Origin of the sequence: Pseudomonas sp. NPDC089530 (genome assembly GCF_050280705.1) — a bacterium.
Classification (GTDB): domain Bacteria; phylum Pseudomonadota; class Gammaproteobacteria; order Pseudomonadales; family Pseudomonadaceae; genus Aquipseudomonas.
Genome location: NZ_JBNNVU010000042.1, coordinates 1 through 48,309, shown reverse-complemented (window position 1 = coordinate 48,309; position 48,309 = coordinate 1). Strand labels below are relative to the sequence as shown.

Genomic DNA, 48,309 nt, shown 5'->3' with positions numbered 1-48,309 from the left:
CACGCGGAAACCATCACGCCGAAAAACATCGAGCGGGTGCGGGCGCTGGGCGGCGGTATCGCGATCCAGGACCGCATGGCGTTCCAGGGCGAATACTTCGTCGACCGTTACGGCGCCAAGGCCGCCGAGCAGACCCCGCCGATCCAGCGCATGCTGGCCGAAGGCGTGCCGGTGGGCGCCGGTACCGACGCCACCCGGGTCTCCAGCTACAACCCCTGGACTTCCCTGTACTGGATGGTCAGCGGCAAGACCGTGGGCGGCATGGCCCTGCACGCCGAAGGCCTGCCGCGGCAGACCGCGCTGGAACTCTTCACCCATGGCAGCGCCTGGTTCTCCTCGGAGCAGGGCAAGAAAGGCCAGATCAAGGTCGGCCAGCTGGCGGACCTGGCGGCCCTGTCCGCGGATTTCTTCAGCGTCGAGGAAGAAGCCATCAAGTGGATCGAGTCGGTGCTGACCGTGGTCGACGGCAAGGTGGTGTACGCCGCCGACGATTTCTCCAAGCTCGCGCCGCCCTCGGTGCCGGTACTGCCGGACTGGTCGCCGGTGGCCAAGGTGCCGGGGCACTGGCGCCCGAGCTCGCCGTTGGTGGCCCAGGTGCACCAGTGCAGCGGTCCGTGCGCGGTGCACGCCCATAGCCACGAGCGGGCGCGCCTGTCGAATGTGCCGGTCAGCGACTTCCAGGGTTTCTGGGGCGCTTTCGGCTGTTCCTGCTTCGCCTTCTGACCCATAACCCAAAGCGCCGGCCGCTATGGCCGGCGCCCACCGCTCTACCCATCCACCAAGGAGTTCCACATGAGCAACCCAACCTACAAGCGCCTGGACATCAACGACGCCGTGGTCCTGCTGGTCGACCACCAGACCGGCCTGATCTCGCTGGTGCAGGACTTCTCGCCGAACGAGTTCAAGAACAACGTGCTGGCCCTGGCCGACTGCGCCAAGTTCTTCAAGCTGCCGACCATCCTCACCACCAGCTTCGAAGCCGGTCCGAACGGGCCGCTGGTACCCGAGCTGAAAGAAATGTTCCCGGACGCGCCCTACATCGCCCGTCCAGGCCAGATCAATGCCTGGGACAACGAAGACTTCGTCAAGGCGATCAAGGCCACCGGCCGCAAGCAACTGATCATCGCCGGCGTGGTGACCGACGTCTGCGTGGCGTTCCCGACCCTGTGCGCCCTGGAAGAAGGTTTTGACGTGTTCGTGGTGACCGACGCTTCCGGCACCTTCAACGAGGTGGTGCAGCAGGCCGCCTGGGCCCGCATGTCCGCCGCCGGCGCGCAACTGGTCAACTGGTTCTCCGTGGCCTGCGAGCTGCAGCGCGACTGGCGCAACGACATGGAAGGCCTGGCCAACCTGCTGTCCCAGCGCATCCCCAACTACCGCAACCTGATCAACAGCTACACGGCCTTCACTGCCAAGTAAGCCTGGCGCTAGCTTTGATACCAAAAATGCCCGCCGCTGTGCGGGCATTTTTTTGCCCCGCAACCCCCCGCGATTCCTGTAGCCGCTGCCGACACAGCCGTCCCTGTAGCCGCTGCCGAGCCCTGGCGAGGCTGCGATCGGCGGCGTAGCCGTCGCAAACCAGGCGACGCGTTTTTCCAGGCGGATCGCGGACTCAGGTCTTGCGGCAACTGCGTTGCCGTTCGCAGCCTCGCTGGCGCTCGACAGCGGCTACACCGACACCGCCGTTCCTGTAGCCGCTGCCGAGCCCTGGCGAGGCTGCGATCGGCGGCGCAGCCGTCGCAAACCGGGCGACACGGTTTTCCAGGCGGATCGCGGAGGCAGGTCTTGCGGCAACTGCGTTGCCGTTCGCAGCCTCGCTGGCGCTCGACAGCGGCTACACAGACACCGCCGTCCCTGTAGCCGCTGCCGAGCCCTGGCGAGGCTGCGATCGGCGGCGTAGCCGTCGCAAACCAGGCGACGCGTTTTTCCAGGCGGATCGCGGACTCAGGTCTTGCGGCAACTGCGTTGCCGTTCGCAGCCTCGCTGGCGCTCGACAGCGGCTACACCGACACCGCAATTCCTGTAGCCGCTGCCGAGCCCTGGCGAGGCTGCGATCGGCGGCGCAGCCGTCGCAAACCGGGCGACGCGTTTTTCCAGGCGGATCGCGGAGGCAGGTCTTGCGGTTCCTGCTCGGCAAACCTTTTTCCTGCGGGCATGGCAAAGCCGCGGTTCAAGGCCGCGGCTTTTTGGGGGGATGTTTCTGCCGTTCGTGGAGGGTGAGTCGATGCCGATGATTAAAGACAGGGCGGGTAGCAGAAAGCCTGCCCGGGGGCAGGCTTCCAGATGGGCCTCAGTTCAGGTGGGTCTTGAGTTCCAGCGCTGCCTGGCGCACGGCGGCCTTGACCTCGGGGATCTGGCTCAGGGGATTGAGCAGGCCGAAGTCGTGGATCATGCCGTTGTAGCGCACCGCGGTGACCGGGACGCCGGCCGCGTCCAGGTGGCGGGCATAGGCTTCGCCTTCATCGCGCAGCACATCGAACTCCGCGGTCTGCACCAGGGCGGCGGGCAAGCCGCGCAGCTGTTCGGGGCTGGCCTGCAACGGTGAGGCATGCACCTGCGCCCGCTCGGCGGCATCGGTGGTGTAGTTGTCCCAGAACCACTGCATCATGCCCCGGGTCAGGAAGTGGCCTTCGGCGAATTGCCCATAGGACCCGTTGTCGAACCGGGCATCGGTCACCGGCCACATCAGCAGCTGATAACGCAGCGCCGGGGTGCGCTGTTCCTTGGCCATCAGGGCCACCACCGCCGCCATGTTGCCGCCCACGCTGTTGCCGGCCACCGCCAGGCGCTGGCCGTCGACGCCGATCTCGCGGCCATGCTCGGCAACCCAGCGGGTGGCGGCATAGGCCTGGTTGATCGCCGTCGGGTAGTGCGCTTCCGGCGACGGGGTGTAGCCGACATACACCGCCACCGCGCCGGAACCCACCACCAGGTCGCGGATCAGCCGCTGGTGGGTCGGGTAGTCGCCCAGCACCCAGCCACCGCCGTGGAAGAACATGAACACCGGCAACTCACCCTTGACCTTGGCGGGGCGCACGATCTTCAGCGCAATGTCCTGCTGGCCGACCTTGATCGTCCTATCGCTCACCTCGACCCCGGACAGGTCGACCTTCACCGAAGACTGTGCCCCCGCCAGTACTGCCCGGGCGTCCTGGGGGCTCAGTCGTTCCAGCGGCTTGCCGCCACCGGCCTCCAGGGCCTGGAGGAAGGCCTGGGTGTTGTGCTCGACGCCTGGGCCGCCGGCGGCATGGGCGCTGCCGATGGTGAGGGCGAGGAGGCTGGCGGTCAGGGTTTTTTGGGCGATGTTCATGGCTAAATCCTTTTTTGTGTCGTTGACAATCGAATACAGGGGAAGAGTGCCGGCGGGCGGGTGAAGCCAGGCTGCGTCAGCACCATGGACACAGATTAATCAGGTGCCGGAAGGCGAAAAAGCGGCTATAAAGCGTCTGACTGTCAACCAGGAAGTGACAATGAACCCGTTCGAAGACATGCGTATTTTTTGCCAGGTCATGGACTCCGGCAGCTTCACCGCGGCGGCCGACCAGTTGGGCCTGTCCAAGCAGTTCGTCAGCCGGCGGCTGATGCAGCTGGAGGAGCGCCTGGGCGTGCGCCTGCTCAATCGCTCCACCCGGCGGTTGGACGTGACGCCCTTGGGGCAGAGCTACTACGAGTCGGCGCTGCGCCTGCTGGGCGAAGTGGAGCAGGTGGAGCAGGGCATCGCCGGGCAGACCGTCGAGCCGCGGGGCACCATTCGCCTGAGCGCGCCGCTGTCGTTCGCCATGGCCCACCTGGGGGATCTGCTGCCGGCCTTTCTGCAGCGCTATCGCGAGGTCACGGTGGAGGTCGACCTCAGCGACCGCCCGGTGGACCTGCTCGGCGAAGGCTACGACCTGGCCTTGCGCATCGGCGTGCTGGAAGACTCGACCCTGATCGCCCGTCGCATCGCCGCCATCCAGCGCGTGTACTGCGCCAGCCCGGCCTACCTGGCGGCGCGCGGCACCCCGCAGGAACCCGAGGACCTGCATGGCCACGACTGCCTGCCCTATGGCCACGGGCGCCAGGTGCAATGGCGTTTCGCCGGGCAGGGCAACAAGCCCCTGGCAATCAACGTCACCGGCCGGATGCGGGTCAACAACGGCGAGCTGCTCAAGGACGCGGCCATCGCCGGCATGGGCATCACCTACCTGCCGACCTTCATTGTCGAGGAGGCTCTACGGGACGGGCGCCTGGTGTCGGTGCTGGACGCATTCCAGACCGAGCCGTTGGCGTTGTCGGCGGTCTATCCGCAGCACCGCCAGGGCTCGCGGCCGGTGCAGGCGCTGATCGAGTTCCTGCGCGAACGGCTCGATCGCCGGGTATTGCCGACAGCCCGATAGAGCGGCGGCTCCGGGCTCTGGCTAGCGCCCCAGACGCTCGCGCAGGAACTCGATGAAGCGCTGGGTCTTCGCCGGCAGCAGGCGGGTTTCGGTCATGGCGTAGACCGGTATCGCGGTGCCCTGCCAGGCGGGCAGGATCTGGCGCAGTTTGCCGCTGGCCAGTTCGTCCGCGGCGATTTCCTCCGGCATCAGGGCGATTCCCTGGTCGAGGGCGGCCAGGCGCCGGAGCATGCCCATGCTGTTGAGCGCGTAACGCCCGCCCACCGTTACCGTTTCGCTGCGCGTGTGCTCGTGCAGGGTCCACGAACCGGCCTTCAGGATGCTGAGGCACTGGTGCCGCTCCAGCTCGGCGGGGGTGCCGGGTTCTCCCGCGCGCGCCAGGTAGCCGGGGGAGGTGTAGAGGCGTGGGGTCAGGGAGGCCAGGGCGCGGGCGACCAGTTGCGAGTCCGCGGATTCGCCGATGCGGATCGCCACGTCGAACGGCTCGCTGACCAGATCCACCCGGCGCGAGGTCAGGTCGAAGTCGAAGCTGATGCCGGGGTAGAGGGCGGCGAATTCGGCGATCAGCGGCGCCAGGTAGGTCACGGCGAAGTCCACCGGCAGCGACGCGCGCAGCACGCCGCTGGGCTGGGCCAGCATCTGGCCCAGTTGTTCGTGGGCCAGCCGCGCCTCGTCGACGATGCGCTTGCAGCGCTCGAAGTAGAGCTGCCCGGCCTCGGTCAACTCGATCTTGCGCGTGGTGCGGTGCAGCAGGCGCAGGCCGATGGATTTCTCCAGTTCGCCGATGCGCCGCGACAGGGTCGAGTTCGGCATCCCCAAGGCCTGCGCCGCGCTGCGAAAGCCCCGGGCTTTGACGACCTCCACGAACAGGGCCATGTCATTCAGGTAGTGGTCCATGGACTGCTCCAATTTCGGATCAATGTTCTCCAAATTACCATATTTATCCCGCGTGATAGGCAGGCGATGATTGCCCTCAGCCACCTTCAAGGGAGTCACCATGAACACTGTTTTCGAACCTGTGCGCCTCGGCCGCTACACCCTGTCCAACCGCCTGGTCATGGCGCCGATGACCCGTTCGCGGGCGCAGTACGACGGCACGCCGGGCGAACTGGGCGCCACCTATTACGCCCAGCGCGCCAGCGTCGGCCTGATCGTGGCCGAAGGCACCCAGCCCTCCGACGACGGCCAGGGCTACCTGACCACCCCGGGCATCTACACCGACGCCCATGTCGCCGGCTGGAAGAAGATCACCGATGCGGTGCACGCCAAGGGCGGCCATATCTTTATCCAGCTGATGCATGCCGGGCGCATGTCGCACCCGGACAACACGCCGCATCACCGCCAGGGCGTCGCGCCCTCGGCCATCGCCCCGGGCGCCGGCATGTTCACCGCCACGGGCATGCAGGACATCCCGCAGCCCCGCGCGCTGACCACCGCAGAGGTGCGCCAGACCGTGCAGGACTTCCGCCACGCCGCCCGCCGCGCGGTCGAGGCCGGCGCCGATGGCGTGGAAATCCACGGCGCCAATGCCTACCTGGTGCATCAGTTCTTCGCCCCGAGCGCCAACGCCCGTAGCGACCAATATGGCGGCTCCATCGAGAACCGCGCGCGCTTCGCCATCGAAGTCGCCCAGGCCATCGCCGAGGAAATCGGCGCGGACCGCACGGCCATCCGTCTGTCGCCGGGCATGGCCCTGTGGGGGATCGACGAAGGCGCCGAAGGCCCCGAGCTCTACCGCTACCTGGTGGCCGAACTGGACAAGCTGGGGCTGGCCTATGTGCACCTGATGCACCTGGGCGACGAGGCGCTGCTGGCCGATATCCGCAAGCTCTGGAGGAGCGCGCTGATCGTTAACCGCCCGGGCCGTGCGCGGGAGCAGAGCGGGGCGGACCTGGCCGCGGGCCTGGCGGACCTTGAGTCCTACGGCGCCATGGTCCTGGCGAACCCGGACTTCGTCGAACGGCTCAAGGCCGACGCGCCGATGAACGAGGCGCGCCGCGAAGGCTTCTTCGGCGGCAGCGAGCAGTTCTATACCGACTATCCGACCCTGAGCGAAGCGCAAGGCGCTTGAGGCCATGAGCATGCCTGTCATCGTTGCGCTGCGGCGCTTCAGTCACGGCCAGCACTTTCGCGCCATTGCCCTGCGTGGCGCGGACGGCCTGCTCGATCCCTTCATCGGTGTCGATCACGCCTGGATGGGCGCGCCGACCTTCGGCCTGCATCCCCATGCCGGCCTTTCGGCGGTGTCCTACCTGTTCCTGGATTCGGCGACGGGCGTCGACAACCGCGACAGCATCGGCACCCACAACCTGATCCGCCCCGGCGGCCTGCACTGGACCGCCGCCGGGCGCGGCATCGAGCACGAGGAAGTGCCCGTGGAAAACGGCCAGACCGTCCATTCGCTGCAGATCTTCGTCGACCTGGGGCCCGACCATCGGGAGCGCGCGCCCAGCGCCTTGAGCCTGGAGCCCGAGGACGTGCCGCAGGTGCTGCTGCCCGGTGCCAGGGTCCGGGTGCCGGCGGGGCAGTTCGGCGATGCGCGCTCGCCGCTGAACCCACCGACCGCGGTGACGCTGCTGGATATCGCCCTGGAGCCAGGCGCCGAGCTGGTGCTGCCCGTTACGGCGGGGGACTGCGCCTTCGTCATGCCGATCGCCGGAACCATCCGGGTGGACGGCCAGCACTTCGCCCCCGACGACCTCCGGCTACCGGTCTTCCCGGCGCGGGATACACCGCACCACATCACCCTGCAAGCCCCCCACGGCAGCGCCCAGGCCATGCTGTTCGCCGGCCGCCCGCTGCACGCCAACGCCACCTGAGCACAGGAGTTTCATCATGTCTTACGCACGCTTCACCGCCGAGAACGCTGCCCTGCTGCTGATCGACCATCAGCTCGGCACCATGGGCTGGGCCCGCTCCATGGCGTTCGAGGAACTCAAGCGCAACACGCTGATGCTGGCCAGGACCGCCAGGATCCTCAAGATGCCGGTGGTGCTGACCTCGAGCATGGAGGAATACGCCCAAGGGCCGCTGCTGGCCGAACTGGAAGCCATCCTGCCGGCGGAGTTCGCGGCGCGCATCAAGCGCCTAGGCATCGTCAACGCCATGGACGACGAGCGCTTCGCCGCCGCCGTCAAGGCCACCGGCCGCCAGCGCTTCATCATCGCCGGCGTGACCAACGATGTGTGCACGGTCTACCCCGCGCTGAGCCTGGCGAGCGATGGCTACGAGGTCCAGGTGGTGGCCGACGCGGGGGCCTCGCCGAGCAAGTTCGCCGACGACATCGCCCTGGGCCGGATGCAGCAGAACGGCGTGACGCTGACCAGCACCAACCAGGTGATCGCCGAACTGGTGGGCAGCTGGGCCACGCCCGAAGGCAGCCAGATCGTGCAGGAAGTGGTGATGCCGGCGTTGCAGGGTTGAGCAGGAACTGAACCACCGGGTCATGACGTTTTTTAGTCGCTGGCCGCGCCTTGACTGTGCTTTACACTGGACCTTCGTTCGTTAGGGCAAAGAGGCGAGGCGTATGGCGGTTGAACGACGGGATTTCAGTGGCGGCATGAAGGGCAAGAACCTGCGTTACCTGGACGAGGGGCGGACCACCCCTGCGACCCAGGCCCGGGCCGGTTTCCTGCTGCTCGAACACTTCTCGCTGCCGGCCTTCACCCAGGCCCTGGATACCATAGTCACCGCCAACCTGCTGCGTCCCGACCTGTTCTCGCCCCGGACCTTCGGCCTGCAGGACGGCGAGGTCACCAGCGACCTCGGGCTGGTGATCCGGCCCGATGCGCAGCTGACGCTGGCGGGGCTCAAGGACCTCGACCTGCTGGTGATCTGCGGCGGCTACCGCACCGAGCTCAAGGTCGACCACGAGCTGATCAGCCTGCTGAAAACCGCCGCCGACCGGGGCATCGCCCTGGCCGGGCTGTGGAACGGCGCGTGGTTCCTCGGCATCTCGGGGTTGCTCGAAGGCTACCGTTGCGCGATCCACCCGGAACACCGCCCGGCGCTGGCGGAAGTCTCCAAGGCTACCCAGGTCACCAGCGAGGCCTTTGTCGTCGACCGCGACCGGCTCACGGCGGCCAGCCCCGCCGGCGCTTTCCACATGGCCCTGGAGTGGATCAAGGGCTTGCACGGCAAGGCGCTGGTGGAGGGGATCGAAGACATCCTGTCGTTCGAGGAGTCGCGCTATCGGCGCATCAAACCGACCCTGCATGTGTCGCTGAGCGCACCGCTGCGGGAGGTGGTCAAGCTGATGGACGCCAACCTCGAGGAGCCGCTGCAAATGGAGCAACTGGCGGAGTACGCCGGGCGCTCTCGGCGGCAGATCGAGCGCCTGTTCAAGGAACAACTGGGCACCACCCCGCAACGCTATTACCTGGAACTGCGCATCACCGAGGCGCGGCGTCTGTTGCAGCACACCGAGCTGTCCCAGGTCGAGGTGCTGGTGGCCTGCGGCTTCGTGTCGCCGAGCCATTTCAGCAAGTGCTACAGCGCGTATTTCGGCTACCGGCCGTCCAAGGAAAAGCGCCTGGTGAAATAGCCGCGAAGCATCCACCCGGCGCTTGGTAGCGCTTGGTTGCAGGCGTTGGTTTCCACCTGAAAGCGTGCAACGAATGGTTGATTGAGGCATGGAACCAGGCGCTCCATCGACGCTGGCTGCCCGCGGTTTGTGCCTGAAGACCGAATGTGAAATCCCTTAGGCCAATACTGGCACGTCCAGGAGTCGGGCATGACCCAGATGCAATCGAAAAGTGATCGGGCCAAGACCGCCGCGCAGTTGGGCGGTGCCAGCGAGTCGCGTTACCCCGAGGTCGCGCGGCCGAAATTGGGGATTGTGCTGTGCCTGCTGTCCATGCTGATTTTTGCCAGCCAGGACGGCATCACCAAGGTTCTGGTCAAGGACCTGCCGGTGGCCCAGCTGGTGATGGTGCGTTATTGGCTGTTCCTGGTGTTCGCCTTGGTTTATGCGGCTTGCCAGGGCCGTGTCAGGGCGTCGTTTCGCAGCCGCCACCCCTGGCTGCAAATCACTCGGGCGCTGATCGGCGTGGGCGAGATAGCCCTGTTCGCGATCGGCCTGCGGTTCTTGGGCCTGGCTGAAATGCACGCCCTGTACGCGGTGTTCCCGCTGATGACCCTGGCGCTGGCGGGGGCCTTGCTGGGCGAGTTCATCGGCCTGCGCCGCTGGATCGCCGCCGCCATCGGCTTCAGCGGCACCCTGATCATCCTCCGGCCTGGTGCCGGGGTGTTCGAGCTGGCGGCGCTGATTCCCCTGGCATCCGCCTTGGGTTTCGCATTCTTCAACGTGCTGACCCGGCGCATCAGCCAGGACGATTCCTTCACCACCAACATGTTCTACATGGCGGGGCTTGGCGTCCAAGCGGGATATTGCGCAGTTGCGGGGGGAATGAGGATGGAGTAGGGCGCCCGCACCTTCTGTTTCAGGCACAGGATGGTCCGCTTTGGACCCTTGGCCGGCGGCCGCTATCGACCGGTTGCATCCACGGTCAGAAGCGGGCACTCGGAAACTCAACCCTGCAGCAGATAGGCTCCGAACGGAACCCGATAGCGCAGCTTCTTGCACTTGCCGGGTGCGGGCTGATGCCCCGGCGGGCGATCAGGAAACCAGATTCGACATTTCCCCGGCGGCGGCCGATGGCCACGGGGAATTTCAATCTCGTCGTACGTGGGGGCTGGTTCGGCGGAAACCATTGGCAATTGCCCTTCGGCGCCTGGCGTGCCACCCGCCGGCCGGTCTACCGCGCTCTGCGCCGCTTCCGGAGCGGGTTGCCGGGCAGCGACCGCTTCTGCTTCACGGCGCCTTTTAACCTCTTCTTCCAGGCCCTCCCGCACGGCGACAAGAGGCTCGTCGGCGTTGGGTGGGTTATTCGACGCCAGGGCCTTTTGCGCCGCCTGGATCAATTGGATGTTGCGATTGCGTAACGCGACATTCTGACCAACCCGCATATTGGAGCGCGTCGCCAGCGCTTGCGCCTGCTGATACTGTCCCTGCTGAAGACGCAGCACACCGAGGTAATGCAGCGTCGCAGGATTATTCGGTTGGATATGCAAGGCACGCTCCAGCGTGGCAGCGGCCTGGTCCAACTGGCCATCCGCATACTGCTGCGAGGCGGACTCGATCAGGGTTGTTGATGCGTTGTTGCTTTGCTGGGAGGCTTTTCGCTCGGCGGCAACCGAACAATGCGACGCGACCGCGCAAAGCGCCAGGATGAGACCCGGCAGAAAACTCTTGGTTGGCATCAGGGGCAGGCTCGGTTGATCATCGACGGCACGGTCATAAAACAGGCCTTCAGTGCTGCTCGGCTGAGATTCGTTCACTGTCCCGTCATGGCCGAGGAAGGGTCCCTATCGACCTGGCCAGTCACCTGAAGTTCCTGCAGGAACGGCCACAGCGACGATAGTCGACGAGTAGCCGAATCAGTACCTTCGATGATTCCTGTTGCTGACTGGAGGCTATAGATGGCGGGCATGGAGCAAGGCGTGGCTCAAGTACGATGCAAATGACGGGTCAGGTCGAATGCGGACAGATGGGCAAGTCCGTGCAATTACCGGTGGGAAAAAGGAGAAGTATCTATGCCGTCGTTCAACGTGCGCGAGCTACGCCGTACGGATACGCAAGCGCTGCTGGCGTTCGAAACCCGGAACCGTGAGTGGTTCGAATCCCATATCGAGGCGCGCGCGCCTGCTTTTTATTCGTTGCAGGGCGTCGCCGAGCATATCGAAGGCTACCTGGCCGATTTTGCCGCTGGCGCCTGGCACCCCTTGGTGATCGAGGATTCCAGCGGAGCAATCATCGGCCGGGCCAACCTGAAAAGCATCGATAGCGCGCAGGGTTCTGCCGAAGTCGGCTATCGGATTGCGCAAAGCGCTTGCGGGCAGGGGCTCGCGACCCAGGCGCTGCGGCATCTGATCCAGCAAGCGCGGACGCGTTGGCAGCTGACGCAGCTGGTGGCATATGTCTACAAGGAAAATCTCGGCTCGACTAAGGTGGTGGAACGGTGCGGGTTCTTGCGGGAGCAACCGGCAGAAGACGGCAAGGCGGGAGCCGAGTGCCGATTCGTTCTCCCGATCTAGATAAGGGGTCCAGCCGTTTACCGCACTCGCGACTCAGACTGCTGGCCTGCAACCGCTACGTTGCGCCAGCCAGTTGCAGCCCCTTACCCGCGCCGCTCGGCCACCAATAGCAACGACTGCGGCACCGGGCTTTGCGGGTGCTGCGGTTCCTGCAGGCTGGCCAGCCGGAAGCCGGCCAGGTCCAGGGCGTTGAGCCAGCTGGACAGGGTACGGAAGTACCAGGGCATGGGTTGCCACTGGCCCTGGAACCCGGCGAAGGTTTCTTCGCGCCAGCCATCCTGATAGTCGCCCGCCGCCGCGGTCCAGGGATGCAGGGTCTGGATCAGCAGCGCGCCGCCGGGGGCGAGCAGGGCGTGCAGGGCGGCGAGCAGCGGGATGATGTCCTGGTGCAACAGGGCGAAGTTGGCGCAGATCAGGTCGTAGCCGCTGCCGAGGTCCACCTCGGCCTCGGCCAGCGCCTCATAGCTGGCCAGGTGCACGGTCGGCGAGCCTGCCGCCCGCGCCGCCTCCACCAGGGTCCTGTCGCCGTCCACCCCGACCGCCTCTATGCCGCGCTTGGCCAAGGCCCGCAACAGCCAGCCCTCGCCGCAGCCCAGGTCGAGCACGTGCTTGGGCTGGCGGCCCAGCACCGCCAGCAGGATCGCCTGGTTGGTGACCTCGACGCGGCTTTCGATGGCGTCGTTGCGGATGGCTTCGATCCAGGCGTGGGCGTTGTGGTGCCAGCTTTGCAGGAGGGCGGATTCGGGGGTAGGCATGTGGGTGTCCGGGGTGGGTGGTCGGGTCTGGAGGGTTGCTGGGGCTGACGTTAGCAGGCAGGGCGCTCGCGTCCAATATGGCGTGCGCCGCTCGGCCGTTCCTGCTAGGTTCCCATCCGGTCCTCGTCAGGCGATTTGTTCCGATTCATGATCAGGCTCAACAGCACCGACGCCAGGATGATCCCGCCGACAACGGCCAGCGACCACTCCACCGGCATGTGAAACCACGGCATCAGCGTCATCTTGGCGCCGATGAACACCAGCACGATCGCCAGGCCGTATTTGAGCAGGTGGAAGCGGTCGGCCATGTCGGCCAGCAGGAAGTACAGGGCGCGCAGACCCATGATCGCGAAGATGTTCGAGGTGAACACAATGAACGGGTCGGTGGTGATGGCGAAGATCGCCGGGATGCTGTCGACCGCGAACATCAGGTCGCTGGCCTCGATCAGCACCAGCACCAGGAACATCGGCGTGGCCCAGTGCCGACCGCCTTGCTTGACGAAAAAACGCTCGCCATGAAAGCCGTTGGTGATCCGCAGATGGCCCTGTATCCAGCGCAGCAAGGGGTTGTCAGCGAGGTTGGGCTGCTGCTGGGCGAACAGCAGCATCTTGATCCCGGTGATGATCAGGAACACGCCGAACGCATACAGCAGCCACGCGAACTGCGACACCAGCCACACGCCGGCGAAAATCATCGCCGCCCGCATCACGATCGCCCCGAGCACGCCGTACAGTAGCACCCGGCGCTGCAACTCCGGCGGCACGGCAAAGTAGCCGAAGATCATCACGAAGATGAACATGTTGTCGATCGACAATGACTGCTCGATCAGATAGCCGGTGAGGAATTCCAGGGTTTTGCGTTGCGCGATCTCGGGCCCGAATTCGCCCTCCAGGTACCACCAGAGCAATCCCGCGAAGGCTAGCGCCAGCACGCACCAGGCAATTACCCAGCACGACGCCTCGCGCACCGACACGCGATGGGCCTTGCGCCCGCCGAAGACAAAGAGGTCCAGGGCCAGCATGGCAAGAACGAAGATGATGAAGGCGAACCACATCCAGGGTTCGCCGATGTGCATGGGTTGCATGCCATTCTCCTGGTCCGGGTTTGTGCTGGAGCGACGAGGTCATGCTAACGGGGAGATTGCCGTGAAGAAAAATCGGTTATTCCTGAGCAATGCTTCGCTATTTACGAAGTGTCGCCGAGGCGTTTGTGTCCGGCGGTCCGCGATCAGATGGGGGCAAGCCGATGCGGATGGTGCTGACGTCAGCAGCGCAGGGCGCCGGGGGCCAACAGGCGGATCGTGGACAGGTCTGCCCGGGCGCCGCCGGCTGATTGACTCACCGCGTCGACCTCCCCACCGCAGCCCGCGGCCCCTGCCGCTCCGCCACCACCCGCAAGGTCCTGAGCGTTTCCCACGGCGCATCCACCACAAACCGATTGGCCAGCCACGCCGGAATATCCCCCGCCGGATCGGCCTGCAATTCATAAGTCACCTCGGTCAGTGCCTCGCCCCTGGGCACCATCTTCCACACCCCCTGCAACCGGCTGACCCGGATCAGCCCCGGCGTGCGCGGCACCCAGCCTTCGCGTACCGCTTCCAACTGCCGCACCAGGCTGCCGTCCTCCCGCTGCTCGGTGTGCACCCACAGCACCATGTCCCGGGTAATGGCGGGCCACGGCAGGTCGGTGGTCAGGTAGACCCAGGTGTCGTCGCCGTCGTTTTTCAGCAGGCGCATCTGCTTGCACCCGTATAGCCAGGCGCAGGCGACCCGCAGGTTTTCCTGCAGGGCGCTGAGGGTGGGGATGTCGGCGCGGATCTTGGTCACGCCGCGAAAGCCCCGGTAGCCGGAGCCGGGCACCTGGGTGAGGTAGATCTGGATGCCGTCCTGGTCCTTGGCCAGCTGCCAGTTCTGCGGTTCGGCCGCGGCCGCGCCGGCGAACAGCGCGATGGCCAGGGCGAGGATGCCGGCGAAGATAGGCATGGTGTTGATCCGCTGGCTGCCGGGGAGGGGCGCTGCGACCGCGGCGCCTTGTCTAGCAAGAATAGGCTACCGGGCGGCGGAGGCGGGCACGGTTCATTGAACGGTCAGTCTTGCCGTCGTCTTGATCCATGCCCCGGTCTGCTCATTTTGGCTGGTCGAAGCAGGCCGCTCAGTGCGCCTTGGCCTTCCTGATCCTGACCAGGATCAGCGCCAGGATGGCGACCGCCAGGGGCGCCATGCCCAGCAGCGCCTGCCGCGGCTCGATGTCGACCCCCAGCAGATGCACGCCGGAGTACACCAGCTTCAGCAGGCTCAGCAGGTAGTAGCTGATGGCGATGATCGACAGGCCTTCCACCGCCCGCTGGATCTTGATCTGGGTGTCGGCGCGGGCGTTCAGGCTCTTGAGGATTTCCGAGTTCTGCTCCTCCATCTCCACCTGCACCCGGGCCTGCAGCAGGTCGCCCAGGTTGGCCACGCTCTTGGCCAGGTGCTCCAGGCGCTGCTCGGTGGCGGCGCAGTAGCGCACGGTGGGCTTGAAGCGCCGTTCGATGAAGACCCCCAGGCGCTGGCAATCGCCGAGATGGCTTTCCCGCAGTTCGCCCAGGCGCTCGAACACCAGTTGCGCGTAGGCCTGGATGGCGCTGAAGCGATGGCGGGTTTTCGCGGTGCTGCTGACCACCTGGGCCGAGAGGCTGGAGATAGCCGCCAGCAGGGCCCTGGCTTCGCCGCTGTTGGCCTCGGCATTGCGTTCGGACAGGCTGACCAGGGTCCTGTCGAAGGCATCCAGTTGCGCGCTCAGGGTCTTGGCCGTGGTCAGGGACAGCGAGGCCATCATCCGGTAGGTCTCGATTTCCAGCAGGCGGCGGATCATCCGCCCCTGGCGGTAGGCGTTGAGGCGGCGGTTGATGAACAGCAGGCGATTGCTGCCGTCTTCGGCGAGCCGAAAATCGCTCCAGACCGCTGCATCGCCGCCGCCCACGGAGGACCCGCAAGGGTCCTTGAAGCCATAGCCGGCAAGGTCCAGGCCGGCTTCGCCGCGCACCACGATCTGCACCGAGTTGATCAACTGCGCGCGGTGCGGTTCGATCTTCTCTGCCAGTACCGCGGGCAGCGAGGTCCAGGACGGTTCGCCGTCGGGGGCGGCGACCACCAGGGTCAGGGTGAGGAACTCGGCGTGGCGCTCCCACTTCAGCGGGTGGCCGTCCAGCCGGGTGATGCCCTGGGCGGCCTGTGGGTCGAACGGCTCGGGGCAGCAGCGTTGCAGCAGCGCATTGCACTGCGGGTCGCCGCCGAGGAAGGCCAGGTGGAACACATGGGCCGGCTCGTCGAAATACAGGGACGGGCGCGCGTGGAGCTCGTTGTGCAGGTGTTGTCGTTGCGGGTGCATGCTTTCAGGCCAGGTTGGAATTGTTGTTGGCGCTGGCGAGCGATGCCCGTGGAAGCGCTAGTGCCGGGCGCTGTCTCGGGCATCGATTCGCTGCTGTCGATGCTGGGACAGATTGCAGCGCTGGCGAGTCACCGCCATCCCGCCGGACGGGACCGGAAACCTCAGCCGATTTCCACCCATTGCCGGGCATCGCCAGCGCACAACAGCTCGTCAACCTGCTGCACGACGACCCGCCCATCCGCCGTTCCCAGCGCCAGTTGCCCGCCGTAGGCGTCCATGGCGTAGATCATCGTCGGCCAGCCATCGATACGGGCCTTGGCATTCAGTCGCAGTTGGCCGCTTTGGGCATCGATCAGCATCAGGCTGCCGTCGAGGAAGGCCGCCGCCACCAGGCCCGGTTCGGGCAGGTGGACGATCGAGCTGGGCGAGGCCGGCGTAGGGTGGCGCCACAGTTCCTGGCCGCGTTGCAGCTGCCGGCGATAGATGAAGCCCTGGTACGGCTCGCTGACCGAAGGGCTGTAGTGCCGGCCGGCGATCGCCACGCCTGCGCCCAGGCCGTCCTCCACATAGCCGCCGCGGCATTCCATGGCATGGCTGGCCGGGGTGCGGTCCGGCTTGAGCAGCGGCCACAGCCTGCGCACCTCGCCGTCGGGCTGGACGATGCACAGGTACTTGTGTTCGTGGGAGCTGGCCGGCGTGCCCTGGAGTGCGAACAGGTGCGGGGCGCCCGTGATGCCTATGTAGTGGTTGAAGCAGTCGTAGTGGCCCAGGTCGATGGGCTGGAGGCTGTCGCCGTCGGGCCCCAACAGCAGGTCGCCGGCCTTCGACTCGTGATGGCGCAGGCGGTTGCGGCGCCCCAGCAGGCAGCCATCGCGGGAGGCGGAAAAGGTGTATTCATCGTCGTAGGCCCGCACCAGGACCAGGCCCTGGTCCGTCAGCCGGTACAAACAGGAGTCGCGCGAGTACGCTTCGGGCCCGTCCAGTACCTGCACCCCATGCACATGGACGCCGGTGCCGCGCAGGATCTCGGCGCCATAACCGGCGCCGGGGTAGTGCATCACCTGGCGGCCATCGCTGCTGTAGATATCCAGCAGGCAATCGTCATGGGTGACGCCGATCCGCTCCGGGCCAAGCCAGGCGATATCGCGGATCGCGCTCCGGCACTCAAGCTCGGGCACGCCCAGCCATTGCGCGAGGCGCACCCTCGGCGGGCGCACGTCGTCCGCGGCAGGCTCTGCGGGAAGCTGCGCTGCACTGACGCTCGCGGCCGGGTCCAGCTCCAGGACCACGGGCGCCTGGTCCGCCCAGGCCGCGTCGCTGTCGTCGGCCCGCAGCGCAAACACGGTGTCCATAAGGGTCGACCAGTCGCTGTCTTCCAGCCCGTCCCATTCTTCGTTCCAGGGCCGTACCCAGGCTTCGATCCGTTCGCCGCTGGCGTCGTAGCGGCAGCGCACCACCTCGGGAATGTCGGCATAGGGGTGCCGGCTGTGGCCGGTCTGCCAGTCCCAGACCACCAGCTCGCCTTCGAACAGATAGCCGCCGTCGTAGCGGCCGGCGCCGATGACCAGACGGGGCAGGGTGGGGTGGAACCCCAGGTCGTTGATCGGCAGGCGCAGTTCATCGAAGATGGCGAACGGCACCGCATCGCCGCGCCGATACAGGCCTACCCGATAGCGCAGCGCGGCGCCGCCATAGGTTGCACGCGCAGGCGGATTGACCAGCAGGGGAAACTCCGAGACCACGGCGGCGATATCGCCTGCCGGGTTGAAGAACGCGCCGGTGATCCGGCCTGTTCCGTGCAAGGTGGGGTCCATGATGGTGGTCATTGCTGCTTCCTGGGCGTCGGGGTATCGATGGGGTGTTTCATTTCCATGGAGGAGAGTGCTAATTCAAATGGTCCGGTCTTTCGCAAGTTCCACTGCCAGGATGAGCCTGTCGCGGGCTATCGCGACCGCCATATGGCTCGTTGCCTCGGCCGTTGCGCCATTGCAGGCGGCGTCGCTGTCGTTGGAGGTCGAACTGGCCGACACCTCCGTTGCCTACCTCGATGAGTCGACGCAGGCCCGATTGTGGCCGCAAGTATGGACGGGTGCCGAGGTCGTTGCCTATTACCTGCCCTCTGTCGGTATCGAGGGCGAGACGCAGAAGACGCGACCCAGCTTGCAGCTGTTCACCTGCATGGTCGGTACCGCCTGCGTCCTGGCTCCTCGTTTCGAGATGGATAGCTCGCTGGTGATGCGCACGGTGACGGCTCGCGCACAGGTTTCGCAGGGCAGCGCGGGGCAGCCGCTGAAACTGCGCTTCGAGCTGCCCGAAACACCCGCTGCGCATTACAGCCTCAGCCATGCCGAATTGCGGGCACCGGCGGATGCGCTGTGGCGCACGCCCTTGTTCGCCAACTGGTCCCGCGATTTATCGTGGGAGGGACGGCGGTTTTTTTCCCGGCAACGCAAGCAGCCCCTGAGTATTGCACTGGTCTTCTCGACGCAGGATGCGCCCGGTTATCAGATGGTGGATCTGGGCGTCAGAACGCCAGAGGGCGATAGCCATCCCGGCGATCCCATGGCCGTGACGACCCTGCGCGCCAACCTGAGGGCGCCGGACGGCAGCGTGCGACAGATGGAGTGGCCAGGGCACTTGAGCCAGTACCTGTCGCAACGGCTTGAGGCAGCGCCGGAGTGGGCCAGAACCGGGCGGGTGCCGGCCGACGTCAAGCTCAATCAGTTTCCCCTGCGGCTGACTTCATCCAGAGCCAAACAACGCATCAGCACCGTCGTCATGTCGGACAGCAGCCCTCGCTGGTACGGCTTGAAGCACTACAACGCGCCCAAGGGTGTGCTGTTGGTGCTGATGCAAAGCGGTCCCCTCGCGCAGGTGGAGTTGACGGCGGAAGCGGGCGCCGAGCGGGCGATCGAGGGGCGCGTACCGGTCAAGACAGAAACCTGGCTGTTCTTCTCTGGCAAGCTGATGCGCTACCGCGGGCAATTGCATTACGGCAACGGTGCCGAGCACCTGCCTGGCACCGAATGGCGGGCGGACTGGGGCAACGGAGAACGGCTGGAGGCGAGCGCTGCGAATGTGTCGCCCAGCCTCCTGATCAAACAGGTGCCGGATTGCCGCTGGGATGGCTGCCGGAAAAATTTGGCCGAAGCGCAGGCTCAGTTGGCGGCGAGCGATGCGCAGCTGCAATCGGAAGGCGAACGCTATCTGCAGCTGGCGCGTGGACGCGACTGAGGCGGCGAATCATCGGCGTTGGGGCCTGTGGGTTTCTTGATCGACATCAAGCGCGCCAGCAGGCGGGCGCGCTAGTCTCGAAGCCAGCCAACGGACTGTGAGCACGGGGTCTTTCTCCTCATCCGGCCCGGTTTCGTCCTGTCTTGTGCCGTAACGATAAGGCCTCTTTACCCATGCTCTATCCGCTGCTGCTCACGCTGCATCTGTTCGCCGCGCTGGTGTTCATCGGCACGGTGTTCTTCGAGGTGCTGTTCCTGGAACACATCCGCCCGCAACTGCCGGCCAAGCTCATGGTACTGCTCGAACAGGGCATCGCCCGCCGTGCCCGGCAGCTGATGCCCTGGGTGCTGCTGGTGCTGTTCGGCGCCGGGCTGGGCATGGTCTGGTTGCGCTATCTGCCGCTGCTGGCCGCGCCGCTGGCCTCGTCCTTCGGCACCTTGCTGCTGGCGAAGATCCTGCTCGCCGCCAGCGTGCTCGGGCATTTCCTGGTGGCGATGGTGCTGTTCAGGACCGGGCGCATGAATGCCCGCTATTCGCACTTCATCCACGCCAGCCTGTTCGGCCACATGGTGCTGATCGTGCTGCTGGCCAAGGGCATGTTCTACCTGAGTTGGTGAGCCGCCGAGCCCCGGTTTGATGCAGGTCAAGGAGCCCCGGGCGCTAACGCCGGACACTGGGGCACCACTGCCAGCCCCGGAGCCCTGTCATGCCCGATCTACTCCAACACCGCAGCGAGCCGGTCGTTCGACGCGATCAAGGCGTGCTCGACCCCAACTGCCACGCCGACACCCGGCGTTTTCACGGCGGCATCGGTTCCCTGGACCTGCTGCGGGCGTTGCGCAGTAGCCGGCAGAAGCGCCGCCTGCTGTCCCTGAACGTGCAGTTCCCGGCCCGTACCGCGGCCGGCCCGGCGGACGAGCGCGATGCCGCAGCCTACCTGCGGCGCCTGGAGCGGGAGATCGAGCTGATCGGCTGCCACCTGGGGCCGGAGCAGCGCGTCGAGCAGTTCCACCTGGGCGGCGCGACCCCGGGGGCGGAACAGCTGCAACGGTTGATGCGCCAGCTGCGCCAGCGCTTCCACTTCCTCGAACACGATTGCGGCGACTACAGCATCGACGTCGACCTGCACCACACCGACTGGGCGACCATGGGCCTGCTGCGCGAGCAGGGCTTCAATCAGGTCAGCATCGGGGTGCCGGATATCGGCGCCGACAGCGCGCTGTCGGTGGCGTGCTACCAGAACCCGGCGCCCATCCATTCGCTGATCGACGCCGCGCGAACCTTCGGCTATCGCTCGGTGAACGTCGACCTGGGCTATGGCCACGCCTGGCAGACCCCGGAAAGCTTCGCCCTGAAGCTGGGCACCCTGATCGAGCTGGAGCCGGACCGCCTGCAGGTGTTCGACTATGCCCAGCCGCCGGCGCGCTACCGGCGCCAGGGGGCGGCGGGCCAAGCCTGCACCGGGGAAGCCAAGGAGGCGATGCGGCGCATCTGCTTCGAGCGCCTGCTGGCGGCGGGGTACCAGTACATCGGCCTGGGCCAGTTCGTGCGCCCCGACGACGACCTGATGATGGCCCAGGAGCGCGGCCGGCTACGCCGCAACTGCCAGGGCTTCACCTGCCATGGCTACTGTGACCATGTCGGGCTCGGGCTGGGGGCCATCAGCCAGTTCGACGAGCTGTATACCCAGAACACCGAGGTACTGGGCGACTACCTGCAGCAGCTGGACCTGGGCCAGCTGGCCACCTGTCGCGGCTGGCGCTGCGAGGCCGCCGACCAGGTGCGGCAACTGGTCATGGAGCGCCTGGCGTGCGACCTGGAGCTGGATATCCTGGCCATCGAGAGCCGCTTCGGGCTGATCTTCCGCCAGTACTTCGCCTCGGCCTGGCGGCGTCTGCAGCAGCTGAGTTGGAACGGGCAGGTGGAGCTGTCGGACCGTTTCATCAGCATCCTGCCCGCCGGCCGCCTGGAGGTGGACAGCATCTGCCAGCTGTTCCAGGAGGACCTGAACAGCCCGGGGCAGGCGTGCGGCCAGCCCTGCATCGAGCCTGACGCCGGCCTCTGATCCGGCGTTTGGCTGCGCGCTTGACGGCGATCAAGTTCGCCGCCCGGCGCGCTTGTCAGGGCCTGGCGCGGCGCCTTAGCGTGGTTCCCGAACCCCGCCGTCGAATCAGGTAGCCCATGGACCTTGGACACGCTCGCGAACCCTTCTACCAACCGCTGAACAATGAACAGGCGCTGTTCGAACAGGCCTGGCGCCACGGCCTGCCGGTGCTGATCAAGGGCCCCACGGGCTGCGGCAAGACCCGTTTCGTACAGCACATGGCGCACTGCCTGAACCTGCCGCTGCACACCGTGGCCTGCCACGACGACCTGAGCGCCGCCGACCTGATCGGCCGCCACCTGATCGGCGCCCAGGGCACCTGGTGGCAGGACGGCCCGCTGACCCGGGCGGTGCGCGAAGGCGGCATCTGCTACCTCGACGAAGTGGTCGAGGCGCGCCAGGACACGGTGGTCGTCCTGCACCCCCTGGCCGACGACCGCCGCGAGCTGTTCCTGGAACGCACCGGGGAAGTGCTGCGGGCGCCGCCGTCCTTCATGCTGGTGGCGTCCTACAACCCCGGTTACCAGAACCTGCTCAAGGGCATGAAGCCCAGCACCCGCCAGCGTTTCGTGGCGCTGCGCTTCGACTACCCGGCGCCGGCCGAGGAGGAGCGCATCGTACAGCAGGAGGCCCAGGTCGAGGCCGCCCTGGCGCGCCAGGTGGTGGCGCTGGGGCAGGCCTTGCGCCGCCTGGAGCAGCATGACCTGGAGGAGGTGGCCTCGACCCGCCTGCTGATTTTCACCGCGCGCCTGATCGGCGCCGGCATGGCCCCGCGCGAAGCCTGCCGGGCGTGCCTGGCCGAGCCCCTGAGCGACGACCCGGTGACGGTGGCGGCGCTGATGGACGTGGTCGATGTGCACTTCGGCTGACACCCCCATCGAACCTGCTGTTGCAACCGGCAGCCCCGCGCAAGGCCGCTTGCCGGGGGACCTGGCGATGTGGTTTTTCATCCTCGCCGAGCTGTCGGTGTTCGCCCTGTTGATCCTCGCGTTCGCGGTGACCCAGCAGCTCAAGCCGCACCTGTTCGCCGCCAGCCGCCAACGGCTCGATACCTCCACCGGCCTGGCCATGACCCTGAGCCTGCTCAGCGCCGGGCTGCTGGCGGCGCTGGCCCAGGAGCGGGTCCGCCGGGCCCGGCCGCGCCAGGGCGCGGCGCTGCTGCTGGCGGCCTTGCTGGTGGCCACGGTCTACCTGGCGCTCAAGCTCGGCGAGTACCGGCACCTGCTGGGCCTGGGGCTGGGTCTGGAACACAACACCTTCTTCACCCTGTACTGGATCCTCACCGGGTTTCATTTCCTGCATGTGCTGCTCGGCATGCTGATCCTTGCCTGGCTGGCCCTGGGTTGCCGGCGTGGGCGGTATGGCGCCGAGCATCGTTCGGGCCTGGAGTCCGGGGTGCTCTATTGGCACATGGTGGACCTGGTCTGGGTGCTGCTGTTTCCGCTGGTCTACGTCCTGGAGTGACGAGGTGCCCATGTCCGCTGGCCGCGTGTCGTTGATCTGTTGGGTGGCCCTGGTCGGGCTCAGCCTGGGCACGGTGTGGCTGGGCGGCTGGCTGGAACGCGGCGCGGCCCGCGAGCCGCTGGCGCTGCTGATCCTGCTGCTGGCGGTGGCCAAGGCCTGGCTGATCGCCGACGGCTTCATGGAGCTGCGCCACGGGCCTCTGCTGTGGCGTGCTCTGCTGCTCGGCTGGCCGTTGGCGCTGGCCATGCTGCTGGGCCTTTCGCTGATCCTGTAGGGGCAATACCCGAGTAAAACCATCGGCGTTTCTTGATTGCCATCAAGCGGGTTTGCGACCCGCGCTTCCTAGAATGGCCTGGCCAAGCAAAGAGGAAGCGAGCATGTCGGAAACCTTCACCAAAGGCATGGCCAGGAACATCTACTTCGGGGGAAGCGTGTTCTTCTTCCTGATCTTCCTGGCCTTGACCTATCACACGGAGCAGACCTTTCCCGTACGCAGCAACGACGCGCAGTTGAGCGCGGCGGTGGTGCGCGGCAAGACGGTCTGGGAGCAGAACAACTGCATCGGCTGCCACACGCTGCTGGGCGAGGGCGCCTACTTCGCGCCGGAGCTGGGCAACGTGTTCCAGCGCCGCGGCGGCGAGGAGGGCTTCAAGCCGTTCCTGCACGCCTGGATGAAGATGCAGCCCTTGGGCGTACCCGGGCGCCGGGCGATGCCGCAGTTCAACCTGAGCGAGCAGGAGGTCGACGACATCGCCGAATTCCTCAAGTGGAGCTCGAATATCGATACCAACGGCTGGCCGCCAAACAAGGAGGGCTGAGTGATGCGTCTTGCCAATCCCCATTTGAAATTTGCCTCGCAGGCCGTGGCCAAACCCTACTTCGTGTTCGCCCTGATGCTGTTCCTCGGCCAGGTGCTGTTCGGTTTGATCATGGGCGTGCAATACGTGATCGGCGACTTCCTGTTCCCGGTCATTCCCTTCAACGTGGCGCGCATGGTCCACACCAACCTGCTGATCGTCTGGTTGCTGTTCGGCTTCATGGGCGCGGCCTATTACCTGATCCCGGAAGAGGCCGACCGCGAACTGCACAGCCCGAAACTGGCGCTGGTGCTGTTCTGGGTGTTCGCCGCCGCTGGCGTGCTGACCATCCTCGGCTATCTGCTGGTGCCTTATGCGGGGCTGGCCCGGCTGACCCACAACGAGCTGCTGCCGACCATGGGCCGCGAGTTCCTGGAGCAGCCGACCATCACCAAGATGGGCATTGTGGTGGTGTGCCTGGGCTTTCTCTACAACATCGGCATGACCCTGCTCAAGGGGCGCAAGACCACCGTCAGCATGGTGATGATGACTGGGCTGATCGGCCTCGCGGTGTTCTTCCTGTTCTCCTTCTACAACCCGGCCAACCTGGCCCGCGACAAGTTCTACTGGTGGTGGGTGGTGCACCTGTGGGTGGAAGGCGTGTGGGAGCTGATCATGGGCGCGATGCTGGCCTTCGTGCTGATCAAGATCACCGGCGTCGACCGCGAGGTGGTGGAGAAGTGGCTGTACGTGATCATCGCCATGGCGCTGATCAGCGGGATCATCGGCACCGGTCACCACTTCTTCTGGATCGGCGCGCCCGAGGTCTGGCTGTGGGTCGGTTCGATCTTCTCGGCGCTGGAGCCGCTGCCGTTCCTGGCCATGGTGATCTTCGCCTTCAGCATGGTGAAGAACCGTCGCCGGCAACACCCGAACCGCGCCGCCACGCTGTGGGCCAAGGGCACTACCGTGACTGCGTTCCTCGGGGCCGGGGTCTGGGGTTTCCTGCATACCCTGGCGCCGGTCAACTACTACACCCACGGTACGCAACTGACCGCGGCCCACGGCCACCTGGCGTTCTACGGCGCCTACGCGATGATCGTCATGACCTTGATCAGCTACGCCATGCCGCGCCTGCGCGGGCTCGGCGAGGCGGCGGACGAGCGTTCGCAGACCCTCGAGGTCTGGGGCTTCTGGCTGATGACCCTGTCGATGCTGATGATCACCCTGTTGCTCACCGCCGCGGGGGTGGTCCAGGTGCTGCTGCAACGCTGGGCGGAAGACGGTGCGGCGATGCCCTTCATGGCCACGGTGGAGCACCTCAACGGGCTGTTCTGGGCGCGGCTGGCCAGCGGGCTGGGCTTCTTCGCCGGACTGCTGTGCTACCTGCTGAGCTTCCGCCAGCGCGGCCGTGCTGCCTTGCGCGTGCCTGCCCCGGTAATGCCCTCATGACTTGCCGCAGCCTGTAGCCGCTGTCGTCTTGCAGGCCAACCCTTGCGAGGACTGCGTCCTCGTACGCAGCCTCGCTGTCGCTCGACAGCGGCTACAAAAGCCGGAGCGGTGCGCCTGTAGCCGCTGCTGAGCGTGAGCGAGGCTGCGATCGGTCTGGGCGGCACTCCGACGAAGCGGCCGCAAACCGGGCGGCGCAGAGTTTCAGATAGAACCGGGGCGCAGGTTTTGCGAGGACTGCGTCCTCGTACGCAGCCTCGCTGCGCTCGACAGCGGCTACAAAAGCCGGAGCTGCGCATGGCCCTGTAGCCGCTGCCGAGCCTGCGAGGCTGCGCCCGGTCGCGCAGCGACCGCAAACCGGACGACGCGGTGTCGCTCTGGAAAAAAAGCCTGGCTGACGCAGCGGGTCGTTTTATAACCCTTGAAATGGGAGGCTCCATGGCCTTCACCCTGGAACTGGAAGAGTGGGCCGGCAGTGTCTGGCATCGCTTTATCACCCGGCGCGCCAGCGTGGATTTTCCCGAGGCGCGGGTCGAACTGGCGCCGCGGCAACGGGCCCTGGCCCTGTTGTTGCGGGCCATGGGCGCCCAGGGGCGTGGCGTGGAGGCGGCCAGCGAGCGTGACCTGCTGCTGCGGCGCAGCCTGTTGCAGCAGATCGCCGGCACCTGCCGGCAAGCGCCCCTGGCCTGGTGCGACGCCGACAACCTGCGCCTGCCGGCCAGCCTCGCGGTGTTCCCCGAGGCCGCCCTGAACGAAGAACTGTATCGCTGGCTGGCGCTGCTGGCGGCGCAATCCGGACCGATGAGCCACTGGGGCCGGGACAACCAGCGCTGGACCCGGCAGCTGTTAAAACGCTATCCGGCCTTGCACGGCCGCTACCAGCGCCTGGTGGCGGCCCATCTGCAACTGCGCCCGGACCCGAGCACCTTGAACCGCCCTGAGGCGGCCCTGGAGCGGGCCCTGTGCCAGGCGCTGCGCGAGCCCGGCAGCGTCCGCGAATTTCCCCGCAGCGAACGCGCGGCCTGGCCCGTGCCGCTGTGGCTGTACCCGCCGTTGCACCTGGCCAGCCCGCAGGCCAGCGACCTCGAGGATTCCTCCGAAGACCTGGCCACCGCCGCCGGCGAACAGGCCGGCGGGCGCAAGCGCGCCAGCCGGATCGACGACCACCGCCGCGACGGCGGCTTGCTGATCGTGCGCCTGGAGAACCTGTTCAGCTGGACCGAGCATGTGGACCTGGACCGCTGGGCGGACGACAGCGAAGACCCGGACGCCGCCCGGGTCGCCGCCGACCTGGACCAGCTGAGCCTGTCCCGCACCCGGCTGCGCAAGGGCGGCGGCCTCAAGCTGCACCTGGACCTGCCGCCGGCGGAGGTCGACGACATCCCCCTGGGCGAGGGCATCCGCCTGCCGGAATGGGACTACCGCAAGGGGCGCCTGCTGCAGGACTTCGTCAACCTGCAGATGCTGCTGCCCCGCGATGGCCAGCCGCAGCCCTTGCCGTCACGCCTGAAGGCCCCGGCGCAGCTGTTGCGCCGGCAGTTCCAGCGCTTGCGCCACGATCGCCAGTGGTTGCGCCAGCAGCCCCAGGGCGCGGAGCTGGATCTGCAGGCCTGGCTGGATTTTCACGTCGAACGCAGCCATGGCGCCTGCGCCGAGCGCGGCCTGTTCCTGGAGCAGCGCCAGACCCGGCGCGACCTGGCGTGCCTGCTGCTGGCGGATGTCTCGATGTCCACCGACGCGCATTTGAACGATGAGCACCGGGTGATCGAGGTGATCCGCGACAGCCTGCTGCTGTTCGGCGAAACCCTGGCCGGCCTGGGGGACGATTTTGCCCTGTACGGGTTTTCTTCCCTGCGCCGCCAGCAGGTGCGCATGCAGCAGCTCAAGGCCTTCGACCAGCGTTACGACGACCACACCCGCGGGCGCATCCTGGGGCTCAAGCCGGGCTTCTATACCCGCATGGGCGCGGCGATCCGCCAGGCCACCCGGCTGCTGGCCGGCCGCAAGCGCCAGCGCAAGCTGCTGCTGTTGCTCACCGACGGCAAGCCCAACGACCTGGATCTCTACGAGGGTCGCTATGGCGTCGAGGACACCCGCGAAGCGGTGCTGGAGGCGCGGCGCCAGGGGCTGACGCCGTTCTGCATCACCATCGACCGCGAAGCCGCGGCCTACCTGCCGTACCTGTTCGGCAGCAACGGCTACACCCTGATCCGCCAGCCCGAACAACTGCCCCTGCGCCTGCCGCAGCTGTATCGCCAGCTGACCCAGCCCTGAGGTGCAGCTACAGGTGACGGCCTGGAGCCATGCGCGGTCTGTAGCCGCTGCCGAGCGCCAGCGAGGCTGCGATCGGTCTGGGCGGCATTCCGACGCAGCGGCCGTAAAACGGACAACGCGTTATTTCAGGTAAATCTCGCGCATAGGTTTTGCGAGGACTGCGTCCTCGATCGCAGCCTCGCTGGCGCTCGACAGCGGCTACAAAAGCTGGGGTCATGCGCGGTCCTGTAGCCGCTGCCGAGCGTCAGCGAGGCTGCGATCGGCAGCGTAGCGGCCGCAAAAGGGGCAACGCGGTGTTTTAGGAGCGTGGCAACCAGAAGAACATCGCCACGCAAAACACCGTCAGGCCGATGCAGAACCAGGTGAAGCGCCGCAGCCGCCGGGCTTCTGTTTGCGCCGCGGTGGCCGGCAGCGGCATGCCGCAGTGGCGGCAGCTGGCTTGCCGGGGTGGGTTAGGGCGTTGGCAGTACAGGCAGGTAGCGCTGGCGTTCACTCGAATTGCTCCAGGCGTGGACGGTCGAGAATCACGATCTGGCGGCCGTCCTGGCTGATGATGCCTTCATCGATCAGGCGACGGATGATGCGCGAGAAGGTCTCCGGCTGGATCGCCAGGTGGCCGGCGATCAGTTGCTTGGCCATCGGCAACTCGAACTGGTGCTCCACCGGTTGCAGCTGCATCAGTTGCGTCAGCAGGTAACGCACCACCCGGTGGGTGGCGTTTTTCAGCGACAGGGTTTCGATCTCGTTGACCCGCTGGTGCAGGCGCACGCAGAGCTTGCCGAGCAGGGCGAAGGTCAGGCGGCTGTTGCCTTGCAGCAGGCGCAGGTAGGTGTGGTTGGACAAGCGATAGAGCTGGGTCGGGCCTATGGCTTCGGCCGAGGCCACGTAGTCCGGGGTGTCCATCAGCATCATCGCCTCGGCGAAGGTCTGGCGCGGGCCGATGACCTCGAACACCTTCTCCTGACCATCCGGTGTCAGGCGGTAGATCTTCACCGCGCCGGCGATCACGAAATAGAAGGCCTCGGCCGGCTCGCCCTGGCGGAACAGCGGGTCGCCCTTGTCGAGGCTGAGCAACTGGCTGCTCGCCATCAGCTCGTCCAGCTGTTCTTCGTTCAAGGGTTCGAACAGGTGATGGCTGCGCAGAATCTGGTGATGGACGCGGTGGAGCACCATGAAATTCATCCTTATGGCAGGGGGCAGGGAGGGGCTGTCGGTCCGTCAGACGAGGCCCAGGGCAACGTGGCTGGCGAGGGCGAGGACCGCGCCCAGGACGGCGAACCAGGTCAGTGGCGGGATGACTTTTTTCAGGGTGGCTCCGGCGGTTTTCAGGGTGGCTCCGGCGGTGTGCATGGTGGCTCCGGTGGTTCGAGAAGGATCGGGGTGCTGCGGGTTCAGCAAGAGCCGGGCCAGGCGCGAGACGCCCGGTATACGGGAGGGCCGATGGGGTGTTGGTCAAAAAGACCCTGGCTTTTTGGGTCATAACGACCATCGAATAGTCATTTTTACCTGCCCGTGGCAGGCCGCCTCCAGCGCCCTGCTGGCCAATAGCCCCGGCCCGCCGGTTCGCGGCGGTTTCACCCGCCCGCCAGGCCCCGGGGCACGCCCTTTGCACTGTCCACTACGACGGCGGGCAATGGCTCCGCCCAACCCTCGGCAAGCTTGATTTGCGACAACGGCGCCAACGCGCCGATGGCCGATGATGGCCGGGGATTCAATGCGCGCGTGTCGACCGTTGCCGGGTCGGCCGCCGAGTAAAAAGGAGTGGTTCATGCAAGTACTTGACCGTCGAGCGGCGATGGCGATCGTGCCGCTGTTGCGTCTGGCGTTCCGGCCGTTCTTCCTGGCCGGCTGTGTCCTGGCGTTGCTGGTGGTGCCGCTGTGGCTGGCGGCCCTGCACGGCAGCCTGGGCGACTGGCAACCGGCGGGGGGCTGGCTGGGCTGGCACCGCCACGAACTGCTGTTCGGTTTCGGCCTGGCGATCATCGCCGGCTTTCTGTTGACCGCGGTGCAGACCTGGACCGGCCAGCCGGGCCTCAGTGGCAAGCCGCTGGCGGCCCTGGCCGTGCTCTGGCTGGCGGCGCGCCTGGCCTGGCTGGGGCATGCGCCCTGGCCGCTGCTGGCGGTGCTGGAGCTGGGCTTTCCCCTGGCGCTGGCCGGGTTGATGGGCCGCACGCTGTGGAAGGTGCGCCAGCGCCGCAACTACCCGATTGTCCTGGTGCTGCTGTTGCTGGCGGCGGCGGACGGCCTGGCGGTGGCCGGCCTGCTGCCGGGCCATGAAGGCTGGCAGCGCCAAGGGGTCCTGAGCGGCCTGTGGCTGGTGGCGGCGATGATGGGCCTGATCGGTGGGCGGGTGATTCCCTTCTTCACCCAGCGCGGCCTCGGCCGCACCGAGGCCGTGGCGCCCTGGCCGTGGCTCGATCGCCTGGTGCTGGTGGGCTCGGCCCTGGTGGCGCTGGCTTATGCCACGGGGCTGGCGCTCTCGGTCAATGCCGGGGTCGGCGCGTTGTTCCTGCTGCTGACGGCCGCGCACCTGCTGCGGCTGTGGCGCTGGCACGACCGCGGGCTGTGGCGCGTGCCGCTGTTGTGGTCGCTGCACCTGGCCTATGGCTGGCTGGCGCTGGCGTGCCTGGGCATGGCGCTGTGGCATTTCGGTGCGCCGCTGAACCCCAGCCTGGCGGTGCATGGCCTGACTATCGGCGCCATGGCCGGATTGATCCTGGCGATGATCGCGCGGGTCAGCCTGGGCCACACCGGGCGGCCGTTGCAGCCGCCGTCCGGCATGACCCTGGCGTTTATCCTGCTCAACCTCGCTTGCTTCAGCCGAGTGCTGCTGGTGCTGGTGCTGCCAGTGGCGGCCTTGTGGCTGGCGGGGCTGTGCTGGGTGCTGGCTTTTGCCCTGTACGTCTGGCGCTACGGGCCTATGCTGTGGCGGGCGCGGGTCGATGGGCATCCGGGCTGAGCCCTGAACAAGGAGTTGGGCAATGATTTATCCCTGGTTACTGGTCATCCACCTGCTGGCGGCGATCGGCTTTATCGGCACGCTGTTCTTCGAGGTGTGCATCTGGCAGGCGGCGCGCCGGCAACTGGCGAGCGGCGTGCAGATGGCGGCCGACCAGGCCATCGCGGTGCGCTCGCGCAAGGTCCTGCATGGCGTGGTGCTGCTGTTGTATGGGGCCGGCATGGGCCTGGCCTGGCACCACCGCGGCGCCTTGAGCCAGCCCCTGGGCAGCAGCTTCGCCACGTTGCTGGGCCTGAAGATCCTGCTGGCCCTGAGCATCATCGGCCACTACCTGTTGCTGGCGTACTGGCTCAAGACCCTGCGGCTGACGGAGCGCCGGGCCTGCTGGATCCGCCGCAGCGTGCTGGGGCACATGCTGCTGATCGTGGTCCTGGCCAAGGCGATGTTCTATTGGCACGGCTGAAGGGGCGTGCCAGCCACCGGGCTGGCACGCAAGGGCGGGGATCAAGCGTTCAGGGCATTGACGAACAGGACGTTGTTTTCCAGGTGGATGTGCTGCATCAGGTCGTCATGGAATTCCCGCAGGCCGCGATACAGCGCGCGCCAGGTGTTGCAGGCGTTGGCGGGCGGGGTGATGTGGTCGGTCAGTACCAGCAGCTTCTCCAGGGCCTCGCCATGTTGATCGTGCTCCAGGCGCAGCACATGGATCGGCGGCGCCGCCCGGTGGCCCAGACCCTGTTGCAGCATCGGGAACAGCACCTGTTCTTCCTTGAGCATGTGGCCTTCGAGTTCCTGTTGCATGTCTCGCAGGTGGTCGGCCAGACCGTTGGGGCAGCTGTCACGGGCGCCGTGCACCTGCTCCACGCGGCAGGCCAGGCGGATCAGTTCCGGCAGTTGCTCGCGGTGGCGAGCGTGGTAGCGGGCGAGGATATGGGCGATCAGCGCCGCGCCGGGTTCGGCGCGCCAGTCGTGTTGCGGCGCGGCGCTGTCTTGCAACTGGTGCAGGGCCTGGGCGATCGGCGCGGGGTCGAGCCGTTTGCCCAGGGCCGCGTCGCGCAGGGTCTTCTGCCCGCCGCAGCAGAAGTCCAGGTTGAACTCATGAAACACCCGGGTGGCGCCGGGGATGTCGCAGGCCAGTTGGCCGAGGCTGCGGTCCAGCAGGGCTTGTGGGGAGGTGTCGAGTTGGCGGGAGGTGGGTTCCAGGAGTGTGGTGCTCATCAGGGGTTTCCTTATTGGAAGTAGCAACGGTTCCCCTGGCGCGTTGCATCCGGCATGCCATATGTAACTGTTTGAAAATAATGGACTAATTTTTTGACGTGGTGCGAATGACCCGGAATTTCCAGGGTCGATTCCACCAGTAAGGGTGATGACTACCATGTTGCGTGAAAGTCTGGCGGCCGATCTGATTGTCGAGTTGCCCAATGCCGTGCGCTTGCAGCGCCTGGTGCAGACCTTGCGGGAATATTTCAAGGCCGGGGCCGTGGGCCTGCTGCGCCTGGACGACGACAGCCTGCGGCCGGTGGCGACCGTGGGCCTGGTGCACGAGGCCCTGGGACGGCGCTTCGTGATCGCCCAGCACCCGCGCCTGGCGGCGATCATGGCCTCCCGCGAGCCCACCTGGTTCGAGCCCGACAGCCGCCTGCCCGACCCCTATGACGGGCTGCTCGACAACCCGGTCAGCGAACCCCTGGCGGTGCACGACTGCATGGGCGTGAGCCTGTATGTGGAAGGGCGGGTGTGGGGCGCCATCACCCTTGACGCGTTGCAGGCCGGGACCTTCGACGGCCAGGCCCGGGACGAGCTCAAGCGTTGCAGCCTGCAGATCGAGGCCGCCGTGCGGGTCACCCGCCTGGAGCAGGAAAACCGCAGCCTGCGCCTGTCCCGCAGCGACCCGCAGGATCTGCGCATGCCGGTGGAAGAGGGCGAGATCCTCGGCCAGAGCGAGGCGATGCATCAGTTGCTCAACGAGCTGGACGTGCTCGCCGACTCCGAGTTGCCGGTGTTGCTGCTGGGGGAAACCGGGGTCGGCAAGGAGCTGTTCGCGCGGCGCCTGCACCGGCTGTCCCGGCGCGCCCACAAACCCCTGGTGCAGGTCAACTGCGCGGCCTTGCCGGAGTCCCTGGCCGAGAGCGAGCTGTTCGGCCACGTCAAAGGCGCGTTTTCCGGCGCCACCTGCGACCGCGCCGGGCGCTTCGACGCGGCCAACGGCGGCACGCTGTTTCTCGACGAGGTCGGCGAGCTGCCCTTGAGCGTGCAGGCCAAGTTGCTGCGCACCCTGCAGAACGGCGAGATCCAGCGCCTGGGGGCGGACAAGCCGCTGCATGTGGATGTGCGCATCATCGCCGCCACCAACCGCCACCTGCCGGACAGCATTCGCGACGGGCTGTTCCGCGCCGACCTGTACCACCGGCTGTCGGTGTACCCGGTGCCGATCCCCGCGCTGCGCGAACGTGGCCCCGATGTGTTGATGCTGGCCGGGCATTTCCTCGAACTGAACCGCACCCGCCTTGGCCTGCGCGGTCTGCGCCTGTCGCCGGAGGCCGAACGGGCGCTGCTGGCGTATCCCTGGCCGGGCAATGTGCGGGAGCTGGAGCATGTGATCAGCCGCGCCGCACTGAAGCAGCTCAGCCGCGGCGGCGGTCGCAGCCAGATCCTGAGCCTGGAGCCGGACGTGCTCGACCTGGACAGCACGGTCAAGGCCGCGCAGCCGCTCGGAGCGCAGCCGCCGCTGGACGACGAAGGACCGTTCCAGCCCCTGAGCGCGGCGGTCGACGACTGCCAGCGGCAGAAGATCCGCCTGGCCCTGAGCCGCTGCCGCGACAACTGGGCCCGCGCCGCCCGGCTGCTGGAGGTCGACCCCAGCAACCTGCACAAACTGGCCCGACGGCTGCGCCTCAAATAGCGGGCGGGGGTACGCAAGGCTGGAGCCATGCGCAACCTTGTAGCCGCTGTCGAGCGCTAGCGAGGCTGCGATCGACGGCGTAGCCGTCGCAAACCAGCCGACGGGTTTTTCCAGGCCGATCGCGGACCCAGGTCTTGCGGCAACTGCGTTGCCGTTCGCAGCCTCGCTGGCGCTCGACAGCGGCTACACAGGCGCCGCGATTCCTGTAGCCGCTGCCGAGCCCTGGCGAGGCTGCGATCGACGGCGTAGCCGTCGTAAACCGGACGACGCGGTTTTCCAGGCGGATCGCGGATGCAGGTTTTGCGGCAACTGCGTTGCCGTTCGCAGCCTCGCTGGCGCTCGACAGCGGCTACAGGGCTACAGGGGCGGAGATTGATGGCGATCAAGGCCATGTGCTGTTTTGCCTCGCAGACTGCGCGAAACCCCCGATGGAGATCACCCCCATGCCGCTTTCCCTGGCTCAGATGCGCCGTAATTACTGCCGCGATGGTTTGGCCGACGAGGCCGTGCCGGACGATCCGCTGGCGCTGTTCCGCCAGTGGCTGCAACAGGCCCGGGACACCGAGCAGGCGCCGGTGGAGGCCAACAGCATGTGCCTGGCCACGGTCGACGCCCAGGGCCGGCCCCATTGCCGGGTGCTGTTGCTCAAGGGCTTGAGCGACGAGGGCTTCACCTTCTTCGGCAACTACCAGAGCGCCAAGGGCCAGGAACTGGCGGCCAATCCCCACGCCGCCATGACCTTCTTCTGGCCGGCCCTGGAGCGCCAGGTGCGCATCGAAGGGCCGGTAGCACCGCTCGAACCGCGGCTGTCGGACGTGTATTTCGATTCCCGCTCCCTGGCCAGCCGCCTCGGTGCCTGGGCCTCGCCACAGAGCCAGCCGCTGGCCAACCGATTGCAGCTGGAATCGCTGCTGGCCAGCGTCACCAGCCGCTTCGACGGCCAGCCAGTGCCGCGCCCGGAACACTGGGGCGGCTACTGCCTGCGCCCGGAGCGCCTGGAGTTCTGGCAAGGGCGTAGCGATCGTCTGCACGACCGCCTGGATTACCGCCTGCACGCTGGCGCCTGGCGCCACGGCCGGCTGGCGCCCTGAGGGCTGTCGCACCGTCGAGGTACCTCCTTGGAGGAATAGGTTCGTCGGCGGTTTCGGTTCAGGCTGGGGCCAGTCCTCATTCACGGGAAGGCTTGGATATGGCCCATCTGACGCAACGCACGTTTCAACCCCTGAACATCGCCGTGCTGACCATCAGCGATACGCGAACCCTGGAAACCGACACCTCGGGGCAGACCCTCGGCGACCTGCTGCAAACCGCCGGGCATGTGCTGATCGACCGCGGCCTGGTGCGGGACGACATCTACCAGATCCGCGCCCGGGTCTCGCAGTGGATCGCCGACCCCGAGGTGCAGGTGGTGCTGATGACCGGCGGCACCGGCTTCACCGCGCGGGACAACACGCCCCAGGCGGTGCTGCCGCTGCTGGACAAGCATGTGGAAGGTTTCGGCGAGCTGTTCCGCCAGGTGTCCCTGGAGGAAATCGGCATGTCCAGCCTGCAGTCCCGGGCCCTGGCCGGGGTCAGCAACGGCGTGCTGGTGTGCTGCGTGCCGGGCTCCCCGGGAGCCTGTCGTACCGCCTGGAACCGGATACTCGGCGAACAGCTGGACAGCCGCACCGGCCCATGCAATTTCGCCCCTCATCTGAAACCCCAGGCGCAGCAGAGCATCGAGGCCTGCGGGGTGCGCCCGTGAGCGGCTGTGGCTGCGACGGCGGCCAACTGATCCCGGTGGAACAGGCCATCGCCCATTTGCTGGACCAGGTGCCGCCCCCACCGGCGGTGCAAGACATTGCCCTGGAGCAGGCCCTGGGCCGGGTACTGGCGGCGGATGTGCAGGCGCCGTTGAACCTGCCCGGCTGGGACAACAGCGCCATGGACGGTTACGCCTTCCGCGCCGCCGACCTGCCCCCCGCAGGTGGCCGCCTGACGCTGGCGGGACGGATCGCCGCCGGGCAGGCGGCGGACCGACCCCTGGCGGCAGGGCAGGCGGTGCGCATCTTCACCGGCGCGCCCCTGCCACCCGGGGCCGACACCGTGGCGCCCCAGGAAAACTGCCGGGTCGAGGGCGAGCATGTCTGGCTACCCCAGGCGAGCCCCGGCGAGCACGTGCGCCAGCAGGGCGAAGAGGTGCAATGCGGCCAGCGGTTGCTCAAGGCCGGCCAGCGCCTGCGGGCCCAGGAGCTGGGATTGCTGGCCGCCGCCGGGATCGCCCGGGTCGAGGTCTATCGGCCGCTGCGGGTGTGCCTGCTGAGCAGCGGCGACGAGTTGCGCGAGCCCGGCCAGCCCCTGGCGCCGGGGCAGATCTACAACAGCAATCGCTACTGCCTGTCCGCGCTGCTGCGCGGCTGGGGCGTCGAAGTGCACGACTACGGGGTCATGGCCGACGAACTGGCGGCCAGCCAGCACGCCCTGAGCCTGGCTTCGTCGGAGTGCGACCTGTTGCTGACCTCGGGCGGCGTCTCGGTCGGCGAGGAGGACCACCTCAAGCAGGCCATCGAGGAACTCGGCCATGTGGATTTCTGGCGCCTGGCGATCCAGCCGGGCAAGCCCCTGGCCTTTGGCGAAGTGGCCGGCAAACCCTGGCTCGGCCTGCCGGGCAACCCCTCGGCGGCGCTGGTGACCGCGCTGGTGGTGGTGCGGCCGTTCCTGCTCCGGGCCCAGGGCGTGAGCGAGGTGCTGCCACGGCCGGTGGCGCTGCCCGCGGACTTCGAATGGGCGCAGCGCAACCGGCGCCGGCAGTACCTGCGGGCGCGCCTGGAACTCGATGCCGCGGGGCAGGCCCGGGTGCAACTGCACCCGCAGCAGAGCTCGGCGATGCTCAGCGCGGCCTGCTGGGCCGATGGCCTGGCGCTGGTGGAATGCGAGCGCCAGCTGCGCCCGGGGGACCCGGTGCCGTTCCTGTCGTTCGCCGAACTGATGCAATGAGCGCAATTGATTGCGATCAAGGCCGTGGCGGCCGGTCTGGCTAGACTGGCGACGGCTTTTTTTCCAGCGCTACGGACCTGCTGGCGATACCCCGCGCACGCGCCGCCCAAACGGGTTCTTTGATGAGGATCACCCATGCAACTGGTCTGCCCGGCAGGCAACCTGCCTGCGCTGAAAGCGGCGGTGCGCCAAGGCGCCGATGCCGTCTACGTCGGCTTTCGCGACGACACCAACGCCCGGCATTTCGCCGGCCTGAATATGGACGACAAGCAGTTCGACGCGGCGGTCGCGCACATCCGCCAGCACCAGCGCAAACTCTATGTCGCGGTCAACACCTACCCCCAACCCCAGGGCTGGGCGCGCTGGCAGCGGGCGGTGGACCGCGCCGCCGACCACGGGGTCGACGCCCTGATCGCCGCCGACCCCGGGGTGCTCGGGTATGCCAGCCAGCGCCATCCGCAACTGAACCTGCACCTGTCGGTACAGGGCTCGGCCACCAACGCCAGCGCCCTGGCGTTCTACGCCCAGCACTACAACATCCGCCGCGCGGTGCTGCCGCGGGTGCTGTCCCTGGCCCAGGTGCGCCAGGTGGCGGCCAGCAGTACGGTGCCCATCGAGGTGTTCGCCTTCGGCAGCCTGTGCATCATGGCCGAGGGCCGTTGCCACCTGTCGTCCTATATCACCGGCGAGTCGCCGAACCTGTGCGGCGTCTGCTCGCCGGCCAAGGCGGTGCGCTGGAGCGAGGACGCCGAGGGCCTGAGCGCGCGCCTCGGCGAAGTGCTGATCGACCGCTACACCCCGGACGAGGCCGCTGGCTATCCGACCCTGTGCAAGGGCCGGTTCCTGGTGGAGGGCCAGCGTTTCCATGCCCTGGAGGAACCCACCAGCCTCGACACCCTGGACCTGTTGCCGGAGCTGGCGGCCATCGGCGTCGAGGCAGTGAAGATCGAAGGCCGCCAGCGCAGCCCGGCCTATGTCGAGCAGGTCACCCGGGTCTGGCGCGCGGCGCTGGACGCCCATCGCGCCGCGCCCGCGACGTTCGCGGTCAAGGACCAGTGGCGCCAGGTGCTGGCCGGCCTGTCCGAAGGCAGCCAGACCACCCTGGGCGCCTATCACCGATCCTGGCAATGAGGAGTCAGCCATGAAGCTCAGCCTGGGCCCCGTCCTGTTCTACTGGGACAAGGAACAATTGGGGCGATTTTATTCCGAGATGTCGGCTTTGCCCCTGGATGTGATCTACCTGGGGGAAACTGTGTGTTCCAAACGCCGGGCGCTGTCCCTGGATCATTGGCTGGGCCTGGGCCGCGAGCTGCAAGGCTGCACCCAGGCGCAGATCGTGCTGTCGAGCCTGACCCTGATCGAGGCCGCGTCCGAGCTGTCGAGCCTGCGCCGCCTGTGCGACAACGGCGAGCTGCTGGTGGAGGCCAACGACATGGGCGCGGTGCAATTCCTCGCCGAGCGCCACCTGCCGTTCGTGGGCGGGCCGGCGCTCAATCTCTACAACGGCCAGGCCCTGTCCCAGTTGCAGGCGTGCGGGATGATCCGCTGGGTGCCGCCGGTGGAATGTTCGGCGAGCCTGATCCGCGCGGTGCTGGATCAGGTGCGCGAGCTGGGGCATGCGCTGCCCGAGGTCGAGGTGTTCGCCTACGGTCATCTGCCGCTGGCCTATTCCGCGCGCTGCTTCACCGCCCGGGCACAGAACCGGCCCAAGGACGATTGTCAGTTCTGCTGCATCCAGTACCCCGACGGGCTGGCGCTGACCAGCCAGGAAGGCCAGCCGCTGTTCACCCTCAACGGCATCCAGACGATGTCCGCCGAGGTCACCAACCTGCTGGCGGACTATGCCGGGCTGGTGGCCTGCGGCGCCGACCTGCTGCGCCTGAGCCCGCGGGCCCAGGGCATGGCCGAGGTGATCGAGGCCTATCAGCGGGTGCGCCAGGGTGCGACGCCGCCCCTGTACGTCGAAGGCTGCAACGGCTACTGGCATGGCCAGGCCGGGATGCTGCGCGTCGAGGAGGCCGGCCTGTGCTGAATGAAAACACCAAGAACAGAGCGTCCCGCCAGCCATGGCTGTTGCAGGGCGCCGACCGGGTGCTGCCGTTGTTACGGCGGGTACCGTTCGGCCTGCAGCGCCTGGTCCTGCAACAGGGGCTCAACCGCTGCCTGGCCGAGCCGCTGCGCGCCGGCGAGTTCGACCTGCTGCGCCGGCGCTGGCTGTGCCTGCGCATCCGCGACCTGGGCCTGGCCTGGTACGTGACCCGCGACCGCGACGGCCTGCAGGTCGCCCAGCGGGCCCGGGCCGATGTGACCATCAGCGGCAACTGGCGCGAGTTCCTGCTGCTGGCCAGCCGCCAGGAAGACCCGGACACGCTGTTCTTCCGCCGGCGCCTGGTGATCGAGGGCGACACCGAACTGGGCCTGACCCTGAAGAACCTGATCGACAGTCTCGACCCCGAGGTGTTGCCGGCCTGGCTGTGGCGCAACCTGGAGCGGGCGGGGAAGGGGCTGGCGGCGGGGTGAGGCAGGAGCCGCCGGGTAGTGTTCTGTAGGTGCGGCTCCGGCCTCTATATGTAGCGCTATCCCCTGTAGGAGCGCAGCTTGCGCGCGATGGTCGTCAACGATGACGCGTGCAGCCTGACACCCCGCGTGGCCCTCAGGTTCATCGCGCGCAAGCTGCGCTCCTACAGGGGGGGCGCCGTGTCAGTCCTGGTAGGCGGCCAGTTCGTCCGGGCCGTGGATCTGGATGGTGCGGCGCTGCATGGCGATCAGGCCGTGGTCCATCAGGCGGTGGAGGATGCGCGAGAAGGTTTCCGGCTGGATGCCCAGCTTCGACGCCACCAGGCGCTTGGACACCTGCAGCACCACCTCGCCGCTGTGGGGGTCGCGCTCCTGCAACAGGTAGTTGATCACCCGCCGGCTGGCGCTGCCCAGGGTCAGGGTGTCGATGTCCCTGAGGCGCTGATGCAGGTGCATGCTCAGGCTGGCCAGGATCGCCAGGCACACCTGGGGCTGGTCTTCCAGGGCGTGGCGGTAGTGGTTGCCGTCGATGCTGATCAGCACGCTGTCTTTGAGGGCGGTGGCGTTCACCGGGTAGCAGCGCGCCTGGCTGAACAGCAGGGCCTCGGCGAAGGTCTGCCCGGGCTGGATGATCTCCACCAGGTTCTCCTGGCCTTCGCCGGTGATGCGGTACAGCTTGACCTGGCCGCTGACCAGCAGGAAAAAGCGCTTGGCCGGATCGCCCTGGTGCAGCAGGGTGCCGTGGCTGTCCAGGCGCTTGAGCAGGGCCTGGGCGCAGACTTCTTCGAAGACCTGGTCCGGCAACTGGCTGAACAGGTGATGGCGACGCAAGAACAGCACGATGGAAGGGTGGGTCAACATGGCGTACCTCCGCTGCCGGCCATGGTAGAGCCCGGGGCGGCCAGGGCCTATGCCTCCGCCGGCCTACCTCCAAAGGGGCAGGGGCGAAAGAGGCGGGCGGGGCAGAAGGGCCGGGGCGCGGTTCAGCCGGCGTTGCGCAGGTGCTCCAGGGCCCACACGGCGGCCTCGACCCGCGAGCGCAGGCCGAGCTTGTGCAGCAGGTTCTTCACATGCACCTTCACCGTGCCTTCGGTGATGCCCAGCTTGTGGCCGATGACCTTGTTGCTGTAGCCGCCGGCGATGGTCTTGAGCACCTGGCGTTCGCGTTCGGTCAGTTCCACTTCCGCCTGGCGCGGCGGCGAGCGCAGGGCCTGGGCCATGACCCGGGTCAGCCCCGGGCTGATCACCAGGGCGCCGCCCAGGGCATCGCGCAGGTACTGGATCAGCAGCTCCGGCTCCATGTCCTTGAGCAGGTAGCCGTCGGCGTCCAGGCGCAGGGCGTCGCGGATGTCGTCTTCGGCGTCGGACACGGTGAACAGCAGCACCTTGCCGGCGTAGCCCATGGCCCGCAGGCGGCGCAGGGTCTCGATGCCGTTGAGTTGCGGCATGTTGTTGTCGAGCAGCACTAGGTCCGGCTGCAAGGGGTCGATCAGTTCCAGGGCTTCTTCGCCGTGGCCGGCTTCGCCGACGATTTGCAAGTCGTCTTCGAGCTCGAGCATCTGGCGGATGCCGCGCCGCATCATCGGATGGTCGTCGACCAGCAGGATCCGGTAGGGGGAGCAGGGGTTCATGTGACGCTACCTTCGGTGGGGAGCCCGAGAAACTCCGGGCGAAATTCCATCTGTACCCGGGTGCCCTGGGGCGTCCTGGAGAAAATCTGCAACTGGCCGCGCAGGCTGCGGGCCCGCTCATCCATGATGGTCAGGCCGTGGTGCTCGCGCTGGTTGCCGCCGGTGGCGTGCTCGTCGCTGAAGCCGCGGCCGTCGTCTTCGATCGACAGGCGCACGCTTTCGCCATGCTGGCGCAGTTGCAGCCAGACGTTTTCCGCGTGGGCGTGGCGCAGGCAGTTGGAGAGCGCCTCGCGGGTGATCTGCAGCAGGTGGATCTGCTCGCTGGCCGAGAGTTCGAAGGCCAGGCTGTCCAGGTGCAGGTGCACCTGGAAGTCGCCGCGACGCGAGAACTCGTCGGCGGTGGCCTTGAGTTCCTGCACCAGCCCGGCGTCGTGGATCTGCAGGCGAAAGGTGGTCAGCAGCTCGCGCAACTGGCGGTAGGCGTTGTTCACCCCCTCGCGCAGTTCGGCGGTGACCGGTTCCAGGGTCGCCACCGGTTCGCCGCGGCGCATCAGGGTCTGCATGCGGCTGACCTGCAGCTTCATATAGGACAGGGCCTGGGCCAGGGAGTCGTGCAGCTCCCGGGCGATGATCGCGCGTTCTTCGAGCAGCACCAGGCGATGGTCCTGCTCGCGCTGGCGCTTGAGCGACAGCGAGGTGCCGATCAGGTTGGCCAGGGCCTGGATCAGTTCGGTTTCCCAGGCTTGCGGGGCGTGGCCGTCGACGAAGTGCGCCTTGAGTTCGCCCAGCTCGCTGCCCTGGTTGCTGATGCTGAAGCTCTGGCGGCTGTTCTGCTGGTGCCGCTGGCAGCCGGCGCAGTCGCTGACGGCGCAGACCTCGCGGCTGTCGGCGCCGTGCAGGGCGATCAGTTGCTGGGCCGGGGCCTGCAACTGGCCTTGCAGGCACAGCGACAGGCGCAGCCCCGGCAGGCGTTGCTGGAAGCGCCGGATCAACTCGTCCAGGCCTTCGGCGTTGGCCAGGCGCGTGGCCAGGCTGCGGCTGCTCTGGTACAGCAGCTCCAGGGCGGCATTGGCCTGTTGCAGGTTCAGGGTCTTTTGCCGGACCAGGGTCTCCAGGGTGCGATGGGACTGCTCGATGGTCTCGGCCATGGCGTTGAAGCTGGTGGCCAGTTGGCCCAGTTCGTCCGCAGACTGGTGGTTGACCCGGGCCTGGAAGTCGCCCCGGCGAAAACGCTGGGTGGCCTCCACCAGTTCCTGCAGCGGGCTGACCACGCTGTACTGCAGTTCGTACAAGCCCAGCAGCAGGACGAACAGGGTGGTGAACAGCGCCGCGCCCTGGATCAGCTGTTGCCAGGTCTGCTTATGTTCGCTCTGGCGTTGCAGCAGGCTGACGAACTGGTTCAGTTGTTCGACGAAGGGCAGGGCCAGGGCCTGGAACGTGGCGCCATCCCCGCGCTCCAGGGCCGGCTGCAGTTCGTCGTTCCAGCGCTGGCGGATCTGTTGGTAGCTGCCCAGCAGGTCGGGGTCGGCGCCGTCTTCCAGCACCGCCCTGAGGGACTGGCTGTCGAGGCGCTGTTGCAGGCTCTGGGTGATGTGGGTCAGTTCTTCGGCGCTGGCGCCCGCCGCCAGCTTCCAGCTCAGGTGGTAGGTCTCCATGCGCACCGAGCCTGCGGTATTGATGGCCGCGGCGTCGCCCTGGCTGAACCAGGCGATCAGCCCGGCGCTCAGGGAACTGGCCAGGGCCAGGACGGCGATCAGGATCACCGCCAGGCCGGCGCGGGCGGGCAGGGAACTGCGCAGCCAGCGGATCATGGGCGCAAGCCGGGAGCGGACAGCGGGAAAACGGACATGGGGGGAACGCTCCGGGGATGGTTGACGCTGTTTTGCCGCCGGTCCCTGGCGTTCTACCTCTAAAGAGTTTTTGTTCATCGAATCCGCCGGGCGGCTACGCCGGGCGAAGGCAAGAGCCTGATAAACAAAGGGTTCTGAGGTTTTTCGAGACTACCTCGTTGGAGGTAGGCGAGGTAAGCATAGGGCCACGGGGCCCCGGGCTTCCTTGATCCGGGTCAAGTTTTTGCGGGGTTGCCCTCTCTAGTCTGCGGCCATGAACGACTGACTGGAGAGCGAGATGACCCAACCGCGTATGCGACAAGGCCTGGTGCTGGGTATGAGTACGCTGGCCTTCACCATGTGCTTCATGGTCTGGATGATGTTCGCGGTGCTCGGGGTGCCGATCAAGACGCTGCTGGCGCTCAACGAAACCCAGTTCGGCCTGCTGGCCGCGACTCCGGTGCTCACCGGCTCCCTGGCGCGCCTGCCCCTGGGCCTTTTGACCGACCGCTTCGGCGGGCGCAGCGTGTTCTTCGTGCTGATGCTCAGCTGCGTGCTGCCGCTGTACCTGATCAGCCACGCCACCGCCTACTGGCAGTTCCTGGTCCTGGGCCTGTTCGTCGGCCTGGCCGGCGGCTCGTTCTCGGTGGGCATCGCCTACGTGGCCAAGTGGTTCGACCCGGACAACCAGGGTTTCGCCATGGGCATCTTCGGCGCCGGCAACGCGGGGGCGGCGCTGACCAAGTTCCTCGCCCCGGCGCTGATCGCGGCCGGCAGCTGGCAGCTGGTGCCGAAAGCCTTCAGCGCGATCCTGTTCGTCACCGCGCTGCTGTTCTGGTTCTTCACCACCGACAACAAGGCCCACCGCAGCGCCTCGGGCGCCAGCCTGCGCCAGCATCTGAGCGCGCTAAAGGAGCCGGCGGTGTGGCGCTACTGCCAGTACTACTCGATCGTCTTCGGCGGCTACGTGGCCCTGGCGCTGTGGATGACCCAGTACTACGTCCAGGAATACGGTTTCAGCCTGCAGAGCGCCGCGCTGCTGGCCGCCTGCTTCTCCCTGCCGGGCGGCGTGCTGCGCGCGGTCGGCGGCTGGATGTCGGACCGCTGGGGCGCCCAGAGCGTCACCTGGTGGGTGCTCTGGGTCAGCTGGATCTGCCTGTTCCTGCTGTCCTACCCGCAGACCCAACTGCAAGTGCGCACCGTCGACGGCAGCCTGGATTTGCACATCGGCCTGAATCCTGCGCTGTTCACCGTGCTGCTGTTCGTCATGGGCATCGCCTTCGCCTTCGGCAAGGCCTCGGTGTTCAAGTACATCGCCAACGACTACCCGCAGAACATGGGGGCGGTGTCCGGCATCGTCGGCCTCGCCGGCGGCCTGGGCGGCTTCGTGCTGCCGATCCTGTTCGGCGCCCTGGTGGACCTCACCGGCGTGCGCTCTTCCTGCTTCATGTTGATGTACGGCGTGGTCTGGGTGTCGCTCGCCTGGATGTACCTCAGCGAAATCCGCAAGCGCCCGCTGCTGGGCAGACCGCAGCCGGCCCCTTCGTACCCGTTTTCCAGCATTGCCCAAGGAGAAGACCATGTCGGTTCTTAACATGCCTGACAAAGGCCCGGTGATTCATGACTGGCGCCCGGAGGACCCCGCGTTCTGGGGGCGCAGCGGCAAAAAGACGGCGACCCGCAACCTGTGGATCTCGATTCCCGCGCTGCTGTTGGCCTTTGCCGTGTGGATGGTGTGGAGCACGGTGATCGTGCGTCTGAACGCCATCGGCTTCAGCTTCAGCACCGACCAGCTGTTCTGGCTGGCGGCCCTGCCGGGGCTCTCGGGGGCGACCCTGCGGGTGTTCTACTCGTTCATGGTGCCGATCTTCGGCGGCCGGCGCTGGACCGCCCTGAGCACCGCCTCGCTGTTGCTGCCGTCGCTGTGGATGGGCTTTGCCGTGCAGGACCCCAGCACCCCCTACAGCGTGTTCGTGCTGATCGCGCTGCTCTGCGGCTTCGGCGGCGGCAACTTCGCCTCGAGCATGTCCAACATCAGTTTCTTCTACCCCAAGTCGCAGCAGGGCACGGCCCTGGGCCTGAATGCCGGGCTGGGCAACCTCGGGGTCTCGGTGATGCAGTTCTGCGTGCCGCTGGTGATCACCTTCGGCCTGTTCGGCTGGCTCGGCGGCAAACCCCAGGAACTGGCCGACGGCAGCCAGCTGTGGCTGCAGAACGCCGGCTTCCTCTGGGTGCCGTTCATTATCGCGGTGACCCTGCTGGCCTGGTTCGGCATGAACGACCTGTCCAGCGCCAAGGCCTCGTTCAGCGAGCAGGCGGTGATCTTCAAGCGCAAGCACAACTGGCTGATGTGCTGGCTGTACCTGGCCACCTTCGGTTCGTTCATCGGCTTCTCGGCGGCCTTTCCGCTGCTGATCAAGACCGCGTTCCCCCAGGTCAACGCCTTGGCCTTCGCTTTCCTCGGCCCGCTGGTGGGGGCCCTGGTGCGGCCGCTGGGCGGCTGGATGGCGGACAAGCTGGGCGGCGCGCGGGTGACCCTGTGGAACTTCGTGCTGATGATCGCGATGGTGTTCGGCGTGCTGGCGTTCCTCCCGCAGCCAGGCCAGAGCGGCAACTTCTACGGTTTCCTCGGGCTGTTCATGCTGCTGTTCATCACCACCGGCATCGGCAACGGTTCGACCTTCCGCATGATCCCGGTGATCTTCCGCACCCTGCATGAAAAAGCCGCCGCCGGACAAGGCGCCGCGGCCCGCGAGCAGGCGCTGAAGAACGCCGGCAAGGAGTCGGCCGCGGTCCTGGGCTTCAGCTCGGCCATGGGCGCCTTCGGCGCGTTCTTCATCCCCAAATCCTTTGGCACCTCGATGGCCCTGACCGGCGGCCCGCAGATGGCCTTCTACCTGTTCGTCGGCTTCTACCTGAGCTGCATCCTGGTGACCTGGTGGTGGTACGCGCGCAAAGGCGCGGCGACTCCCTGCTGACACCACCCGAATCCAAACCTTGCCCGGCGGGGCACAGAACCCCGCGGCAAGCCTGAGAGGAAAGCACCATGAGTCATTTGTTGGATCAACTGCGGTTTTTCAACCGCAAGCAAAGCGAATTCGCCGAGGGCCACGGGGAGACCCGCAAGGAGTCCCGCGACTGGGAGAACGTCTACCGCTCGCGCTGGCAGTACGACAAGATCGTGCGCTCCACCCACGGGGTGAACTGCACCGGTTCCTGCTCGTGGAAGATCTACGTGAAGAACGGCCTGATCACCTGGGAAACCCAGCAGACCGACTACCCGCGCACCCGCAACGACCTGCCCAACCACGAGCCGCGGGGCTGCCCCCGGGGCGCCAGCTACAGCTGGTACATCTACAGCGCCAACCGCCTGAAATACCCCAAGGTGCGCAAGCCGCTGCTCAAGCTGTGGCGCGAGGCGCGCCTGCAGCTGGCGCCGGTGGACGCCTGGGCCAGCATCGTCGAGAACCCGGCCAAGGCCGAGTCCTACAAGAGCAAGCGCGGCATGGGCGGCTTCATCCGTTCCAGCTGGGAGGAAGTCAACGAGATCATCGCCGCGGCCAACGTCTACACCGTCAAGCAGTACGGCCCTGACCGGGTGGTGGGCTTCTCGCCGATCCCGGCCATGTCGATGGTCAGCTACGCCGCCGGTGCCCGCTACCTGTCGCTGATCGGTGGTGCCTGCCTGAGCTTCTACGACTGGTACTGCGACCTGCCGCCGGCCTCGCCGATGGTCTGGGGCGAGCAGACCGACGTGCCGGAGTCGGCCGACTGGTACAACTCCAACTACATCATCGCCTGGGGTTCCAACGTTCCGCAGACCCGCACCCCGGACGCACATTTCTTCACCGAGGTGCGCTACAAGGGCACCAAGACCGTGGCCATCACCCCCGACTATTCGGAAGTGGCCAAGCTCACCGACCTGTGGCTCAACCCCAAGCAGGGCACCGACGCGGCCCTGGCCCAGGCCTTCAACCATGTGATCTTCAAGGAGTTCCACCTCGAGCGGCCGAGCGCCTATTTCACCGACTACGCCAAGCGCTACACCGACCTGCCGGTACTGGTGCTGCTCAAGCCCATGCTCGGCACCGCGCCGGGCGCCGGCTACCAGCCCGACCGCTTCCTGCGCGCCTCGGACCTGGCCGGCAACCTGGGCCAGGACAACAACCCGGAATGGAAAACCATCGCCCTCGACGCCGACGGCGAGCTGGTGTCGCCCCAGGGCTCCATCGGCTATCGCTGGGGCGAGCAGGGCAAGTGGAACATCCTCGCCCGTGAGGGCGGCGAAGGTCGCGAGATCGACCTGAGCCTGAGCCTGATCGGCGGCGACGTCGCCGAAGTGGCCTTCCCGTACTTCGCCGGCGAGAGCCAGGAGCACTTCGAGCACGTGGCCGGCGATGCCGTGCAGTTCCGCCGGGTGCCGGTGCGCAGCCTGACCCTGGCCGACGGCAGCCAGGCCAAAGTGGCCACGGTGTACGACCTGTCGGCGGCCAACCTGGCCATCGACCGCGGCCTGGGCGGCGCCAACGTGGCCAAGGACTACGACGACGCCAGCGTGCCCGGCACCCCGGCCTGGCAGGAGCAAATCACCGGCGTCAGCCGCGAAAAAGCCATCCAGATCGCCCGGGAGTTCGCCGACAACGCCGACAAGACCCGCGGCCGCTCGATGATCATCGTCGGCGCGGCGATGAACCACTGGTACCACATGGACATGAACTACCGCGGGCTGATCAACATGCTCATGCTTTGCGGTTGCGTGGGCCAGACCGGCGGCGGTTGGGCGCACTACGTGGGCCAGGAAAAACTGCGCCCGCAATGCGGCTGGCTGCCCCTGGCCTTCGGCCTGGACTGGAGCCGTCCGCCACGGCAGATGAACGGCACCAGCTTCTTCTACGCCCACAGTTCGCAGTGGCGCCACGAGAAGATGAACATGCACGAGATGCTCTCGCCGCTGGCCGACAAGAGCCAGTTCCCCGAGCACGCACTGGACTACAACATCCGCGCCGAACGCGCCGGCTGGCTGCCCAGCGCGCCGCAGCTCAACCGCAATCCGCTGCACATCGCCCGTGACGCCGCGGCGGCCGGCATGGCGCCCAGGGACTACGTGGTCAAGTCGCTGCACGAAGGTTCGCTGCGCTTTGCCTGCGAACAGCCGGACAGCCCGCAGAACTTCCCGCGCAACATGTTCATCTGGCGTTCCAACCTGCTGGGCTCCTCGGGCAAGGGCCACGAGTACATGCTCAAGTACCTGCTCGGCACCCGTAACGGGGTGATGAACGAAGACATCGGCCAGGCCGGCGACTGCAAGCCGAAAGAAGCCGAATGGGTGGAGCAGGGCGCCATCGGCAAGCTCGACCTGGTGACCACCCTGGACTTCCGCATGTCCTCGACCTGCGTCTACTCCGACATCGTCCTGCCGACCGCCACCTGGTACGAGAAGGACGACATGAACACCTCGGACATGCACCCCTTCATCCACCCGCTGTCGGCGGCCATCGACCCGGCCTGGGAATCCCGTTCCGACTGGGAGATCTACAAGGGCATCGCCAAGGCGTTCTCGCAGATGGCGGTCGGGCACCTGGGGGTGGAGCAGGACCTGGTCACCGTACCGCTGATGCATGACAGCGTCGGCGAGCTGGCCCAGCCGTTCGGCGGCACCGACTGGAAAACCGCGGGCGAGGTGCCGCAGCCGGGCAAGAACGCGCCGAACCTGCAAATCGTCGAGCGCGACTACCCGAACATCTACAAGCAGTTCACCTCCCTCGGTCCGCTGCTGGAAAAACTCGGCAACGGCGGCAAGGGCATCAACTGGAACACCGACAAGGAAGTGCAGTTCCTCGGCGAGCTGAACTACCGCGAGGGCGCCGAGGGCATCAGCCAGGGCCGGCCGAAGATCGACACCGCGATCGACGCCGCCGAGGTGATCCTGTCCCTGGCCCCGGAAACCAACGGCCACGTGGCGGTCAAGGCCTGGGCGGCGCTGTCGGAGTTCACCGGCATCGACCACAGCCACCTGGCGCTGCCCAAGGCCCACGAGGCGATCCGTTTCCGCGATATCCAGGCGCAGCCGCGCAAGATCATTTCCAGCCCGACCTGGTCGGGCCTGGAAGACGAACACGTCAGCTACAACGCCGGCTACACCAACGTCCACGAGAACATCCCGTGGCGCACCATCACCGGCCGCCAGCAGTTCTACCAGGACCACCCGTGGATGCAGGCGTTCGGCGAGCAGTTGATGAGCTACCGGCCGCCGGTGGACACCCGGAGCATCGCGGCGGTGAAAGGCAAGCGCGCCAACGGCCACCCGGAAATCGTCCTCAACTGGATCACCCCGCACCAGAAGTGGGGCATCCACAGCACCTACAGCGACAACCTGCTGATGCTGACCCTGAGCCGCGGCGGGCCCATCGTCTGGCTCTCGGAAATCGACGCCAAGCGCGCCGGCATCGAGGACAACGACTGGATCGAATGCTTCAACGCCAATGGCGCGGCGACTGCCCGGGCGGTGCCCTGGACCAGCACGCGATTCTTGGTGCGCTCCATCTTCAGGTCGATGTCGCGGTCGATGCAGTTGTTG

General features: G+C 66.9%; 45 protein-coding genes. 30 read left to right on the top strand and 15 right to left on the bottom strand.

What is annotated here, in order from left to right:
• Nucleotides 1-723, top strand: a 723-nt coding sequence (locus ACQKQA_RS17285) for an amidohydrolase family protein (protein WP_427559923.1), incomplete at its 5' end; no start/stop codon positions are given.
• A gap of 69 nt (nt 724-792) precedes the next feature.
• Nucleotides 793-1,419, top strand: coding sequence for an isochorismate family cysteine hydrolase YcaC (gene ycaC, locus ACQKQA_RS17280; protein ID WP_427559921.1), 627 nt, complete (start codon nt 793-795; stop codon nt 1,417-1,419).
• 871 nt (nt 1,420-2,290) lie between these two features.
• Here the strand turns inward: ycaC and ACQKQA_RS17275 are convergent.
• Entirely contained in the window at nt 2,291-3,310 is a 1,020-nt protein-coding gene (locus ACQKQA_RS17275; protein WP_427559918.1) for an alpha/beta hydrolase, read from the bottom strand.
• Between the two features lie 160 nt (nt 3,311-3,470).
• Here ACQKQA_RS17275 and ACQKQA_RS17270 point away from each other — a divergent pair, with 160 nt between their 5' ends.
• Complete coding sequence (locus tag ACQKQA_RS17270; protein ID WP_427559914.1) at nt 3,471-4,376, top strand: LysR family transcriptional regulator; 906 nt, start codon at nt 3,471-3,473, stop codon at nt 4,374-4,376.
• A gap of 21 nt (nt 4,377-4,397) precedes the next feature.
• Here the strand turns inward: ACQKQA_RS17270 and ACQKQA_RS17265 are convergent, their stop codons facing one another.
• Nucleotides 4,398-5,273 (bottom strand): LysR family transcriptional regulator, encoded by an 876-nt coding sequence (locus ACQKQA_RS17265; RefSeq protein ID WP_427559912.1) that lies wholly within the window; start codon nt 5,271-5,273, stop codon nt 4,398-4,400.
• A 100-nt stretch (nt 5,274-5,373) separates the two neighbouring features.
• Here ACQKQA_RS17265 and ACQKQA_RS17260 point away from each other — a divergent pair, with 100 nt between their 5' ends.
• The 5 genes from ACQKQA_RS17260 to ACQKQA_RS17240 all read left to right on the top strand — a co-directional run bounded on the left by ACQKQA_RS17260 (nt 5,374) and on the right by ACQKQA_RS17240 (nt 9,798).
• Complete coding sequence (locus ACQKQA_RS17260; RefSeq protein WP_427559909.1) at nt 5,374-6,447, top strand: alkene reductase; 1,074 nt, start codon at nt 5,374-5,376, stop codon at nt 6,445-6,447.
• Nucleotides 6,448-6,451: 4 nt separating this feature from the next.
• The gene (locus ACQKQA_RS17255) at nt 6,452-7,195 is read left to right on the top strand and encodes a pirin family protein (protein ID WP_427559906.1); all 744 of its coding nucleotides are present in this window, start codon (nt 6,452-6,454) and stop codon (nt 7,193-7,195) included.
• Between the two features lie 16 nt (nt 7,196-7,211).
• Nucleotides 7,212-7,799 (top strand): isochorismatase family protein, encoded by a 588-nt coding sequence (locus ACQKQA_RS17250; protein WP_427559903.1) that lies wholly within the window; start codon nt 7,212-7,214, stop codon nt 7,797-7,799.
• A gap of 103 nt (nt 7,800-7,902) precedes the next feature.
• Nucleotides 7,903-8,919: a GlxA family transcriptional regulator gene (locus ACQKQA_RS17245; RefSeq protein WP_427559900.1), complete on the top strand. Its 1,017-nt coding sequence runs from the start codon at nt 7,903-7,905 to the stop codon at nt 8,917-8,919.
• A 189-nt stretch (nt 8,920-9,108) separates the two neighbouring features.
• Nucleotides 9,109-9,798 carry a DMT family transporter gene (locus tag ACQKQA_RS17240; RefSeq protein ID WP_427559897.1) on the top strand — a complete coding sequence of 230 codons (690 nt, stop codon included), beginning with the start codon at nt 9,109-9,111 and terminating at the stop codon, nt 9,796-9,798.
• A 107-nt stretch (nt 9,799-9,905) separates the two neighbouring features.
• On the opposite strand, the gene ACQKQA_RS17235 is transcribed toward ACQKQA_RS17240, so the two are convergent.
• Complete coding sequence (locus ACQKQA_RS17235) at nt 9,906-10,637, bottom strand: tetratricopeptide repeat protein (protein WP_427559928.1); 732 nt, start codon at nt 10,635-10,637, stop codon at nt 9,906-9,908.
• 333 nt (nt 10,638-10,970) lie between these two features.
• Between ACQKQA_RS17235 and ACQKQA_RS17230 the strand changes: the two genes are divergently transcribed.
• Entirely contained in the window at nt 10,971-11,471 is a 501-nt protein-coding gene (locus tag ACQKQA_RS17230) for a GNAT family N-acetyltransferase (RefSeq protein WP_427559894.1), read from the top strand.
• Nucleotides 11,472-11,554: 83 nt separating this feature from the next.
• Here ACQKQA_RS17230 and ACQKQA_RS17225 read toward each other — a convergent pair whose 3' ends face one another.
• From ACQKQA_RS17225 to ACQKQA_RS17205, 5 genes are all read right to left on the bottom strand, one after another.
• Nucleotides 11,555-12,226, bottom strand: coding sequence for a class I SAM-dependent methyltransferase (locus tag ACQKQA_RS17225; protein WP_427559892.1), 672 nt, complete (start codon nt 12,224-12,226; stop codon nt 11,555-11,557).
• 104 nt (nt 12,227-12,330) lie between these two features.
• Nucleotides 12,331-13,311 carry a TerC family protein gene (locus ACQKQA_RS17220; RefSeq protein ID WP_427559889.1) on the bottom strand — a complete coding sequence of 327 codons (981 nt, stop codon included), beginning with the start codon at nt 13,309-13,311 and terminating at the stop codon, nt 12,331-12,333.
• Nucleotides 13,312-13,564: 253 nt separating this feature from the next.
• Entirely contained in the window at nt 13,565-14,209 is a 645-nt protein-coding gene (locus tag ACQKQA_RS17215) for an START domain-containing protein (RefSeq protein WP_427559886.1), read from the bottom strand.
• Between the two features lie 169 nt (nt 14,210-14,378).
• On the bottom strand, nt 14,379-15,596 hold the full coding sequence (locus ACQKQA_RS17210) for a DUF3422 domain-containing protein (RefSeq protein WP_427559884.1): 1,218 nt from the start codon (nt 15,594-15,596) through the stop codon (nt 14,379-14,381).
• Between the two features lie 161 nt (nt 15,597-15,757).
• Complete coding sequence (locus ACQKQA_RS17205; protein ID WP_427559881.1) at nt 15,758-17,422, bottom strand: hypothetical protein; 1,665 nt, start codon at nt 17,420-17,422, stop codon at nt 15,758-15,760.
• A gap of 100 nt (nt 17,423-17,522) precedes the next feature.
• Here ACQKQA_RS17205 and ACQKQA_RS17200 point away from each other — a divergent pair, with 100 nt between their 5' ends.
• From ACQKQA_RS17200 to ACQKQA_RS17160, 9 genes are all read left to right on the top strand, one after another.
• Nucleotides 17,523-18,830, top strand: a complete 1,308-nt coding sequence (locus ACQKQA_RS17200; RefSeq protein WP_427559879.1) for a hypothetical protein — start codon at nt 17,523-17,525, stop codon at nt 18,828-18,830.
• Between the two features lie 173 nt (nt 18,831-19,003).
• Nucleotides 19,004-19,447, top strand: coding sequence for a hypothetical protein (locus tag ACQKQA_RS17195; protein ID WP_427559876.1), 444 nt, complete (start codon nt 19,004-19,006; stop codon nt 19,445-19,447).
• Nucleotides 19,448-19,536: 89 nt separating this feature from the next.
• Nucleotides 19,537-20,895 (top strand): coproporphyrinogen III oxidase, encoded by a 1,359-nt coding sequence (locus ACQKQA_RS17190; RefSeq protein ID WP_427559874.1) that lies wholly within the window; start codon nt 19,537-19,539, stop codon nt 20,893-20,895.
• 116 nt (nt 20,896-21,011) lie between these two features.
• Nucleotides 21,012-21,803 carry a CbbQ/NirQ/NorQ/GpvN family protein gene (locus tag ACQKQA_RS17185; RefSeq protein ID WP_427559871.1) on the top strand — a complete coding sequence of 264 codons (792 nt, stop codon included), beginning with the start codon at nt 21,012-21,014 and terminating at the stop codon, nt 21,801-21,803.
• Complete coding sequence (locus ACQKQA_RS17180) at nt 21,787-22,398, top strand: cytochrome c oxidase subunit 3 (RefSeq protein ID WP_427559869.1); 612 nt, start codon at nt 21,787-21,789, stop codon at nt 22,396-22,398. Before ACQKQA_RS17185 ends, ACQKQA_RS17180 begins: the two co-directional genes overlap by 17 nt.
• Nucleotides 22,399-22,408: 10 nt before the next feature.
• Nucleotides 22,409-22,672, top strand: coding sequence for a cytochrome C oxidase subunit IV family protein (locus ACQKQA_RS17175; RefSeq protein WP_427559866.1), 264 nt, complete (start codon nt 22,409-22,411; stop codon nt 22,670-22,672).
• 103 nt (nt 22,673-22,775) lie between these two features.
• On the top strand, nt 22,776-23,216 hold the full coding sequence (locus ACQKQA_RS17170; protein ID WP_427559863.1) for a c-type cytochrome: 441 nt from the start codon (nt 22,776-22,778) through the stop codon (nt 23,214-23,216).
• 3 nt (nt 23,217-23,219) lie between these two features.
• Complete coding sequence (locus ACQKQA_RS17165) at nt 23,220-24,647, top strand: cbb3-type cytochrome c oxidase subunit I (protein ID WP_427559858.1); 1,428 nt, start codon at nt 23,220-23,222, stop codon at nt 24,645-24,647.
• Nucleotides 24,648-25,082: 435 nt separating this feature from the next.
• Nucleotides 25,083-26,918 (top strand): nitric oxide reductase activation protein NorD, encoded by a 1,836-nt coding sequence (locus ACQKQA_RS17160; RefSeq protein WP_427559855.1) that lies wholly within the window; start codon nt 25,083-25,085, stop codon nt 26,916-26,918.
• A gap of 298 nt (nt 26,919-27,216) precedes the next feature.
• Here ACQKQA_RS17160 and ACQKQA_RS17155 read toward each other — a convergent pair whose 3' ends face one another.
• The 3 genes from ACQKQA_RS17155 to ACQKQA_RS17145 are packed head-to-tail and all read right to left on the bottom strand — an operon-like array spanning nt 27,217 to nt 28,268.
• Nucleotides 27,217-27,411, bottom strand: a complete 195-nt coding sequence (locus ACQKQA_RS17155; protein ID WP_427559852.1) for a protein DnrP — start codon at nt 27,409-27,411, stop codon at nt 27,217-27,219.
• The gene (locus ACQKQA_RS17150; protein WP_427559849.1) at nt 27,408-28,091 is read right to left on the bottom strand and encodes a Crp/Fnr family transcriptional regulator; all 684 of its coding nucleotides are present in this window, start codon (nt 28,089-28,091) and stop codon (nt 27,408-27,410) included. The genes ACQKQA_RS17155 and ACQKQA_RS17150 overlap by 4 nt, the downstream gene beginning before the upstream one ends.
• A 45-nt stretch (nt 28,092-28,136) precedes the next feature.
• Nucleotides 28,137-28,268 (bottom strand): hypothetical protein, encoded by a 132-nt coding sequence (locus tag ACQKQA_RS17145; protein ID WP_427559847.1) that lies wholly within the window; start codon nt 28,266-28,268, stop codon nt 28,137-28,139.
• A gap of 418 nt (nt 28,269-28,686) precedes the next feature.
• On the opposite strand from ACQKQA_RS17145, the gene ACQKQA_RS17140 reads away from it, so the two are divergent.
• Both ACQKQA_RS17140 and ACQKQA_RS17135 read left to right on the top strand, forming a co-directional pair.
• Nucleotides 28,687-29,877 carry an NnrS family protein gene (locus ACQKQA_RS17140; protein ID WP_427559844.1) on the top strand — a complete coding sequence of 397 codons (1,191 nt, stop codon included), beginning with the start codon at nt 28,687-28,689 and terminating at the stop codon, nt 29,875-29,877.
• A gap of 22 nt (nt 29,878-29,899) precedes the next feature.
• Nucleotides 29,900-30,340 (top strand): hypothetical protein, encoded by a 441-nt coding sequence (locus ACQKQA_RS17135; RefSeq protein WP_427559841.1) that lies wholly within the window; start codon nt 29,900-29,902, stop codon nt 30,338-30,340.
• Nucleotides 30,341-30,381: 41 nt separating this feature from the next.
• On the opposite strand, the gene ytfE is transcribed toward ACQKQA_RS17135, so the two are convergent.
• A complete protein-coding gene (ytfE, locus tag ACQKQA_RS17130) occupies nt 30,382-31,095 on the bottom strand; it encodes an iron-sulfur cluster repair protein YtfE (RefSeq protein ID WP_427559838.1) in 714 nt (237 codons plus the stop codon).
• A gap of 157 nt (nt 31,096-31,252) precedes the next feature.
• Between ytfE and norR the strand changes: the two genes are divergently transcribed.
• From norR to ubiT, 7 genes are all read left to right on the top strand, one after another.
• Nucleotides 31,253-32,779, top strand: a complete 1,527-nt coding sequence (norR, locus tag ACQKQA_RS17125; protein WP_427559835.1) for a nitric oxide reductase transcriptional regulator NorR — start codon at nt 31,253-31,255, stop codon at nt 32,777-32,779.
• 443 nt (nt 32,780-33,222) lie between these two features.
• A complete protein-coding gene (pdxH, locus tag ACQKQA_RS17120) occupies nt 33,223-33,870 on the top strand; it encodes a pyridoxamine 5'-phosphate oxidase (protein ID WP_427559832.1) in 648 nt (215 codons plus the stop codon).
• A 98-nt stretch (nt 33,871-33,968) separates the two neighbouring features.
• The gene (moaB, locus tag ACQKQA_RS17115) at nt 33,969-34,523 is read left to right on the top strand and encodes a molybdenum cofactor biosynthesis protein B (RefSeq protein WP_427559829.1); all 555 of its coding nucleotides are present in this window, start codon (nt 33,969-33,971) and stop codon (nt 34,521-34,523) included.
• Nucleotides 34,520-35,755: a molybdopterin molybdotransferase MoeA gene (locus ACQKQA_RS17110; RefSeq protein WP_427559826.1), complete on the top strand. Its 1,236-nt coding sequence runs from the start codon at nt 34,520-34,522 to the stop codon at nt 35,753-35,755. The genes moaB and ACQKQA_RS17110 overlap by 4 nt, the downstream gene beginning before the upstream one ends.
• Nucleotides 35,756-35,890: 135 nt before the next feature.
• Nucleotides 35,891-36,886 carry a ubiquinone anaerobic biosynthesis protein UbiU gene (ubiU, locus tag ACQKQA_RS17105; protein WP_427559823.1) on the top strand — a complete coding sequence of 332 codons (996 nt, stop codon included), beginning with the start codon at nt 35,891-35,893 and terminating at the stop codon, nt 36,884-36,886.
• Nucleotides 36,887-36,896: 10 nt separating this feature from the next.
• Entirely contained in the window at nt 36,897-37,787 is an 891-nt protein-coding gene (locus tag ACQKQA_RS17100; RefSeq protein ID WP_427559820.1) for a U32 family peptidase, read from the top strand.
• On the top strand, nt 37,784-38,275 hold the full coding sequence (gene ubiT, locus ACQKQA_RS17095; protein ID WP_427559926.1) for a ubiquinone anaerobic biosynthesis accessory factor UbiT: 492 nt from the start codon (nt 37,784-37,786) through the stop codon (nt 38,273-38,275). Before ACQKQA_RS17100 ends, ubiT begins: the two co-directional genes overlap by 4 nt.
• Nucleotides 38,276-38,455: 180 nt before the next feature.
• On the opposite strand, the gene ACQKQA_RS17090 is transcribed toward ubiT, so the two are convergent.
• The 3 genes from ACQKQA_RS17090 to ACQKQA_RS17080 form a co-directional block, all read right to left on the bottom strand.
• Nucleotides 38,456-39,133 (bottom strand): Crp/Fnr family transcriptional regulator, encoded by a 678-nt coding sequence (locus ACQKQA_RS17090; RefSeq protein ID WP_427559817.1) that lies wholly within the window; start codon nt 39,131-39,133, stop codon nt 38,456-38,458.
• A 122-nt stretch (nt 39,134-39,255) separates the two neighbouring features.
• Nucleotides 39,256-39,903, bottom strand: a complete 648-nt coding sequence (narL, locus tag ACQKQA_RS17085; protein WP_427559814.1) for a two-component system response regulator NarL — start codon at nt 39,901-39,903, stop codon at nt 39,256-39,258.
• Complete coding sequence (locus ACQKQA_RS17080) at nt 39,900-41,714, bottom strand: HAMP domain-containing protein (protein WP_427559811.1); 1,815 nt, start codon at nt 41,712-41,714, stop codon at nt 39,900-39,902. The genes narL and ACQKQA_RS17080 overlap by 4 nt, the downstream gene beginning before the upstream one ends.
• A gap of 316 nt (nt 41,715-42,030) precedes the next feature.
• On the opposite strand from ACQKQA_RS17080, the gene ACQKQA_RS17075 reads away from it, so the two are divergent.
• The 3 genes from ACQKQA_RS17075 to ACQKQA_RS17065 form a co-directional block, all read left to right on the top strand.
• Nucleotides 42,031-43,326, top strand: a complete 1,296-nt coding sequence (locus ACQKQA_RS17075; RefSeq protein WP_427559809.1) for an MFS transporter — start codon at nt 42,031-42,033, stop codon at nt 43,324-43,326.
• Complete coding sequence (locus ACQKQA_RS17070; protein ID WP_427559806.1) at nt 43,313-44,710, top strand: NarK family nitrate/nitrite MFS transporter; 1,398 nt, start codon at nt 43,313-43,315, stop codon at nt 44,708-44,710. The genes ACQKQA_RS17075 and ACQKQA_RS17070 overlap by 14 nt, the downstream gene beginning before the upstream one ends.
• Nucleotides 44,711-44,778: 68 nt before the next feature.
• Nucleotides 44,779-48,309 (top strand): nitrate reductase subunit alpha (locus tag ACQKQA_RS17065; protein WP_427559803.1); only part of this gene is annotated, 3,531 nt, incomplete at its 3' end.

Excerpts from the sequence above, each read along its gene's own strand:
- ACQKQA_RS17265 (WP_427559912.1), bottom strand. The coding sequence starts at position 5,273 with ATGGACCACTACCTGAATGACATGGCCCTGTTCGTGGAGGTCGTCAAA.
- ACQKQA_RS17200 (WP_427559879.1), top strand. The coding sequence starts at position 17,523 with ATGAGCCTGTCGCGGGCTATCGCGACCGCCATATGGCTCGTTGCCTCG.
- ACQKQA_RS17235 (WP_427559928.1), bottom strand. The coding sequence starts at position 10,637 with ATGCCAACCAAGAGTTTTCTGCCGGGTCTCATCCTGGCGCTTTGCGCG.
- ACQKQA_RS17145 (WP_427559847.1), bottom strand. The coding sequence starts at position 28,268 with ATGCACACCGCCGGAGCCACCCTGAAAACCGCCGGAGCCACCCTGAAA.
- ACQKQA_RS17140 (WP_427559844.1), top strand. The coding sequence starts at position 28,687 with ATGCAAGTACTTGACCGTCGAGCGGCGATGGCGATCGTGCCGCTGTTG.
- ACQKQA_RS17100 (WP_427559820.1), top strand. The coding sequence starts at position 36,897 with ATGAAGCTCAGCCTGGGCCCCGTCCTGTTCTACTGGGACAAGGAACAA.
- ACQKQA_RS17255 (WP_427559906.1), top strand. The coding sequence starts at position 6,452 with ATGAGCATGCCTGTCATCGTTGCGCTGCGGCGCTTCAGTCACGGCCAG.
- ACQKQA_RS17195 (WP_427559876.1), top strand. The coding sequence starts at position 19,004 with ATGCTCTATCCGCTGCTGCTCACGCTGCATCTGTTCGCCGCGCTGGTG.
- ACQKQA_RS17150 (WP_427559849.1), bottom strand. The coding sequence starts at position 28,091 with ATGGTGCTCCACCGCGTCCATCACCAGATTCTGCGCAGCCATCACCTG.
- ACQKQA_RS17080 (WP_427559811.1), bottom strand. The coding sequence starts at position 41,714 with ATGATCCGCTGGCTGCGCAGTTCCCTGCCCGCCCGCGCCGGCCTGGCG.
- ACQKQA_RS17215 (WP_427559886.1), bottom strand. The coding sequence starts at position 14,209 with ATGCCTATCTTCGCCGGCATCCTCGCCCTGGCCATCGCGCTGTTCGCC.
- ACQKQA_RS17070 (WP_427559806.1), top strand. The coding sequence starts at position 43,313 with ATGTCGGTTCTTAACATGCCTGACAAAGGCCCGGTGATTCATGACTGG.
- ACQKQA_RS17240 (WP_427559897.1), top strand. The coding sequence starts at position 9,109 with ATGACCCAGATGCAATCGAAAAGTGATCGGGCCAAGACCGCCGCGCAG.
- ACQKQA_RS17210 (WP_427559884.1), bottom strand. The coding sequence starts at position 15,596 with ATGCACCCGCAACGACAACACCTGCACAACGAGCTCCACGCGCGCCCG.
- ACQKQA_RS17225 (WP_427559892.1), bottom strand. The coding sequence starts at position 12,226 with ATGCCTACCCCCGAATCCGCCCTCCTGCAAAGCTGGCACCACAACGCC.
- ACQKQA_RS17260 (WP_427559909.1), top strand. The coding sequence starts at position 5,374 with ATGAACACTGTTTTCGAACCTGTGCGCCTCGGCCGCTACACCCTGTCC.
- norR (WP_427559835.1), top strand. The coding sequence starts at position 31,253 with ATGTTGCGTGAAAGTCTGGCGGCCGATCTGATTGTCGAGTTGCCCAAT.
- ACQKQA_RS17175 (WP_427559866.1), top strand. The coding sequence starts at position 22,409 with ATGTCCGCTGGCCGCGTGTCGTTGATCTGTTGGGTGGCCCTGGTCGGG.
- ACQKQA_RS17275 (WP_427559918.1), bottom strand. The coding sequence starts at position 3,310 with ATGAACATCGCCCAAAAAACCCTGACCGCCAGCCTCCTCGCCCTCACC.
- ACQKQA_RS17165 (WP_427559858.1), top strand. The coding sequence starts at position 23,220 with ATGCGTCTTGCCAATCCCCATTTGAAATTTGCCTCGCAGGCCGTGGCC.
- ACQKQA_RS17185 (WP_427559871.1), top strand. The coding sequence starts at position 21,012 with ATGGACCTTGGACACGCTCGCGAACCCTTCTACCAACCGCTGAACAAT.
- ACQKQA_RS17220 (WP_427559889.1), bottom strand. The coding sequence starts at position 13,311 with ATGCAACCCATGCACATCGGCGAACCCTGGATGTGGTTCGCCTTCATC.
- ACQKQA_RS17075 (WP_427559809.1), top strand. The coding sequence starts at position 42,031 with ATGACCCAACCGCGTATGCGACAAGGCCTGGTGCTGGGTATGAGTACG.
- ACQKQA_RS17135 (WP_427559841.1), top strand. The coding sequence starts at position 29,900 with ATGATTTATCCCTGGTTACTGGTCATCCACCTGCTGGCGGCGATCGGC.
- ACQKQA_RS17250 (WP_427559903.1), top strand. The coding sequence starts at position 7,212 with ATGTCTTACGCACGCTTCACCGCCGAGAACGCTGCCCTGCTGCTGATC.
- moaB (WP_427559829.1), top strand. The coding sequence starts at position 33,969 with ATGGCCCATCTGACGCAACGCACGTTTCAACCCCTGAACATCGCCGTG.
- ubiU (WP_427559823.1), top strand. The coding sequence starts at position 35,891 with ATGCAACTGGTCTGCCCGGCAGGCAACCTGCCTGCGCTGAAAGCGGCG.
- ACQKQA_RS17205 (WP_427559881.1), bottom strand. The coding sequence starts at position 17,422 with ATGACCACCATCATGGACCCCACCTTGCACGGAACAGGCCGGATCACC.
- ytfE (WP_427559838.1), bottom strand. The coding sequence starts at position 31,095 with ATGAGCACCACACTCCTGGAACCCACCTCCCGCCAACTCGACACCTCC.
- ACQKQA_RS17230 (WP_427559894.1), top strand. The coding sequence starts at position 10,971 with ATGCCGTCGTTCAACGTGCGCGAGCTACGCCGTACGGATACGCAAGCG.
- narL (WP_427559814.1), bottom strand. The coding sequence starts at position 39,903 with ATGAACCCCTGCTCCCCCTACCGGATCCTGCTGGTCGACGACCATCCG.
- ACQKQA_RS17190 (WP_427559874.1), top strand. The coding sequence starts at position 19,537 with ATGCCCGATCTACTCCAACACCGCAGCGAGCCGGTCGTTCGACGCGAT.
- ACQKQA_RS17245 (WP_427559900.1), top strand. The coding sequence starts at position 7,903 with ATGGCGGTTGAACGACGGGATTTCAGTGGCGGCATGAAGGGCAAGAAC.
- ACQKQA_RS17270 (WP_427559914.1), top strand. The coding sequence starts at position 3,471 with ATGAACCCGTTCGAAGACATGCGTATTTTTTGCCAGGTCATGGACTCC.
- ycaC (WP_427559921.1), top strand. The coding sequence starts at position 793 with ATGAGCAACCCAACCTACAAGCGCCTGGACATCAACGACGCCGTGGTC.
- ACQKQA_RS17170 (WP_427559863.1), top strand. The coding sequence starts at position 22,776 with ATGTCGGAAACCTTCACCAAAGGCATGGCCAGGAACATCTACTTCGGG.
- ACQKQA_RS17160 (WP_427559855.1), top strand. The coding sequence starts at position 25,083 with ATGGCCTTCACCCTGGAACTGGAAGAGTGGGCCGGCAGTGTCTGGCAT.
- ACQKQA_RS17090 (WP_427559817.1), bottom strand. The coding sequence starts at position 39,133 with ATGTTGACCCACCCTTCCATCGTGCTGTTCTTGCGTCGCCATCACCTG.
- pdxH (WP_427559832.1), top strand. The coding sequence starts at position 33,223 with ATGCCGCTTTCCCTGGCTCAGATGCGCCGTAATTACTGCCGCGATGGT.
- ACQKQA_RS17180 (WP_427559869.1), top strand. The coding sequence starts at position 21,787 with ATGTGCACTTCGGCTGACACCCCCATCGAACCTGCTGTTGCAACCGGC.